54 protein-coding genes (2 of these 54 cut by a window edge) are annotated in these 57,671 nt (G+C 53.3%); 33 read left to right on the top strand and 21 right to left on the bottom strand.

Translation table 11 applies throughout. From position 1 onward, the window contains the following. Positions 1 to 435, bottom strand: the 5' end (the start) of a protein-coding gene (gene rfaD, locus JK231_RS21030) for an ADP-glyceromanno-heptose 6-epimerase (protein WP_045815712.1). 498 nt of this gene lie to the left of the window's left edge; the window shows 435 of its 933 coding nt (coding positions 1-435); the start codon lies at positions 433 to 435; its stop codon lies off the left edge, out of view. 231 nt (positions 436 to 666) lie between these two features. Here rfaD and JK231_RS21035 point away from each other — a divergent pair, with 231 nt between their 5' ends. After that, complete coding sequence (locus tag JK231_RS21035) at positions 667 to 1,875, top strand: glycine C-acetyltransferase (protein ID WP_211729392.1); 1,209 nt, start codon at positions 667 to 669, stop codon at positions 1,873 to 1,875. Next, entirely contained in the window at positions 1,872 to 2,900 is a 1,029-nt protein-coding gene (gene tdh / locus JK231_RS21040; protein WP_097119663.1) for an L-threonine 3-dehydrogenase, read from the top strand. The genes JK231_RS21035 and tdh overlap by 4 nt, the downstream gene beginning before the upstream one ends. Before the next feature lie 35 nt (positions 2,901 to 2,935). Here the strand turns inward: tdh and JK231_RS21045 are convergent, their stop codons facing one another. Then, entirely contained in the window at positions 2,936 to 4,018 is a 1,083-nt protein-coding gene (locus JK231_RS21045) for a glycosyltransferase (RefSeq protein ID WP_211729407.1), read from the bottom strand. Between the two features lie 186 nt (positions 4,019 to 4,204). Between JK231_RS21045 and JK231_RS21050 the strand changes: the two genes are divergently transcribed. Continuing rightward, positions 4,205 to 5,167 (top strand): polysaccharide deacetylase family protein, encoded by a 963-nt coding sequence (locus JK231_RS21050; protein ID WP_211729393.1) that lies wholly within the window; start codon positions 4,205 to 4,207, stop codon positions 5,165 to 5,167. A 2-nt stretch (positions 5,168 to 5,169) separates the two neighbouring features. Here JK231_RS21050 and JK231_RS21055 read toward each other — a convergent pair whose 3' ends face one another. Then, positions 5,170 to 6,201 (bottom strand): glycosyltransferase family 9 protein, encoded by a 1,032-nt coding sequence (locus JK231_RS21055; RefSeq protein WP_211729394.1) that lies wholly within the window; start codon positions 6,199 to 6,201, stop codon positions 5,170 to 5,172. Positions 6,202 to 6,378: 177 nt separating this feature from the next. Between JK231_RS21055 and JK231_RS21060 the strand changes: the two genes are divergently transcribed. The 6 genes from JK231_RS21060 (at position 6,379) to coaD (ending at position 12,266) form a co-directional block, all read left to right on the top strand. Then, entirely contained in the window at positions 6,379 to 7,368 is a 990-nt protein-coding gene (locus JK231_RS21060) for a glycosyltransferase (protein ID WP_211729395.1), read from the top strand. A gap of 73 nt (positions 7,369 to 7,441) precedes the next feature. Beyond that, on the top strand, positions 7,442 to 8,518 hold the full coding sequence (gene rfaQ, locus JK231_RS21065) for a putative lipopolysaccharide heptosyltransferase III (protein WP_160834193.1): 1,077 nt from the start codon (positions 7,442 to 7,444) through the stop codon (positions 8,516 to 8,518). After that, positions 8,511 to 9,644, top strand: coding sequence for a glycosyltransferase family 4 protein (locus JK231_RS21070; RefSeq protein ID WP_211729396.1), 1,134 nt, complete (start codon positions 8,511 to 8,513; stop codon positions 9,642 to 9,644). The genes rfaQ and JK231_RS21070 overlap by 8 nt, the downstream gene beginning before the upstream one ends. Positions 9,645 to 9,729: 85 nt before the next feature. Next, positions 9,730 to 11,004, top strand: a complete 1,275-nt coding sequence (gene waaA, locus JK231_RS21075) for a lipid IV(A) 3-deoxy-D-manno-octulosonic acid transferase (protein WP_097119657.1) — start codon at positions 9,730 to 9,732, stop codon at positions 11,002 to 11,004. A 3-nt stretch (positions 11,005 to 11,007) separates the two neighbouring features. Beyond that, positions 11,008 to 11,784 (top strand): glycosyltransferase family 2 protein, encoded by a 777-nt coding sequence (locus JK231_RS21080; RefSeq protein WP_097119656.1) that lies wholly within the window; start codon positions 11,008 to 11,010, stop codon positions 11,782 to 11,784. Continuing rightward, positions 11,781 to 12,266 (top strand): pantetheine-phosphate adenylyltransferase, encoded by a 486-nt coding sequence (coaD, locus tag JK231_RS21085; protein WP_097119655.1) that lies wholly within the window; start codon positions 11,781 to 11,783, stop codon positions 12,264 to 12,266. The genes JK231_RS21080 and coaD overlap by 4 nt, the downstream gene beginning before the upstream one ends. On the opposite strand, the gene mutM is transcribed toward coaD, so the two are convergent. The 4 genes from mutM to radC all read right to left on the bottom strand — a co-directional run bounded on the left by mutM (position 12,267) and on the right by radC (position 14,469). Then, positions 12,267 to 13,076: a bifunctional DNA-formamidopyrimidine glycosylase/DNA-(apurinic or apyrimidinic site) lyase gene (gene mutM / locus JK231_RS21090; protein ID WP_097119654.1), complete on the bottom strand. Its 810-nt coding sequence runs from the start codon at positions 13,074 to 13,076 to the stop codon at positions 12,267 to 12,269. Positions 13,077 to 13,146: 70 nt separating this feature from the next. Then, on the bottom strand, positions 13,147 to 13,314 hold the full coding sequence (gene rpmG / locus JK231_RS21095) for a 50S ribosomal protein L33 (RefSeq protein WP_001051798.1): 168 nt from the start codon (positions 13,312 to 13,314) through the stop codon (positions 13,147 to 13,149). 18 nt (positions 13,315 to 13,332) lie between these two features. Then, positions 13,333 to 13,569: a 50S ribosomal protein L28 gene (gene rpmB / locus JK231_RS21100; RefSeq protein ID WP_007885297.1), complete on the bottom strand. Its 237-nt coding sequence runs from the start codon at positions 13,567 to 13,569 to the stop codon at positions 13,333 to 13,335. A gap of 243 nt (positions 13,570 to 13,812) precedes the next feature. Beyond that, entirely contained in the window at positions 13,813 to 14,469 is a 657-nt protein-coding gene (gene radC / locus JK231_RS21105; RefSeq protein ID WP_160834194.1) for a DNA repair protein RadC, read from the bottom strand. A gap of 189 nt (positions 14,470 to 14,658) precedes the next feature. Here radC and coaBC point away from each other — a divergent pair, with 189 nt between their 5' ends. The 3 genes from coaBC (at position 14,659) to slmA (ending at position 17,027) form a co-directional block, all read left to right on the top strand. Then, the gene (gene coaBC, locus JK231_RS21110) at positions 14,659 to 15,879 is read left to right on the top strand and encodes a bifunctional phosphopantothenoylcysteine decarboxylase/phosphopantothenate--cysteine ligase CoaBC (RefSeq protein WP_211729397.1); all 1,221 of its coding nucleotides are present in this window, start codon (positions 14,659 to 14,661) and stop codon (positions 15,877 to 15,879) included. Further along, positions 15,857 to 16,315: a dUTP diphosphatase gene (dut, locus tag JK231_RS21115; protein ID WP_034823835.1), complete on the top strand. Its 459-nt coding sequence runs from the start codon at positions 15,857 to 15,859 to the stop codon at positions 16,313 to 16,315. Before coaBC ends, dut begins: the two co-directional genes overlap by 23 nt. A 115-nt stretch (positions 16,316 to 16,430) precedes the next feature. Next, complete coding sequence (gene slmA, locus JK231_RS21120; protein ID WP_034823837.1) at positions 16,431 to 17,027, top strand: nucleoid occlusion factor SlmA; 597 nt, start codon at positions 16,431 to 16,433, stop codon at positions 17,025 to 17,027. 95 nt (positions 17,028 to 17,122) lie between these two features. Here slmA and pyrE read toward each other — a convergent pair whose 3' ends face one another. Together pyrE and rph are read right to left on the bottom strand one after the other, a co-directional pair. After that, positions 17,123 to 17,764, bottom strand: a complete 642-nt coding sequence (gene pyrE, locus JK231_RS21125) for an orotate phosphoribosyltransferase (RefSeq protein ID WP_034823839.1) — start codon at positions 17,762 to 17,764, stop codon at positions 17,123 to 17,125. Between the two features lie 49 nt (positions 17,765 to 17,813). Next, the gene (gene rph, locus JK231_RS21130; RefSeq protein ID WP_034823841.1) at positions 17,814 to 18,530 is read right to left on the bottom strand and encodes a ribonuclease PH; all 717 of its coding nucleotides are present in this window, start codon (positions 18,528 to 18,530) and stop codon (positions 17,814 to 17,816) included. A 146-nt stretch (positions 18,531 to 18,676) separates the two neighbouring features. Between rph and JK231_RS21135 the strand changes: the two genes are divergently transcribed. After that, positions 18,677 to 19,861: a nucleoside transporter C-terminal domain-containing protein gene (locus tag JK231_RS21135; RefSeq protein WP_097119688.1), complete on the top strand. Its 1,185-nt coding sequence runs from the start codon at positions 18,677 to 18,679 to the stop codon at positions 19,859 to 19,861. 67 nt (positions 19,862 to 19,928) lie between these two features. Here JK231_RS21135 and JK231_RS21140 read toward each other — a convergent pair whose 3' ends face one another. Beyond that, on the bottom strand, positions 19,929 to 20,372 hold the full coding sequence (locus JK231_RS21140) for a DUF3574 domain-containing protein (RefSeq protein WP_097119687.1): 444 nt from the start codon (positions 20,370 to 20,372) through the stop codon (positions 19,929 to 19,931). A 174-nt stretch (positions 20,373 to 20,546) separates the two neighbouring features. Between JK231_RS21140 and JK231_RS21145 the strand changes: the two genes are divergently transcribed. The 8 genes from JK231_RS21145 (at position 20,547) to JK231_RS21180 (ending at position 28,543) form a co-directional block, all read left to right on the top strand. Further along, positions 20,547 to 21,410, top strand: a complete 864-nt coding sequence (locus JK231_RS21145; RefSeq protein ID WP_097119686.1) for a YicC/YloC family endoribonuclease — start codon at positions 20,547 to 20,549, stop codon at positions 21,408 to 21,410. Between the two features lie 424 nt (positions 21,411 to 21,834). Continuing rightward, complete coding sequence (gene lpxP, locus JK231_RS21150) at positions 21,835 to 22,758, top strand: kdo(2)-lipid IV(A) palmitoleoyltransferase (protein WP_034823845.1); 924 nt, start codon at positions 21,835 to 21,837, stop codon at positions 22,756 to 22,758. A 139-nt stretch (positions 22,759 to 22,897) separates the two neighbouring features. Further along, positions 22,898 to 24,352: an efflux transporter outer membrane subunit gene (locus JK231_RS21155; RefSeq protein ID WP_211729398.1), complete on the top strand. Its 1,455-nt coding sequence runs from the start codon at positions 22,898 to 22,900 to the stop codon at positions 24,350 to 24,352. 69 nt (positions 24,353 to 24,421) lie between these two features. Next, the gene (locus JK231_RS21160; protein ID WP_211729399.1) at positions 24,422 to 25,567 is read left to right on the top strand and encodes an alanine racemase; all 1,146 of its coding nucleotides are present in this window, start codon (positions 24,422 to 24,424) and stop codon (positions 25,565 to 25,567) included. Between the two features lie 218 nt (positions 25,568 to 25,785). Continuing rightward, positions 25,786 to 26,181, top strand: coding sequence for a polyketide cyclase (locus JK231_RS21165; RefSeq protein ID WP_097119647.1), 396 nt, complete (start codon positions 25,786 to 25,788; stop codon positions 26,179 to 26,181). A 436-nt stretch (positions 26,182 to 26,617) separates the two neighbouring features. Further along, positions 26,618 to 26,884 (top strand): hypothetical protein, encoded by a 267-nt coding sequence (locus JK231_RS21170; protein WP_034823852.1) that lies wholly within the window; start codon positions 26,618 to 26,620, stop codon positions 26,882 to 26,884. A 74-nt stretch (positions 26,885 to 26,958) separates the two neighbouring features. Beyond that, entirely contained in the window at positions 26,959 to 27,603 is a 645-nt protein-coding gene (locus JK231_RS21175) for an oligosaccharide flippase family protein (RefSeq protein ID WP_038649777.1), read from the top strand. Between the two features lie 322 nt (positions 27,604 to 27,925). After that, complete coding sequence (locus tag JK231_RS21180) at positions 27,926 to 28,543, top strand: trimeric intracellular cation channel family protein (protein ID WP_211729400.1); 618 nt, start codon at positions 27,926 to 27,928, stop codon at positions 28,541 to 28,543. Here JK231_RS21180 and ligB read toward each other — a convergent pair. Continuing rightward, positions 28,484 to 30,226, bottom strand: coding sequence for an NAD-dependent DNA ligase LigB (gene ligB / locus JK231_RS21185; protein ID WP_211729401.1), 1,743 nt, complete (start codon positions 30,224 to 30,226; stop codon positions 28,484 to 28,486). The two genes, JK231_RS21180 and ligB, sit on opposite strands and share 60 nt — an antisense overlap. Positions 30,227 to 30,465: 239 nt before the next feature. Between ligB and gmk the strand changes: the two genes are divergently transcribed. From gmk to recG, 5 genes are read left to right on the top strand one after another with little or no spacing between them, the layout of a single operon-like run. Further along, on the top strand, positions 30,466 to 31,089 hold the full coding sequence (gene gmk / locus JK231_RS21190) for a guanylate kinase (RefSeq protein ID WP_034823854.1): 624 nt from the start codon (positions 30,466 to 30,468) through the stop codon (positions 31,087 to 31,089). Positions 31,090 to 31,146: 57 nt separating this feature from the next. Continuing rightward, on the top strand, positions 31,147 to 31,422 hold the full coding sequence (gene rpoZ / locus JK231_RS21195) for a DNA-directed RNA polymerase subunit omega (RefSeq protein WP_034823855.1): 276 nt from the start codon (positions 31,147 to 31,149) through the stop codon (positions 31,420 to 31,422). Between the two features lie 20 nt (positions 31,423 to 31,442). Beyond that, positions 31,443 to 33,551: a bifunctional GTP diphosphokinase/guanosine-3',5'-bis pyrophosphate 3'-pyrophosphohydrolase gene (gene spoT / locus JK231_RS21200; RefSeq protein ID WP_034823856.1), complete on the top strand. Its 2,109-nt coding sequence runs from the start codon at positions 31,443 to 31,445 to the stop codon at positions 33,549 to 33,551. 3 nt (positions 33,552 to 33,554) lie between these two features. Continuing rightward, complete coding sequence (gene trmH, locus JK231_RS21205) at positions 33,555 to 34,250, top strand: tRNA (guanosine(18)-2'-O)-methyltransferase TrmH (protein ID WP_034823857.1); 696 nt, start codon at positions 33,555 to 33,557, stop codon at positions 34,248 to 34,250. After that, positions 34,247 to 36,325 carry an ATP-dependent DNA helicase RecG gene (gene recG, locus JK231_RS21210; protein ID WP_097119644.1) on the top strand — a complete coding sequence of 693 codons (2,079 nt, stop codon included), beginning with the start codon at positions 34,247 to 34,249 and terminating at the stop codon, positions 36,323 to 36,325. Before trmH ends, recG begins: the two co-directional genes overlap by 4 nt. A gap of 52 nt (positions 36,326 to 36,377) precedes the next feature. Here the strand turns inward: recG and JK231_RS21215 are convergent, their stop codons facing one another. Further along, positions 36,378 to 36,863, bottom strand: a complete 486-nt coding sequence (locus JK231_RS21215; protein WP_249221772.1) for a MarR family winged helix-turn-helix transcriptional regulator — start codon at positions 36,861 to 36,863, stop codon at positions 36,378 to 36,380. Positions 36,864 to 36,924: 61 nt separating this feature from the next. On the opposite strand from JK231_RS21215, the gene JK231_RS21220 reads away from it, so the two are divergent. The 3 genes from JK231_RS21220 (at position 36,925) to JK231_RS21230 (ending at position 41,131) form a co-directional block, all read left to right on the top strand. Further along, on the top strand, positions 36,925 to 37,860 hold the full coding sequence (locus tag JK231_RS21220) for a zinc-binding alcohol dehydrogenase family protein (RefSeq protein ID WP_097119642.1): 936 nt from the start codon (positions 36,925 to 36,927) through the stop codon (positions 37,858 to 37,860). Positions 37,861 to 37,952: 92 nt separating this feature from the next. After that, positions 37,953 to 39,329: a uracil-xanthine permease family protein gene (locus tag JK231_RS21225; protein WP_058960146.1), complete on the top strand. Its 1,377-nt coding sequence runs from the start codon at positions 37,953 to 37,955 to the stop codon at positions 39,327 to 39,329. Between the two features lie 122 nt (positions 39,330 to 39,451). Further along, positions 39,452 to 41,131 carry an AsmA family protein gene (locus JK231_RS21230; RefSeq protein ID WP_097119685.1) on the top strand — a complete coding sequence of 560 codons (1,680 nt, stop codon included), beginning with the start codon at positions 39,452 to 39,454 and terminating at the stop codon, positions 41,129 to 41,131. A gap of 130 nt (positions 41,132 to 41,261) precedes the next feature. Here the strand turns inward: JK231_RS21230 and fabY are convergent, their stop codons facing one another. The 5 genes from fabY to typA form a co-directional block, all read right to left on the bottom strand. Beyond that, entirely contained in the window at positions 41,262 to 42,209 is a 948-nt protein-coding gene (gene fabY / locus JK231_RS21235; RefSeq protein WP_034823865.1) for a fatty acid biosynthesis protein FabY, read from the bottom strand. Between the two features lie 59 nt (positions 42,210 to 42,268). Further along, positions 42,269 to 42,706, bottom strand: a complete 438-nt coding sequence (gene dtd / locus JK231_RS21240) for a D-aminoacyl-tRNA deacylase (protein ID WP_034823876.1) — start codon at positions 42,704 to 42,706, stop codon at positions 42,269 to 42,271. Beyond that, the gene (locus JK231_RS21245) at positions 42,703 to 43,575 is read right to left on the bottom strand and encodes a virulence factor BrkB family protein (protein WP_045815735.1); all 873 of its coding nucleotides are present in this window, start codon (positions 43,573 to 43,575) and stop codon (positions 42,703 to 42,705) included. The genes dtd and JK231_RS21245 overlap by 4 nt, the downstream gene beginning before the upstream one ends. Beyond that, positions 43,576 to 44,172, bottom strand: a complete 597-nt coding sequence (gene yihX, locus JK231_RS21250; RefSeq protein WP_038644008.1) for a glucose-1-phosphatase — start codon at positions 44,170 to 44,172, stop codon at positions 43,576 to 43,578. Between the two features lie 183 nt (positions 44,173 to 44,355). Beyond that, complete coding sequence (gene typA, locus JK231_RS21255) at positions 44,356 to 46,176, bottom strand: ribosome-dependent GTPase TypA (RefSeq protein ID WP_034823899.1); 1,821 nt, start codon at positions 46,174 to 46,176, stop codon at positions 44,356 to 44,358. A 440-nt stretch (positions 46,177 to 46,616) separates the two neighbouring features. Between typA and glnA the strand changes: the two genes are divergently transcribed. The 3 genes from glnA (at position 46,617) to glnG (ending at position 50,679) form a co-directional block, all read left to right on the top strand. Beyond that, complete coding sequence (glnA, locus tag JK231_RS21260) at positions 46,617 to 48,026, top strand: glutamate--ammonia ligase (protein ID WP_097119640.1); 1,410 nt, start codon at positions 46,617 to 46,619, stop codon at positions 48,024 to 48,026. A gap of 186 nt (positions 48,027 to 48,212) precedes the next feature. Beyond that, complete coding sequence (gene glnL, locus JK231_RS21265) at positions 48,213 to 49,262, top strand: nitrogen regulation protein NR(II) (protein ID WP_034823903.1); 1,050 nt, start codon at positions 48,213 to 48,215, stop codon at positions 49,260 to 49,262. A gap of 7 nt (positions 49,263 to 49,269) precedes the next feature. Further along, a complete protein-coding gene (glnG, locus tag JK231_RS21270) occupies positions 49,270 to 50,679 on the top strand; it encodes a nitrogen regulation protein NR(I) (RefSeq protein WP_034823905.1) in 1,410 nt (469 codons plus the stop codon). Positions 50,680 to 50,715: 36 nt separating this feature from the next. On the opposite strand, the gene hemN is transcribed toward glnG, so the two are convergent. Continuing rightward, a complete protein-coding gene (gene hemN / locus JK231_RS21275) occupies positions 50,716 to 52,089 on the bottom strand; it encodes an oxygen-independent coproporphyrinogen III oxidase (protein WP_097119639.1) in 1,374 nt (457 codons plus the stop codon). Positions 52,090 to 52,324: 235 nt separating this feature from the next. Beyond that, complete coding sequence (gene yihI, locus JK231_RS21280) at positions 52,325 to 52,846, bottom strand: Der GTPase-activating protein YihI (RefSeq protein ID WP_034823909.1); 522 nt, start codon at positions 52,844 to 52,846, stop codon at positions 52,325 to 52,327. 550 nt (positions 52,847 to 53,396) lie between these two features. Here yihI and yihA point away from each other — a divergent pair. Next, positions 53,397 to 54,035: a ribosome biogenesis GTP-binding protein YihA/YsxC gene (gene yihA, locus JK231_RS21285; protein ID WP_211729402.1), complete on the top strand. Its 639-nt coding sequence runs from the start codon at positions 53,397 to 53,399 to the stop codon at positions 54,033 to 54,035. 407 nt (positions 54,036 to 54,442) lie between these two features. On the opposite strand, the gene polA is transcribed toward yihA, so the two are convergent. Both polA and dsbA read right to left on the bottom strand, forming a co-directional pair. Next, positions 54,443 to 57,232: a DNA polymerase I gene (gene polA, locus JK231_RS21290; RefSeq protein ID WP_211729403.1), complete on the bottom strand. Its 2,790-nt coding sequence runs from the start codon at positions 57,230 to 57,232 to the stop codon at positions 54,443 to 54,445. A 367-nt stretch (positions 57,233 to 57,599) separates the two neighbouring features. Beyond that, on the bottom strand, positions 57,600 to 57,671 hold the 3' end of the coding sequence (gene dsbA / locus JK231_RS21295) for a thiol:disulfide interchange protein DsbA (protein ID WP_034823914.1). 558 nt of this gene lie beyond the right edge of the window; the window shows 72 of its 630 coding nt (coding positions 559-630); its start codon lies beyond the right edge, outside the window; the stop codon is at positions 57,600 to 57,602.

Here is a 57,671-nt window from a genome sequence, read left to right on the forward strand (position 1 = left end):
CATTTTTGAATAGCCATAGACGTTCAGCGGCTGCTCGTACTGGCGCTCTTCAATAAAGTTTTCATTGCGGCCACCGTAAGTGGCCGCTGAAGAGGCGTACAGGAAAGGAATTTCACGTTCCAGGCAGAAATGCAGCAAGTCTTTGGAGTACTGATAGTTGTTATCCATCATGTACTTGCCGTCCCACTCGGTGGTCGCCGAGCAGGCACCTTCATGGAACACCGCCTCGATTGGACCCAGATCTTCGCCGGACATGATGTAAGAGAGGAACTCTTCTTTGTCCATGTAATCCGCGATATCCAGATCTGCGAGGTTCACGAATTTGGTGCCATCTTTCAGATTATCCACCACCAGAATATCGGTAAGACCGCGATCGTTCAGCGCTTTAACAATGTTGCTGCCAATCATGCCAGCGCCACCGGTTACGATAATCATATGCTTTGCCTTTAAAGAGTTGAGGTGAAACAGGAGGTTTCACGCACGAATACCTAACATCATAACATTTCAGCCCGAGACAGGTAGCCAGATGACTCCGTAACCGCTGCACAATTTGCATCCATCGCGTGAACTATGCTGCAAAACAAAGATTTCTCTGGCGGAAATGTCGGCACGATACATCCTGATCAGTAATATGTTCCAAAATTTTGCTATCTGAGGAGCAGAATCATGTCCAGTCAGTTTTATTCGCAAATCCGTCAACAGCTTGTGACAACACGTAGCGATGGATTGTTCAAACAAGAACGTACCATCACGTCGGCGCAGCAGGCTGAGATCCATGTCGCTAATAGCCCTCCGGTGATTAACTTCTGCGCCAACAACTATCTCGGTCTGGCGAATCACCCCGCGCTTATTCAGGCCGCCAAAGAAGGCATGGATTCCCACGGCTTCGGCATGGCATCCGTGCGCTTTATCTGCGGCACGCAAGATATTCATCAGCAGTTGGAACAAAAGCTGGCGGCCTTTCTCGGCATGGAAGATGCCATCCTGTTTTCCTCTTGCTTCGATGCCAATGGCGGTCTGTTTGAAACGTTGCTCAGTGCGGAAGATGCCATCATCTCTGATGCACTCAATCATGCCTCAATTATCGATGGCGTTCGCCTGTGTAAAGCCCAGCGCTATCGGTATGCCAACAACAATATGTCTGAGTTACGTGCTCGGTTAGAGGAAGCGCGTGATAAAGGTGCACGCCATATTCTGATCGCCACAGACGGTGTGTTCTCGATGGATGGCGTGATTGCCAATCTGCAAGGCATTTGCGATTTGGCCGACGAATTTGACGCATTGGTGATGGTTGATGATTCCCACGCAGTCGGTTTTGTCGGAGCGGCTGGACGTGGCACCCATGAATACTGCGGCGTAATGGATCGCGTAGATATCCTGACTGGCACATTAGGCAAAGCGCTAGGTGGTGCTTCAGGTGGCTATGTGGCTGCGAAAAATGAGGTGGTTGAATGGCTACGCCAGCGTTCACGCCCTTACCTATTTTCCAACTCCCTGGCACCTGCCATCGTCGCCGCCTCGCTGCGGGTGTTAGACCTGCTCAGTGAAGGCGATGGGTTACGCCAGCGCCTTTGGGATAACGCCCGATTCTTCCGCGAGAAGATGACCGCAGCCGGCTTTACGCTGGCGGGTGCTGACCACGCCATCATCCCGGTGATGCTTGGCGATGCAAAAGTGGCTCAGCAGTTTGCCAGCCTGCTGCAAAAAGAGGGTATCTATGTCACCGGCTTCTTTTACCCGGTGGTGCCGCAGGGTCAGGCGCGCATTCGCACTCAGATATCTGCAGGCCATACGCAGGCACAGTTGGAACATGCCGTTGCCGCCTTTACGCGCATTGGTCAACAGTTGGGCGTGATTGCAGGAGCCGCAAAATGAAAGCACTAGCCAAGTTAAGAGCTGAAGAAGGCATCTGGATGGTGAAAGATGCGCCGATTCCGGAACCTGGTCACAACGACCTGCTGATTAAAATTCGTAAAACTGCAATTTGCGGCACCGATGTTCACATTTACAACTGGGATGATTGGTCGCGTAAAACCATTCCCGTTCCGATGATCACTGGCCATGAATATGTCGGCGAAGTCGTCGGTATGGGCGAAGAGGTAAGAGGCTTTACCCTTGGCGATCGTGTGTCCGGCGAAGGTCATATCACCTGCGGTCACTGCCGAAATTGCCGCGCCGGTCGCACTCACTTGTGCCGCAATACCGTGGGTGTCGGCGTCAATCGTCAGGGCTGTTTCGCCGAGTACCTGGTCATCCCTGCATTTAACGCTTTCAAGATTCCCGACAATATCTCTGACGAGCTGGCAGCGATTTTCGATCCCTTTGGCAACGCCGTGCATACCGCGCTCTCGTTTGATCTGGTCGGCGAGGACGTGCTGATCTCTGGTGCTGGTCCTATTGGTATTATGGCTGCAGCGGTGTGCAAACATGTGGGCGCACGCAATGTGGTCATCACCGATATCAATGATTATCGCCTCGGCCTGGCACGCCAGATGGGCGTGACACGCGCCGTAAATGTGGCGCAGGAAAATCTGCGCGATGTGATGGCTGAGCTGGGTATGACCGAAGGTTTCGATGTCGGGCTGGAGATGTCTGGCGCGCCTCCCGCGTTTCGCACCCTGCTGGAGGTGATGAACCATGGCGGGCGAATCGCCCTACTGGGCATTCCGCCGGGCGAGATGGCGATCGATTGGAATCTGGTGATCTTCAAAGGACTTTTCATCAAAGGCATCTATGGCCGCGAGATGTTTGAAACCTGGTACAAAATGGCAGCGTTGATTCAATCCGGCCTCGATTTAACGCCCATTATCACACATCGCTACCACATCGATGAATTCCAGCAGGGATTTGACGAGATGCGATCCGGGCGTTCAGGAAAAGTGGTATTGAGCTGGGATTAAGGATTCACAGGGAGGCTTTTGGGCCTCCCATGGCTTCACTTAATCAGCGCCAGATATTGCTGACAGATTGCCGCCGTATCAAATTCGGCAAAGGCATCCGCTGCTAACAACGGCGGGTGCTGATAAATGTCACACATTGCTGTTGCCAGCGATTCAGGATTGAGATCTGCCAGGCCGCGCGCTAAATCACCTTGCAACAGCCACATCGGGCCACCCGGACAACGCGTACTGACAACAGGCGTGCCACACAATACGGCTTCGATCAGCACATTACCAAAACCCTCGCTATCCGAACTGACAATCAGCATTGCCGCCCGGCTGATCCATGCATAAGGATTTTGTGTAAAGCCCTGGAAAATAACACGATTGGCAATCCCTAACGCTTGTGCCTGGGCTTCTAAAGCGGCTTTACGCTGTGCCGATCCCTGCCCCAATAACACCAACGGCAACTGAATATTGCTTAATGCGTAAGCCTTTAACAGGCGGTCATGCCGTTTGGTTTCATGGAAGCGCCCGACATGCACCAGAAAACCAGACTCAGGCACTTCGGCGGGCTCTGCTGCCAACTGCCGAATCAGTGCAATATCGAACGGATTGCCAATTACCGCTTCGCCTGTGAGCTTCACAGCAAAGGCCTCTTTCAAATCCTCCAGCACGGCGGGTGAAACGCCGACTACGTTACGCCCCTGATAAACCTGCTGGATTTTACGCGCCTTTAACCAGCGTGATAATCCGGTGCGATGCCCAAGATAGGAGGCTGAAAACACGCCATGCAGGCAGAACCAGATTTTCTTCGCATCCAGCGCGCGACTTCGACGCACGATACGGTCGGTTTTGTGCAGATGAGACACCACAAGATCAAAATCACCTGCCGTTTTCTCCGCCTGTTGTACTGCTTCGTCCAGCAAACGGGCTCGACGACTCAGCTCGGTGAGTTTGCGCCAGGGTCGACGATTGGTGTCCAGAATGACCTGATAATCCACTCCCTGCGGCAAGGGGTACTCGCACACTTGTCGCAGGGAAAACAGTGATACACGGTGCCCCTGTGCCAGCATACCGGTGACCAGCGTCAGAACCACTTTTTCAGCGCCGCCGCCCGGCAATCCATCTATCACCATGAGTATGCGTTTTGACAAAATATTCTACCTGTCTGAATGAAATAACATGTGATTGCCTGCAGTCCTGGCCAGGATAGTAGCGCAGATCCTTCGTGCTTTTCGCCTGTTTCCTGCCCGGGCAAATAGTTTTGCGTCACTGAATGGCTCAGCGTAACATTGCGATTTTATTGGCTTCAGGCGGCGAACATGACCCGGCACGCGTTCCTTATTACCATTGACACTGAAGGCGACAACCTTTGGCGCAATCACCGTTCAATCACCACCGAAAATACCGGCTATCTGCCACGTTTTCAGGACCTGTGCGAGCGTTATGGTTTTAAACCCACCTGGCTGACCAACTATGAAATGGCGATGGACCCTGCTTTCGTGGAATTCGGCAAAGATGTCATCGCGCGCAAACAAGGTGAGATTGGCATGCATCTGCATGCATGGAACAGTCCGCCAGAAGCGCCACTCACCGATGATGACTGGCGTTGGCAGCCTTTCCTGGTCGAATACCCGGATACCGTGCTGCGCGATAAAGTCGTTTATATGACTGATCTGTTGGAAGAAAAGTTCCAGACGAAAATGCGGAGCCATCGTGCAGGGCGCTGGGCATTTGATGAACGCTATGCCGCCATTCTCACCGAACTAGGCTATCAGGTGGATTGTTCCGTTACCCCGCGCGTGAACTGGTCCTTCACACGCGGCGCACCACAGGGTAAAGGCGGCACAAACTATACAGATTTTCCGTTCAAACCTTATTTTATCGATCCGCAGGATATCTCACGCAGCGGCAACTCTTCACTGCTCGAAATTCCTATGAGTATTCAATACAAATACTCGCCTTTGATGAATACCTTCAAACAGAGTCTGTATCGACTGCGCGGCAAGCAAAAAAGCCCTGCTGTACATTGGTTGCGTCCATCTGGCGGTAATCTTTCGGACATGCAGCGCGTGGTAGAAATGTCGCTGGCAGAAGGGAACAATTACACTGAATTTATGCTGCACAGCTCAGAGTTCATGCCAGACGGCAGCCCAACGTTTAAAAACGAACGCGATATCGAACAGCTTTATGAGGATCTAGAGGCGCTCTTCAGTTGGTTAGCGCCCCGTTTCGTTGGCCAGACTCTGTCGGAATATCACGACAGTTTTAAGCTACAGCAGTAGTTTTAAGCTACAGCAGTCCGTACGTTAAGTTTCTGCCATGCCTGCCAGACCGTTTCCGGTGAGATATCACGACATTCTCCGGAATCGGTCTGCATAATCTGGTACTCACCCGACCATGGATGCCACAAAGTCGCATTGGTATCGCCAAAGAACACCACCTGCTTTTTATGCAGCCCGGCGGCAAGATGCATCTGCCCCCCATCGCTACACAAAATTTGCTCGCAGCAATCAAAGCCTGCGATGACTTCTCGCACCGATGCGGTGGGATAGCGCGCTACGCGTGATGAATTGACCAACGCCATCAACTCATCAGCACGGGCCGCATCGCCTTTGTCGTGAGGATCCAGCGTGCCCTGCGGTGACCAAAACACCAGAACACGCGCCTGCTCATCTTCCAGCAGCTTATTGATAAAAGCCGCATAACTGGCTATCGGCCAGCGACGCTTAGGGCTGCGACTGCTGATGTGCACACCATAGACCCTTCCTGCTGAAGCAAAGCTTTGTGCAATACGCGCTTTGGCCGCTTCACGTTCTGCATCGGCGAGATAAAGATTCACAGATGGCACTTCAGGCAGGCTGTCAGTCAACGCAGAGAGATAAGAAAAGGTATGTTCGACCTGATGGCTGCCCTGAAAATCGCTTTTATGGAACGGATGATCCAGCTGAACGTCGGGCAAAGCAGCGCCAATAATATTGTGCGCGCCGGCCATTTTCGCCAGGCGTAAGCTGTATTTGCACGGCACCGGATTAGCCAAAATCGTGGCATCAAAGCGCGTTTTACGCAGTGCCAGCATGATTTTTACGCGCTGCCAGTAAACACCGAGTGTGGTTTCGTTCTTACCGCGATGTTTGGCTTTTTTGTAGACATACAGACGGTCAACGTGAGGATTATGGCTCACCACATCCTGAGCAATCTTATTAACCAGTAGGGTGATTTTTGCGTCAGGAAAAGTGCGTTTCAAACCTTCCAGCAGTGGAGTGGTACACACCATATCGCCAATGTTATCGCGTCGGATAACAAGGATGTTTTTCATACTGATGCCCAGGGTAAAAAGGATTGATGCCAAACATTCCGGCCAGAACCGTTCCTAAAAGCGCAAAAATGCTAGCGAGCTAACTACTTTTGACCATTAATGTCCAAAAAGTTCTGAATTTCTTAGCAATAATTAACGTTATAAAATCGTAAATAATTCATAAAACCATAAATAACAATGTCGCTTGATAATCCCGCACTTTCCATCATTACACCCATGTTCAACGCTGGCGCGATGTTCGAGACGTTTATGCAGTCTCTACTGGCGCAGTCGCTGACAGATCTCGAGATCATCATTGTCGATGATGGTTCCACCGATGGTTCAGGCGAACGAGCTGAGGCTTATGCGCATCAATATTCTCAGGTGCGGGTTATTCACCAGGCTAATGGTGGCGTCTCACGGGCACGCAATGCCGGATTAGCCGTCGCAAAAGGCAAGTACGTCACATTCCCGGATGCAGACGACACCATGAGCCCAACCATGTATCAAATACTGGTTGAGATGGCCGAGCGAGACGATCTCGATGCCGCGCAGTGTAATGCGGAGTGGTTTTTCAAAGCCAGCCAGACGACCAAACCGTTGATTCCCCTGGATCGCTTAACCAGCACCGATGTATTGAGCGGCCCAGAATGGCTGAACACCGCACTGCAGACGCATCGATACATGCACGTGGTATGGCTGGGTATTTATCGCCGTGAACTGATTGAACAAAACAATCTCACTTTCGAACCGGGGTTACATCATCAGGATATTCCCTGGACCACAGAGTTCATGTTCAACGCCAGACGCGTGCGCTACACCGATCAAATGCTCTACCGCTACTACCTGCACGATGCCTCCATCAGCAACCGCAAACGCACCGGTCAACGAAATGTCGAGTATCAACGCCATTACCTGAAAATCGCGCAGATGCTGGAAGAGATCAATGCACGCTATCGCGATAAAGTTAAAATCTATCCCGCATTCCATTATCAAATTACGCGTGAAGCGCTCAGCGTCTGCCATTCCATTCGCCGTGAACCGGAAGAGAGCGCACGGCAGGCGATGATTGCGGATCTGTTTGCCACGCAAACCCATAAACGTATGCTGCGGAATGCACGCGGCGCGCGGCAGTGGTATCAACTGCTGTTATGGCTGAGTCGGATTTATCGCTGGCGTAACAAATAAGCGTCGCGGCTGGCTTTCGCCCTATAGGGGTTTGCCCTACAATCAGCTCACTGAAATTTGAGATCATTTGAGTATGGCAAGCCCGATTCCAGTCCAATTTGCACCGAAAAATATTCTGCTGATCAAGCTGCGCCATCACGGCGATATGCTGCTGACCACGCCCGCTATCAATGCGCTGCGCCAGCGCTATCCAAACGCCAACATCGACGTCCTGTTGTATAAAGAGACGCGGCCGATGCTGGAAGCACACCCCGCTATTCGCCAGTTGCACATTATTGACCGCAACTGGAAAAAAGAGGGCGGCTGGCAGAAGTTCCGCCATGAGATGGCGCTGCTTTCAGCTGTACGTGCCTGCCATTATGACGTGGTCATTAACCTCGCCGATCAATGGCGCAGCGCGATTATCACACGTTTTTCAGCTGCGCCGGTGCGCATTGGTTTTGCCTACGCCAAACGTGATCACGCTCTGTGGCGTTGGTGCCATAACTATCTGGTTTCGACAAAAACACATAATCAATTGCACACCGTCGAGCAGAATATGGCGGCGCTTGAACCGCTAGGTATCAGCGCAGAAGGTGCAAAAGCCTCAATGCACTTTAGTGCGGCAGATAAACAGAAAGTGCAGGATGCATTGGTTCAGCAAAAGGTCAGCGGGCCGTTTATCGTGTTACAGCCAACATCGCGTTGGGTATTCAAATGCTGGGAAGATGAAAAGGTCGCGCAGCTGATTGATACGCTCGCCGCCGATGGTCATACCATCGTGCTGACTGCCGCACCTGACAAGCATGAGCAAGCGATGATCGCTCACATTCAGTCGCTGTGCCATAGCCAGAATGTGGTTTCACTTGCCGGGCAGCTTTCATTGCCGCAACTGGCGGCATTGATTGATGCCGCGCAGCTGTTTATCGGTGTGGATTCTGCCCCCATGCACATGGCCGCCGCACTCGATACGCCCTGTCTTGCGCTGTTTGGCCCCACCAAACTGCAACACTGGCGTCCGTGGGGTGAAAACAATCGCGTGATCTGGGCCGGTGATTATGCACCGCTGCCTTCGCCAGACGACATCGATACCAAAACAGAACAGCGCTATCTCTCAGCCATTCCGGTGGATGATGTGGTGGCCGCCGCCAGGAGTTTTTTGCATGACTAAGTTACGCCTGGCGATTGTCCGGCAGAAATATCGTCCGGATGGCGGTGCCGAGCGTTTCATCTCGCGGGCGCTGGAAGCACTGGACAGCGAGCAGCTCGATCTGAATATCATCACACGCAGCTGGCAGGGCACACCCAATCCAGCCTGGCATCTGCACATCTGCAATCCCACCAAATTTGGACGCGTATCGCGCGAACGCGGTTTTGCCCACGCGGCACGTGCATGTTGGGAACGTGAGAAGTTCGATATCGTGCAGAGCCACGAACGCATTGCGGGCTGCGATATTTTCCGCGCCGGTGATGGCGTGCATCGCGTATGGCTGGAACAGCGTGCGCGCATCGTCTCACCCTGGCAGCGTTTGAGCGCCAGCCTGAGTCCTTACCATCGTTATGTTCTGCAGGCTGAAGCAGAGATGTTCAATGCAGCATCACTGAAAGCGGTGATCTGTAACTCAGAGATGGTGAAACAGGATATTTTGCGTCATTTCACGCTAGATGCCAGCAAGATTCACGTGATTCATAACGCCATCGACAGCCAACGTTTCCAGCCAGCAACTGAAGCTCAGCGCTACGCCATACGCCAGCAATTGACGCTGCCACAGGATGCCACGGTGATGATCTACGTGGGTTCAGGCTTTGAGCGCAAAGGCTTGAAAGCCGCCATTGAAGCACTCGCCCACAGCGATCGCTATCTGGTTGTGGTTGGCCAGGACAAACAACTTTCACGCTATCAGCAGCTGGCTAACCAGCTTAATTGCCTTGATCGCTTGCGCTTTGTTGGCGTGCAGCAGGATGTGCAGCCCTATTATCACGCCGCTGACGCCTTACTGTTGCCCACGCTTTATGATCCTTTTCCGAATGTGGTGCTTGAAGCGATGGCCTGCGGTTTGGCCGTGATTACCAGCACCGGCTGTGGCGGCGCAGAATTTATTCAAGCCGGTCAGGAAGGCTTCGTTTGTGATGCATTAGATATCAAGGCATTAAATGACGCCATTGTCGCCACACCTGCACTTTCGCAGAATTCTGCCATGGGTGAAGCCGCACGCCGCAGAATCGAACCTTTTGGTCCACAGCGGCTGGCGCAGTCCCTGACTTCACTCTATCAGCAGGTGCTGAAGACCAGCTGACGAAGTGGTATGAGCAGGCGGTCAGTTTCTGATAACATGCCGCCTTTCATGTGTTTTTTGACGCGAATCTGTCGTAACGATAACTATGACAACTCTATACACAGCCCTGCTCTATTTAATACAGCCACTGATCTGGCTGCGCCTGTGGCTGCGCGGTCGAAAAGCACCGGCCTATCGTAAACGCTGGTCAGAACGCTACGGCTACTGTGTGGGAAAAGTTGAACCGCACGGCATTGTGCTGCATTCGGTTTCTGTGGGTGAAACACTGGCCGCCGTGCCGCTGGTACGCGCATTGCGCCATCGCTATCCTACTCTGCCGATCACCGTGACTACCATGACGCCAACCGGTTCCGAACGCGCTCAGTCCGCGTTTGGTAAAGATGTGCATCATGTCTATCTGCCCTATGATTTGCCCGGTTCGATTAACCGTTTCCTTGATACCGTTGAACCTCGTCTGGTGATCATCATGGAGACCGAGTTGTGGCCGAACATCATCCGTATTCTGCACCAGCGCCAAATTCCGCTGGTCATTGCCAATGCCCGTCTGTCAGAGCGCTCGGCCAAAGGCTATAAAAAGCTCGGTGGCTTTATGCGCGATTTGCTGCAGCGTATTACGCTGATTGCGGCGCAGAACAACGAGGATGCTGAGCGTTTCCTGAGCCTGGGCCTCAAGCGTACGCATCTCGCCGTCACTGGTAGCCTGAAGTTTGATATCTCCGTGACGCCAGAGTTGGCGGCCCGTGCGGTCACGTTGCGCCGTCAATGGGCATCGCGCCGTCCGGTGTGGATCGCCACCAGTACACATGAGGGTGAAGAGACCATCATCCTTGATGCGCATCGTCGCCTGTTGCAGCAATTTCCCGATCTGTTGCTGATTCTGGTGCCACGCCATCCTGAACGTTTCAAAGATGCCTGCGAGCTAACGCAAAAGCGCGGTTTCAGTTTCACTCTGCGCAGCAGCGGTGAAATTCCGTCTGGTGCAACGCAGGTGGTGATTGGCGACACCATGGGTGAATTGATGCTGCTTTACGGCATTGCGGATATCGCCTTTGTCGGCGGCAGTCTGGTAGAACGCGGTGGTCATAATCCGCTGGAACCCGCTGCGCATGCCATTCCGGTGCTGATGGGTCCGCATATCTGGAACTTCAAAGATATCTGCGCCAAATTGCAGCAGGCTGAAGGCCTGATCACCGTCACGGACGTGGTTTCGCTGGAGAAACAGGTGGCCAATCTGCTGCAGGATGATGATTACCGCCGCTATTACGGCCGCCACGCAGTCGAAGTGCTGCATCAAAATCAGGGCGCATTGCAGCGTCTGCTACAGTTACTCGAACCACATTTGCCGCCACGAGCTCATTAACGCATGCCACAACGCCAACGTCTTTCCGTGGTGATGATCGCCAAAAACGAAGCTGAATTGCTGCCGGAGGCGCTGGCCTCAGTGAGCTGGGCAGATGAGATTGTGCTGCTGGATTCAGGCAGCCAGGATAACACCGTAGCAGTGGCCCGCGCGCACGGCGCGCAGGTGCATCAGGCTGAAGGCTGGGCGGGCTTCGGCAAGCAGCGCCAGCGTGCACAAGCCCATGCAAGCGGCGATATGATTCTGATGCTGGATGCCGATGAGCGTGTCACGCCCGAGTTACGCCGCGCGATTGAAAACGTACTGGAGCAACCACCCTCTGATACTGTTTATTGCCTGGGACGCAGCAATTTGTTCCTTGGCCGCTTTATGCGCCATAGTGGCTGGTATCCGGATCGCGTGATGCGCCTCTATCCTCGCGTACTCAATTACAATGACAATCTGGTGCACGAATCGCTGGAAACTCAGGGCGCACCGGTGGTGACGTTACCAGGCGATCTCCAGCATCTCACCTGCCGCGATTTGATTGCTTTCCAACGTAAACAGATGAATTATGCCGAAGCCTGGGCGCAAGAACGTTTTCAGCGAGGCAAGCGTTGTGGCATCTTCTCGATTTTCAGCCACACGTTAGGCGCATTCCTTAAGACGTTGCTGCTGCGCGCCGGATTCCTCGACGGCAAGCAGGGCTGGATTCTGGCCGTCGTCAACGCGCAATACACCTTTAACAAATACTCAGCGCTCTGGGCGCTGCATCACACCTCAACACAAGGTCGCGTATGAGCACCAAAGCGATTTATCCCGGCACGTTCGATCCCATCACGTTGGGCCATGTGGATATTGTGACGCGCGCGGCGCAGATGTTTGATCGCATCGTGGTTGCTATTGCCGCCAGCCCCAGCAAAAAGCCGCTGTTTACACTCGATGAGCGCGTGGATTTGGCACGGCAGGCTACTCAGCACTTAGCCAATGTTGAGGTGCTGGGTTTTAGCGATTTGATGGCGAACTTCGCCAAAGCGCAAAATGCCAATGTGCTGGTGCGAGGACTGCGTGCGGTGTCAGATTTCGAATATGAACTGCAGCTGGCACAGATGAACCGTCATTTGCTACCTACACTGGAGAGCGTGTTTCTGATGCCGTCCGAAGGATTCTCATTCGTGTCATCATCGCTGGTGAAGGAAGTGGCGCGTCATAAAGGTGATGTGCAGGCATTTCTGCCTGCCGTGGTGCATCAGGCATTGCTGACAAAACTGGCGCAGCCCTGATTAATGCTGGCAGCGAGGGCACCAGAAGGTGCTGCGCTGGCCATGTTTGCCGCTGACGATTGGCGTACCGCAGGCTCGGCAGGGTTCGCCCGCCCGACCGTACACCTGCAATTCCTGGGCAAAGTAGCCGGGCTTGCCATCGGTTTGCAGAAAATCACGCAGCGTGGTGCCACCCTGCTCAATCGAACGCAGCAAGACGGCCTTGATTGTCGCCACCATCAACTCCGCTTCATCACGACTCAAACTCATCGCCGGTCGATCGGGTAAGATCCCGGCGGTAAACAGTGATTCACTGGCATAAATGTTGCCCACGCCAACCACCACTTTGTTATCCATCAGCCACTGTTTAATGACCGTGCGCTTTCCACGTGACTTCTCAAACAGATAAGCACCATCGAATTCGCTGCTGAGCGGTTCAGGACCGAGATGTGCCAGTACGCTGCTGCCTTCAAGCTCAGAGGCCCACAGCCATGCACCAAAGCGACGTGGGTCGGTGTAACGCAGCACCTTGCCGTTACTCATCACCAAATCGACGTGGTCGTGCTTAGCCGCGGGTTGCTCACCCGGTAACATGCGTAAACTGCCAGACATGCCGAGGTGAATGATGATCCAGCCGTGGGGTAATTCCAGCAGCAGATATTTTGCGCGCCGTTGCACGCTCAACACTGGTTGGTCGCTCAGCGCATGAATTTCGTGCGAGACCGGCCAGCGCAGGCGTGAATTACGCACAATCGCATGCAAAATCGTTGCGCCCACCATATGTGGCTCAATACCACGTCGGCTGGTTTCTACCTCTGGTAATTCAGGCATGTCATCTCCTCAACAAATCGCAGAAACAAAAAACCCGGCCGAAGCCGGGTTTTTCGCAAGAACACCAAAATTACTTAATTTTGGCTTCTTTGTAGATCACGTGCTGACGTACAACCGGATCGAACTTTTTCAGTTCCAGTTTCTCTGGTTTAGTACGTTTGTTCTTCGTGGTGGTATAGAAGTGACCTGTACCAGCAGAGGAAACCAGCTTGATCTTCTCACGAATACCTTTAGCCATGATTCAATTCCTTAGTACTTAGTACTTCTCACCACGGGCGCGGATTTCGGTCAGAACCGTATCAATGCCCTTTTTATCAATAACACGCATACCTTTAGCAGATACACGCAGAGTAACGAAGCGCTTTTCGCTCTCAACCCAGAAACGGTGAGAGTGCAGGTTCGGCAGGAAACGGCGTTTCGTCGCGTTCATTGCGTGGGAACGGTTGTTACCCGTTACCGGACGCTTTCCAGTTACCTGGCAGACTCGTGACATTTCTATTCTCCAAAAATCAAATCAGCTCGAGCTTTAAAAACTAGGTTTTGGCCGCCTCGTCAGGCCTTAGCCCGCCCAAGCGAGTTCCATGTGAACCCGCTAAGCTGGCCCAAACGCCAAACCCGAGATTCTCAAAGGTGGCGTAGTATACGCCGCTCAGCCCAAGTGCTCAAGTCCCGAACAAATAAAGATCCCGATGGATCGCGCGAAAATGCATCATTTCTGCGCAATCGGATGGTTATTTTACAGCCAACCGCGCTCAGCGAAGGAGGTATACTCGCCGTGACCGATCACCAAATGATCAAGTAAGCGAATATTCAGCAGCGCGCAAGCCTGCCCGACTTTACCGGTAATATCACGATCGGCGCGACTGGGCTCGGCTATGCCGGAAGGATGATTATGCGCCAAAATCACGGCGGCCGCGTTGAGTTTTAACGCTTCGCGCACAATTTCACGTGGATGCACTTCGACACTGGCAATACTGCCGGTAAACATCTTTTGCGCCTGCAAAACCCGATGCTGATTATCCAGGAATAGCGCCATAAAAACCTCTCGCTCCTGATGCGCCAGCACGCTTTGCAAGTAATGCCTTGTCACCTGTGGATTCTCCATCACATTTTCTCGCGCCAGCTGACTGGCGAAAAAACGTCGCCCCAGTTCAGCCACTGCATGCAGTTGGGTAATTTTGGCCGTGCCTACGCCTTTAATCACGCTCAGTTCTGTTTCATTTGCGGTCATGATGCGATATAGCGAGCCAAACTCGTTAAGCATTTGTCGCGCCAGCGCCATCACCGGAATACCGTGGCTGCCGGTGCGCAAAAAAATCGCTAACAGTTCTGCATCGCTCAATGATTCTGCGCCTGTGATGGCCAGTTTTTCTCGTGGGGCCAGTTCCGTCATGACATTCTCCTTCCTGGGTCAGGGCGATTGTGCGTATTTGCCAGGAGGCATACCAGCAAGCCGGTCGCGATTTCAGAGCCATCTCGCAAAGGGCGCAGGCCGTGAAAAGGCGGTCGCTGGATTTTGTGATAAAGTTGCCTGCATCTGCCGCATCACAGCGGCAATCCGTTTTGAGTTGAGGCAAAGAACATGACGGGATTAGCCGGAAAAAAAATTCTGCTCGGCGTCAGCGGCGGTATTGCTGCTTATAAAACACCCGAGTTGGTTCGTCGTCTGCGCGATCGTGGCGCAGAGGTGCGTGTCATGATGACTGATGCAGCGAAAGCCTTTATCACTCCGCTCAGCTTACAAGCCGTTTCCGGATATCCGGTGCTGGATGATTTACTCGACCCTGCCGCTGAAGCCGCTATGGGCCATATCGAGCTGGCGAAATGGGCTGATCTGATTGTACTGGCCCCCGCGACCGCCGATTTGATTGCACGCATCACGGCAGGGATGGCTAACGATTTGGTCACCACGGCTTGTCTCGCCAGCGCAGCGCCTCTGGCCATCGTGCCGGCCATGAATCAGCAGATGTACCGTGCGTCTATCACCCAGGAGAATCTTCAGCGTCTGGATCAGCGAGGCGTTCTGATTTGGGGGCCGGACAGCGGCAGCCAGGCCTGCGGCGATGTAGGTCCCGGCCGCATGCTTGATCCGCTGGCAATTGTCGCTCATGCGCTGGAGTGGGCCGCGCCCGTCAACGATCTGCAACATCTCAACATTATGATCACCGCGGGCCCAACCCGTGAGGCGCTGGACCCGGTTCGTTACATTAGCAATCACAGCTCCGGTAAAATGGGATTCGCCATTGCCGCCGCCGCCGCAAAACGTGGCGCAACGGTGACACTGGTGGCGGGCCCGGTCACACTGCCTACGCCCGCTGGCGTCACGCGCGTTGATGTGGGGAGTGCACTGGAAATGGAAGCGGCGGTGATGGCGCAAATCAGCCAACAACATATTTTCATTGCCAGCGCTGCCGTGGCAGACTACCGGGCGGCAAACATTGCCGCAGAGAAAATCAAAAAACAGGGTGGCGATGATAACGTCACGCTGCAGTTGGTGAAGAACCCGGATATTGTCGCAGGCGTAGCGGCATTACAGAAACATCGCCCTTATGTGGTGGGATTTGCTGCCGAAACCCAGAATGTGGAAGAATACGCGCGGCAAAAACGGGTGCGAAAAAATCTGGATCTGATCTGCGCGAACGATGTGGCGCAGGCAGGACAGGGATTCAATAGCGACACCAATGCTCTTCACCTTTTTTGGCAGGAAGGAGAGAAAGTCTTACCGCTCAGTGATAAGACGCTCCTTGGCCAACAATTAATAGACGAGATTGTCAGCCGTTATGATGAAAAAAATCGACGTTAAAATTCTGGATGCGCGCGTGGGTAACGAATTCCCACTGCCAACTTATGCCACCTCGGGTTCTGCGGGTCTCGATCTGCGTGCTTGCCTTGATGGTGCACTGGAGATCTCCCCAGGCATGACCACGCTGGTGCCAACTGGTCTGGCGATTCACATTGCTGACCCTGCGCTGGCCGCTGTGATTTTGCCCCGCTCAGGTCTGGGCCATAAGCATGGAATCGTGCTGGGCAACCTGGTGGGCTTAATCGACTCCGATTATCAGGGCCAACTGATGGTCTCCGTCTGGAACCGTGGTCAGGATAGCTTTACGCTGCAGCCTGGCGACCGTTTGGCACAACTGGTCTTTGTTCCGGTGGTACAAGCCGAATTCAACCTGGTGGAAGATTTTGACACCAGCGATCGCGGCGCCGGCGGTTTTGGCCACTCTGGTCGTCAGTAACACGCGACACTTTTCGCAAGCCATCTTTTTATCTCTCGTCGCTACGGGCCAAACTGCTTGTGGCTGACGAGGCAGTATTGCCTGTTTTTGGTGAATTTCAGGGGTCTTGAAGGTCATGGCAGAAAAAAAAGCCGCGAAACGGAATCGTCGCGAAGAGATTTTGCAGGCGCTAGCGCAAATGCTGGAGTCGGGCGATGGCAGTCAGCGAATCACCACCGCCAAGCTGGCAGCCAATGTAGGCGTTTCGGAAGCGGCACTCTACCGCCACTTCCCGAGCAAAACGCGTATGTTCGACAGCCTGATCGAGTTTATTGAAGACAGTCTGATTACCCGCATCAATCTAATCCTGAAAGATGAGAAAGAAACACTCGCACGACTGCGTTTAATCGTGCAGCTGATTCTGGGATTTGGTGAGCGTAATCCGGGGCTGACACGCATTTTGACTGGCCACGCGCTGATGTTTGAACAGGATCGCCTGCAAGGGCGTATCAATCAGTTGTTCGAACGCATTGAGGTGCAGCTGCGTCAGGTGATGCGCGAGAAGAAAATGCGTGATGGGGAAGGCTTCCAGACTGATGAAACGCTGCTGGCGAGCCAGTTGCTGGCGTTCTGCGAAGGGTTGCTTTCCCGCTATGTGCGATCTGAATTCCGCTATCGTCCAACAGCTGATTTTGACAGCCGCTGGCCACTGATTGCGGCACAGTTAGTGTAGCGATTTATCAGGCGCGCCCATGATTGGGCGCGCGATAAAACGCCTTAGTCCATCATCCGGTCGCCAGCGATGGCGGCCGTGATAAAGCCGCAGTGTTAAATACCGTACTCTTTACGATACGCCCGCACTTTCGCCAGATGGTCTGCCATTTCCGGCTTCTCTTCCAGATAATCAATCAGTTCCGCCAGCGTAATGATCGCTGTGACTTTGCACTGATAGTCACGTTCCACTTCCTGTATGGCGGAGATATCACCACGGCCGCGCTCCTGGCGATCCAGCGAAATCATGACGCCCGCCAATGTGGCATTGTGCGCGCTGATGATATCCATCGATTCACGAATGGCGGTACCCGCGGTGATCACATCATCCACCAGCATCACCTTACCCTGCAGCGGGCTACCGACCAGCAAGCCGCCTTCACCGTGGTCCTTGGCTTCTTTACGGTTGAAGCAATAAGGCACATCGCGATCATGATGATCGGCCAGTGCGACGGCCGTGGTGGTGGCAATCGGAATCCCTTTGTAGGCCGGGCCAAACAGCAGATCAAAATCAACGCCGCCATCCACCAGCGCCTGCGCATAGAAACGTCCCAGCAGCGCTAAGTCACGGCCGGTATTGAATAAACCGGCATTAAAGAAGTATGGGCTTTTACGACCCGATTTCAGGGTGAACTCACCAAACTTCAGCACCCCTTTGTTCAGGGCGAATTCAATAAACTGACGCTGCCAGGCTTTCATTTCTCACTCCTCAAATAAAGAAAAGGCGACTCTATGGTCGCCTGTTATATCAATTTGTTAGCGCTGCTTTTTGCGCCTGAATCAACTGCTCAATGCCGCCTCGCGCCAGCGCCAGCAGCTGCAGTAATTCCTCATGGCTGAACGGCTCGCCTTCGGCGGTGCCCTGCACTTCAATCATGCGGCCATCTTCAGTCATGACGACGTTCATATCGGTTTCAGCCGCAGAATCTTCCACGTACTCCAGATCGCACAGCGCTTCACCGCCAACGATACCGACCGAAATCGCCGCCACCATGCCTTTTAACGGGCTGGCTTTTAACTTGCCCGCCGCAACCAGCGCATTCAACGCATCGGCTAACGCGACGCATGCACCGGTAATCGACGCAGTACGCGTGCCACCGTCGGCCTGAATCACGTCGCAGTCCAGTGTGATGGTGAACTCGCCCAACGCATCCAAATCCACTGCGGCACGCAGCGAGCGAGCAATCAGACGTTGAATTTCCAGCGTACGGCCACCTTGCTTACCTTTGGCCGCTTCGCGCGCCATACGGCTGTGGGTGGAACGCGGCAACATGCCGTATTCCGCAGTGACCCAGCCCTGACCTTTGCCTTTGAGGAAACGTGGCACACCCTCTTCAACGGTGGCGGTGCACAGCACTTTGGTTTCACCGAACTCAACCAGCACGGATCCTTCTGCATGTTTGGTGTAGTGACGAGTGAGGGTGACGGGACGCACTTCAGATGCGTTACGGCCTGCTGGACGCATGGTTTCTCTCCGGCTTACTTAGGTTTGGCTGCGCATTATACGGACTTCGTGCGCGGCTGTCCTGCCTACATGCGGCACTTTTCCCGGATGAAATTTCGCCTCAGCTGTGGCTAAATGCGCCCTTTCCTCTCATAAAAAGACAAATGATGACAGCAATACTCCATTTCCTGCTGGCGCTGGTGGTGATCTTCGCCCTTGCGCTATTGGTCAGTCATGACCGCAAACTGATTCGCCCACGTTTTATTATTCAATTGCTGGTGGTTGAAGCGGCACTGGGTTGGTTCTTCCTGCATTCTGCGGGCGGCCAGTCTGTGGTGACCGCTGTCGGCGGCTTCTTCGAAACCTTATTGACCTTTGCTGCGCAAGGTACCGATTTTGTGTTCGGCAATATGGCGAAACAGGGACTGGCGTTTATTTTCCTCGGCGTGCTCTGTCCGATTGTGTTCATTTCCGCCCTGATCGGCATCTTGCAGCACTGGCGTATTCTGCCGTTGTTGATTCGTCTGGTCGGTACCCTGCTGTCGAAGGTGAACGGGATGGGCAAACTTGAATCATTCAATGCCGTGAGTACGCTGATTCTGGGTCAATCGGAGAACTTCATCGCCTATAAAGGTATCCTCGGCGATATCTCCGCACCGCGCATGTACACCATGGCCGCAACTGCGATGTCGACGGTGTCGCTATCGATTGTCGGTGCTTACATGTCGATGATTGATGCAAAATATGTGGTTGCCGCACTGCTGCTGAATATGTTCAGTACCTTCATTATCCTGTCGATCATCAACCCGACACGCCCGGAAAATGAAGAACGCATTGCACTGGATAAGCTGCACGAAGACCAGAGCTTCTTTGAGATGCTGGGCGAATACATCCTGGCAGGTTTTAAAGTGGCGATGATTATTCTGGCGATGCTGATTGGTTTTATCGCCCTGATTGCCGCCATTAATGCTCTGTTCGCCGCGGTATTTGGCTACAGCTTCCAGCAACTGCTTGGCTATGTCTTCTATCCGTTTGCGTGGTTGATTGGCATTCCTTCTGCCGATGCCCTGCAAGCGGCAAGCATCATGGCGACCAAACTGGTAGCCAATGAATTCGTGGCCATGATTGAGCTGAAGAAAGTCGCTGCGGGAATGTCACCGCGCGGTCTCGGCATTCTGTCCGTGTTTTTAGTGTCTTTTGCTAACTTTGCCTCAATTGGCATCGTGGCGGGAGCGATTAAAGGACTGAATGAGCGCCAGGGCAATGTGGTATCGCGCTTTGGCTGGAAGCTGGTTTATGGTTCCACACTAGTGAGCCTGCTGTCAGCCGCGTTTGCAGGATTGTTCATTTAATCACAGCGGAGCGGCCTGCTAGCCGCTCTTTACAGGGGCGCGCCCATCAAAGCGGCCCTGTTCTGCTTTAGAACGCGACACACACCAGCGAATCGACACGCATCACCGACTCCTGATCGAAGCGCGTTTTATAAATGTCGCGCAGCGCATTGATGCTGTCAGAACTTGCACGGCCCGGCTGATGTATCAGCATTAACGCTTTGCTGTTTTCACGCGCCAGCTTTCCACCCTCTCCCAGCCACTGACCTTTACCGTCATACACTGAAAGCCCATCTTTGAATCGTGGCGTGACATCATTATCAACAAATTGCTGCCATTCGCTGCTGCTGATGACGCCGCCTTTCGGCTTGTTCATCCCAAACCACAGGGTGGTTTGCATCATGATGTCTCCTGAGCCGCACACGGCAACAGGGGCGGTATTGGGTAGAATTTGTTCACGAGGTGCAGCGGGTGTCTGGCATCCGGCCAGAAAGAAGACGATAGCCAACGGCATCGCCAATTTATTCAGCATCATAGCCTCAGACTGTTTAAGTATCACACTGGACATCATAGGGTGTGAATGATGGATACGTCATCCTTTTCACTGAAAGTTGCGCGCGGCGTTAGCTCATTGCGCTTATGCCTATCATGGTTTGGCTGCCATCACTATAATGCGATGAACATTCCTGAAAATGAGTACAAGCTTATGATCCGCAGCATGACCGCTTACGCCCGCCGTGAAGCAAAAGGCCACTGGGGCAGCGCAGCCTGGGAAATCCGTTCGGTAAACCAACGCTATCTGGAAACCTACATCCGTCTGCCGGAACAATTTCGTAGCCTGGAGCCGGTGATTCGCGAGCGTATCCGTAATCGCCTGACGCGCGGTAAAATCGAGTGCAACCTGCGCTTTGATGCCGACCCCAGTGCACAAGGTGAGCTGCAACTGAATGAGGCGTTGGCGAAACAGCTGGTGCGCTCCGCCAACTGGGTGAAGATGCAGACCGACGAAGGCGCGATCAATCCGCTGGATATTCTGCGCTGGCCTGGCGTGATGTCAGCTCAGGAACAGGATCTGGATGCTATCAATACCGAACTGCTGACCGCACTCGACGGCACACTGGATGACTTCATCATTGCTCGTGAAAGCGAAGGCACTGCGCTCAAAACCCTGATTGAGCAGCGTTTAGAAGGCGTGTCGCTGGAAGTCAGCAAGGTGCGTGCGCAGATGCCGGAAGTGGTGAAGTGGCAGCGTGAACGTCTGGTCAGCAAACTGGAAGAAGCGGAAGTACAGCTGGAAAATACGCGCCTTGAGCAAGAACTCGTCATGATGGCGCAGCGCATTGATGTGGCGGAAGAGCTGGATCGTCTGGATGCGCACGTCAAAGAGACCTACAACATCCTGAAGAAGAAAGAAGCGGTTGGCCGCCGTCTCGACTTTATGATGCAAGAGTTCAATCGTGAGTCGAACACACTGGCCTCTAAGTCGATCAATGCCGATATCACGGCGTCAGCTATCGAGCTGAAGGTGTTGATTGAGCAGATGCGCGAGCAGATTCAGAACATCGAATAACACCTCATTCGGCTGGTGTTAAAAAAAGCCCGGTGATCCGGGCTTTTTTGCCCGCTCAGCATGCCCAGTGCGTTTCGTTTATCCTTTAGACCAATTTGCAGACTTTGCAATGTAAAGATTGTGAAAGCTTTGATGATGATGCATGTCAATGGCTGACCAAACATGACTGTGAATCAACCTTAGGGACTTTCACAGTAAGAAATTATGTTGTTGTTTATCATCAATTATTTATTTTCATTCCATGAATCTTCCGTTGAAAATACGCTTCCTCAATGAAACCTCTCCATCCTAAAGATTGCAGAGATTACGTTTCTTTGAGGGCACTATTTGCTAATCTACTGGTCGTAATTAACACAGCCGTACCGCCAGGAATTCATGGACACCCTTCTTTGTGCGATACACCCACTCTTTCCCTGAAGGCGTTATGAAGAAAAACGGGCAGTTCAATTCTAAACTTTTGCATCCCCGCTACTGGTTTACCTGGTTTGGGCTGGGTGTGCTGTGGCTGCTGGTGCAGCTTCCCTATCCTATTTTAATTCGGCTTGGCGCCTCTGCCGGCAAGCTGTCGCGTCACTTTCTGAAGCGTCGTGAGCGCATTACCCGCCGCAATATTGAACTCTGCTTCCCGCATATCAATGAGGAAGATAAAGAGGTATTGATCGCCGGTAACTTTGAATCCCTTGGTATGGCGCTGGCAGAAACCGGTATTGCCTGGTTCTGGTCGGATGCGCGCGTCCGCCGTTATTTCCAGGTTGAAGGCCTGCACAACCTGCAAAATGCGCAGCAAAACCATCGCGGCGTGATGGCGATTGGTGTGCATTTCATGTCGCTTGAGCTGGGTGGCCGCATTACCGGACTGTGCCAGCCAATGATGGCGATGTATCGCCCTCACAATAATCAGGCAATGGAGTGGGCGCAGACAAAAGGTCGTATGCGATCGAATAAGGCGATGATTGATCGTCGCGATCTGCGCGGTATGGTGCAGGCATTGAAACAGGGCGAAGCCGTCTGGTTCGCGCCAGATCAGGATTACGGCCCGAAAGGCAGCGTGTTCGCTCCGCTGTTTGCTGTCGAAAAAGCGGCTACCACCAATGGCACCTTCGTATTATCGCGTCTGGCTAAACCGGCCATGCTAACGATAGTGCTGATCCGCAACAGCGATAAGAGCGGTTATCAGCTCATCATTCAACCGGAGTTGCAAAACTATCCGTATGAAGATGAAGCGGCTGCCGCGGCTTACATGAATAAAGTGATCGAGAAAGAGATCCTGCGCGCACCTGAGCAGTACTTATGGCTGCACCGCCGCTTTAAAACTCGCCCACCGGGTGAAGCGTCACTTTACGTCTAATCTGTTGATGCAGCAGGCCTTCGCCTGCTGCCCCTTCTGCACTGCTCACATTTACCAACCATTCTTAACGAAAAACAGGTTTGTCAAAAATTGCACAGACTCATGTAATGGTCTGCTCTCTTCTATTCTGACCAAAAACATGAACCTGCTACTTACCACCAAACCACGCGCGCTGCTGGCGCTTGCCGTGGCCAGCGCACTGCTGGCTGGTTGTGCCAATCCGCACGGCTTACATCCTCATAACTCACTGCTTGATGCCAACTCACTGCAAGCCAAAGCATCCCTTAGCGGCGCGCATTTCAGCGCAGCAAACTGGCCAAAAACCGAATGGTGGCAGGGATTTAACGATCCACAACTGAATCGGCTCATTGCCGATGCTATGACTTCAAGCCCGGATTTGCAGGTGGTGAACGCGCAGGCAGACAAAGCCAATGCGCAGGTCATTGCCGCCGAGGCTGAGCGCTACCCCGATGTGGATCTCAATGCCGGGATCACGCGTTCCCGTGTGGCAAAAGTCGACGACCCGCTTCAGCAAGGGAAAAGCTACAGCACGCTGCGCACGGCCAATATCGGCATGAGCTACACCTTTGATCTGTGGGGCGGCAAAAAAGATGCAGCAGAAGCCGCGCTGGGTCAGGCGCGTGCCAGTGAGTTGGATCGCCAGGCCAGCCAGTTGACGCTCGCCGTCAACGTGACGCGCGCCTGGAATAACCTCAACCTGGCCTGGTCGAACGCTGAACTGGCAAAACAGAATGCCGACCGTTCCAGTGGCATCGCCAAAATTCAGCAGCAGTATGTCAGCGCCGGTTTGACGTCCGACTATCAATACAAGCAGGCGTTATCGCAGCAAAAAACCGCTGAAGCCACCCTGACCGAAGCCAAACAGAATGTCACCGATGCTGGCATTCAACTTTCCACGCTAATTGGTAAAGGGCCGGATTACTGGCACCAACTGAAAGCGGCGAAAATGGATGTCCCCATTGCCGCCACGCTGCCGGGTAATATTCCGGCGGAGCTACTGGGTCGTCGCCCGGATGTGGTGGCAGCGCGCTGGCGCGTAGAAGCAGCATCAAAACAAATTGCCGCAACGAAAACCGAGTTCTATCCCAACATCAACCTGGTGGCGGAAGCCGGTACCCGTTCACTGCTCGGCGATGCATTTTTCGGTGCACCCAGCCGATTCTTTAACGTGGGTCCAAGTCTGTCTCTGCCGATCTTCGATGCCGGCAAGCGCCGCGCCGATTTAGCGGAAAGTGACGCTAACTATGATCTGGCTGTCGCGCAGTACAACAAGCTGCTGATTGGTTCCCTGGGGAATATCAGCGATACCATTACGCAACTGCAGTCGATTCAGGATCAGCTGGCGCAGCAGCAGAGCGCGAATCAACTCATTCATAGCGCATGGGATGATTTAAACCGTGAATACACCGCAGGATTGCGTCCGTACCTTGATGTGCTAACCATCCAGAACCAACTCATCGAGTCCGATCAGAAACTGGTGGCGTTGCAGGCGCAGCAGATCAATCTGGCAGTGGTATTAATTGAAGACCTGGGTGGCGGATTCCAGAACACTGACACTTCAGTGAAGGGATAAGCTGACGGCTGGCATTCTGCTGCACATTGATGAATGATAGTCCGCACCTGGAATACTCTGCGGACTATCATGATGGAACAGAATGCCAATGCCGGCTGGTTACGCCCGCTTATCGCTGACCGACTGACACCTTACCTCGAAATTGATGCGACGCGCCTGCAACACAATCTGCAACACATGCAGCATAAAGCCGATGCCGCAGGTGTCACGCTGCGTCCACATATCAAAACGCATAAAAGTGTCTGGATTGCCGATCAGCAACGCCAGTTAGGTGCGCGTGGTATTACCGTGTCAAAACCTAGTGAGGGTGTTGCCTTTATCCTCGGTGGGGAGCGCGATTTGCTGCTGGCTTATCCCGTTGTTCACGCCGATACACTCACTGAATTACTGGCTGTCGCCGTGCAATATCAGGCGCGTGTCACCTGTATTGCCGACTGTACTCTCGGCGTCACGGCAATCGCTCAAGCGCATCGCCAGCAGCCCACGTGTGAATTGTCTATCGCCATTAAAGTCGATGTGGGGTTGCATCGCGTGGGAGTGGATCCGCACAGCGGTGAGGCCGTGGCATTGGCGCAGCAGATCAAAGCAGCGGGATTGCCTTTTGCCGGACTGGTTTCGCACGCCGGCCATGCTTACGGCGCGGGTCATGCCGAGGCTATCGCTGAAGTTGCACAGCAAGAAATCATGTTAATGAACCAGGTTCAGCAGCAATTGATCGCTGCAGGCTTTGCGCGTTGCCGCATTTCTGTTGGCTCCACGCCTTCGGCCCTGGCCGCGCCGGTGGCTGAAGGCAGCGACGAAATTCGTCCTGGAAATTATGCGCTGCTGGATCTTACCGCCTGGCGCCTGGGGCTGTGCACGCCCGATGCACTGGCACTCAGCGTGGTAACGCGTGTAGTGGCGGTGAATCCGCATTTCGCGATTATTGATGCCGGCTCCAAGATGCTCAGCTCTGATAAGGGTCCGCACGGCACTAACGCCAGCGGTTTCGGTATCGCCGTTGATGAGCAGGGCAACCAATACGAAGTTCTGAAACTTTCGGAAGAGCATGGCTTTCTGCAATACGGAGATCATGCTCCGGCGCTTGGGGCTCTGCTACGCATCTTCCCCAATCACAGCTGCGCGGTAGTGGCTCAATCTGACCGCTTCGTTTTACGCCATCAGGACGGTACAGCAGAGATGAAGGATATTCAGGGACGCGGCAAGTTTATCTGATAGCAGGATTTTTACTGGAAACCTCTGTTGCAGCACACTTCCACTATCCTGCCATTTGCAGCGGAATCCCCTTCAGTTAAGGTACTCTTTGCTGTAGGCAGTCTCATCATTCTGTAGGGTACGGCCTTAAGACCGCCATTTTACTGTGGCGGCCATCATTCATCTCCAGAAGCCACCCTTACGGATTCCCTGCCTTTCATTCGCCTAACGGAGGTTCCATGCTGCCATCTCAGACAGTCACGCTGACCATTCCCCGCAACTGGTTAGATTTATATGAAACCATCTGGAAACCTGAATGCTTTGCCAAATGGGCCAGTGGGCTAAGTGCCAGTACGCTCACGCAAGAGGGTAACTACTGGAAAGCCAAAGGACCTGAAGGTTCAGTGAAAATCCGCTTCACGCCACACAACCCCTTTGGCGTCATGGATCATTGGATCGATACCGGCAGCGGTAAGGAGATTTATATGCCTATGCGCGTGATTGCTAACGAAAAGGGAGCCGAAGTGGTGATGGTGGTTTATCGCCAACCCCTTATGTCTGATGAAAAATTTGCTCAGGACGTTGACTGGGTAAAACGCGACCTGGATCAACTTCTCCACCTGTTAACTCATTAGAATCAATGCATTATAAAAATCGTACTGCTTTAACTTTCGCTGGAAGCAATCAATAAAAAAGTCATCTTTTTCTACGTAATAGCGTTTAACTGTTTAACGATAATACCTGTTGCTTTTCGTGCTAATCACCAGTCTGGCTAAAGTCTTCTCACCAGGAAAACTCCTGGTGAGAGCACGCCTCCTAAGTCTTAGCTCCTCTGATTTATCAGTGTTTTTTCTTACTTATTCAAATGGCTTGTTTAATCGCCGATCAAAATATCTAACAGGACTTATTAATCGCTCATCCGTCCCCTTATCTATTCTGATGCAAAGTCTGAAACCATTTATTTCTGAAGTTCATTTATAGGAGTTTTCTTATGGTGTTAATTTAATTAAAACACGGTATAACTCATTCACACACAGCAATACCCGATAATAACAACAGCAGGGAAATAACATGGATCGCTCAACCTATCCTTTGTTGTCTGAAAAAGAATTTGTTGAGATTGCCAGTAGGATACTGGCCGGGGAATATAATAATTCAAAGGGATTTTATAATGATCTTGCGGATTTCCTCCGAACAGGAGGAGATACCGCTGAGACAATGAAATATTTACGCGCCAGGGGCATCTCTTTAAATTCAGAACATCATTTAATTGAATGCATCTTTACGTGGCAAACTCTGAAAGGCATTTCAGGGCTGCGTCAGGACACGCTGCATTGATGTGATCTGTACTCTGGGCAGGCGCCCGGGTGAACCCTTAATTGCATTGGTACATGTACCATAACGAGCAGAACATGGCGATAAGAGAAAAAAGTTTGGCCAGCGCCAAATGGTCAATTTTGTCATCCATAAAAATCGTCGGCATTGGTGTTTTACAACTTTCACTTCTGGCACAAATACTTCAGGCAAACGAGTTAGATTTACTCGCCATTGCCATTGTGATGTTATTGATTATTGATACGCTTGCCGACCGTGGATTTGGCAATTCAGTTATCAGAAATATAAATCTTAATAACAGCGAACTATCCATTCTCTACTGGGGAAATGTATTAAGTGGCATGATGATATTCGCCGTGCTGTTTATTGGTAGTGATTTATATAGCCGAATCATGAACCAACCGGAAATGGCGATTATGCTGGAAATGATTTCGGTGATTTTCATCATTATTCCACAAGGGCAACATTATCGCGCCATATTACAGCGTGAGAAACAATTCTCGCGTATCGCCTTCACAGAAACCTCATCGGTGCTGGTTGGTCTGGGTGTCACACTGTTTACCGTATGGCTGACCCCTTCAGTGTTGTGCGCTATATGGGGCTACCTGGCCATGGTATCCATCAGAATGCTGGTCTACTGCTACTACGGTCGTTCCTGGTTCCAGCCAGAATACCGTTTTAGCCTGAAAAGTTTCGCTAACGTGCGAGCAAGAAACGGATAATAAAAACAAGTCTGTATGGTGGGCTCTGGGCATCTGAGAAGATGCGTTCGCGTGCTGGTCGACAGCACGCTTTTTTCTTTTTTGATACGGTTAACATCTCTTCTTCCCCCGTCTTCTTACCCCTCAGACCTGCACGATCACACAGATCACATCACATTTTTTAATGCGAAAGCGTAACGCACTCCTGATTTATCAAGCGGGTTAAGCCTGTTAGCATGAGCGGCATCAAAACAGCTAATCCGATGACGTCTGCTTTAGAAATACTCAGTGGTCGATAGCTGAGGAAATCTTTAGGCTGGCCGCCGATCTTATGGAGTGCTCTATGTTATTAACCTTTCTCTACATTATTGGCATCACCGCCGAAGCCATGACCGGTGCGCTGGCCGCTGGTCGCCGCAAAATGGATCTGTTTGGCGTCATCATCATTGCGTCCGTCACTGCAATCGGAGGCGGCTCGGTGCGTGACATCCTGCTCGGGCATTATCCGTTGAGTTGGGTTAAAAACCCGGAGTACATCATGATCGTGGCCGCCGCGGCGGTGGTGACCACTTTTGTTGCCCCTTTAATGAATCATCTGCGTAAAGTGTTTCTGGTACTGGATGCGCTTGGCCTGGTGGTGTTCTCCATTATTGGCGCGCAGGTCGCGCTGGATTCTGGTCATGCCTCGATCATTGCCGCTATTGCCGCCGTGATCACGGGGGTTTTTGGTGGCGTGCTGCGTGATATGTTCTGCAATCGCATCCCGCTGGTGTTCCAAAAAGAGCTCTATGCCGGTATCGCATTTGCCGCAGGTTGGCTCTACATTCTGCTGCTCAAAACGCCGCTTCCCCATGAAGCCGTGGTGATCATTACGCTGCTGGCCGGCTTCATTGGCCGTTTATTAGCGCTGCGCTTCCGCCTTGGTCTGCCGATCTTTAACTATCCCCACCCCGAACATTAAAGGTGCAGCAGGAATTTCCTGCTGCTGTAAAAAGCGGATCTGTTGCTGTAATTCCTCATCCTGCAGCATGCTAACAATCCGCTCTGCCAGTGTGCGCCCGATGCCGGGTAGCTGCTGCCACTCATCTGCCGAACGAGCCAGCAACGCTGTCCAGTCGTTATCCGCTAAGGCCTGCAACGCGGTTCGGGGAAGCGGTAGACCTAGTGCGCTCACCCAGCGCCGAAAGGGTTGCTGACGTGTCTGTTGGAAACGTTGCCAAATCTCTTGTGCCCGCGCAGAGGACATCCCGCTGTCCTGCGCGATCTCTTCTGGCGTTAACGTCAGCCAGGAGAAAAGATGGGTGATGGCGCCACTGTTCAGTAACCGCTGCCAGCTACTACGTTGCACGCCAGGGATGTTCAGCACCGATTTCTGACTGAGCCAGGTGAGGCGTGATAAGAACTGCAGCCGACAATCCTGGTTGAAGTGCAAACAAGACAGCGGATTAAATTCGCCCTGCTGTGGTGTTAAAGGATAATCTCGCCCTCTCACCCGCCAAATGACTCGCTCTAAGCGAGGAATACCCTGACCGGCTAACGTGACTATCACTTGATCACCTGCGATGACATCCAGCTCCCGCCATCGCCGCAGCGATCCAAGATTCACTCTGCGCACGGTTTTATCATCCAGCTGAACGGGAGTGAGGTTCAGCACCACGGCAATTTTCCCCGTGCGCCCAACGTTGAAATCCACGGACAGCACTTCACTGCTGACTTCAACCGGCTGATATTTCCACGCGGCCGACCAATGCCCCTGACCAGGCTGCCAGTCCCGCCCGGCACCGACGGGTGATTGATGGATCACGACGCCATCGGTGACGAACGGCAAAGATGCACGGAACCAGCGATCGCGCCACACCTCCGCCTCCTCTTCGTTCTCGATTGGGTGGCTCCAGTCCTGCGCCAGACCGAATCCCCAGCGTGATAACTGCGCCAGTCGAGCGGGCATCTGGATTGGACCATCGGGCCATGCCCAGATAAAAATGCCGAAATCTACCAGCAGCGGAGAAGCTTCATGACGCATCATCGCACCCGCCACCTGCGCTCTGGCATTTCGCCCTCCGTCACGTGCTTGCTGATGATCGGTCATAAGCAGAAACAGCTCGCCTTGCAGCACCACCTCTTCACGATCGGTTTCAATGTGAGTAGGAATCGCCGGAATATGGCGGGCTTTGGTTATCCACTCTTCCCCACGCAGGCCATCGCCGCGACTCACCAGGGAAACCAATTGCCCGCGTCGATACACCAGCGTTACCGCCACGCCATCGACTTTCGGCTGTATCCACAGTGGCGATTTATCCTGCATCCAGTAAGCCACCGCCAACTTGTCACGCAGTTTCCGTACCCCTGTGTGTGCCACCGGGTGTCGGGTACTACCGTCCGTTGTGGGCTGCGCTTGATAAGCCCGTTGATCCGGCGTGAAGCAGCGCTGCCAATGCAGTAAGCGTTGCTGCAGGCTGTCATAGTCCCCATCGCTAACCAGGCTCGTGCCCTCGCGATAGTAGGCATCATCCCAGTGCCGTAGCTGGCTATGTAAATGAACCATCTCTTGTTCGGCGCGCACCGGTGACCAGTTAGGGCACAGCGCTTCAGCCCCGCAAGCCGCGGTGAAAAACCAGCAACACAACCACCACCATCCTTTCATCGTTGCTCTCCTTTTTGTCTATTGGAGAGTGCGATGAGGGCAATGACCAGTGCTGAAGGTGGTAGAGAGCAAACGTATTCCCGGTTTTTTAAGCCGTTTGCAGCGGCTTACCGCGTTATCTGGCACGGGTTCACAGAAAAAGAATTACCTTAGCCCAACGGCAAACGCTGCGTGGCACCGTTAAGCCGTGTATACTGTGCAGGAAATCGACTCCGCTCTTTACTCAATTCAAGATAACCATGGCTCAAGGCACGCTTTATATTGTTTCCGCCCCCAGTGGCGCGGGTAAATCCAGTCTGATTCAGGCTTTATTGAAGACACAGCCGCTGTACGATACGCAGGTGTCTGTTTCCCATACCACTCGCGGCGTGCGTCCCGGTGAAGTTCATGGTGAACACTATTTCTTTGTCTCCAAGCCTGAATTTGAGACCATGATTGCCGCTGAAGACTTCCTCGAACATGCGGAAGTGTTTGGCAATTACTACGGTACCTCGCGCGCCGCGATTGAGCGCGTGCTGGCGACCGGTGTCGATGTATTTCTGGATATCGACTGGCAAGGTGCTCAGCAAATTCGCCAGAAAATGCCTGCCGCACGCAGCATTTTTGTGCTGCCGCCGTCGACTGAAGAGTTAGATCGTCGCCTGCGTGGCCGTGGTCAGGATAGCGAAGAGGTTATCGCCCGCCGTATGGCTCAGGCCGTGGCGGAAATGAGTCACTACGCTGAATACGATTATCTGATCGTGAATGATGATTTCGACCTGGCACTGACCGACCTGAAACACATTATTCGCGCAGAACGTCTGCGTATGAGTCGCCAAAAATCGCGACATGATGCTTTAATCAGCAAACTATTGGCAGTCTGAAGTCACTTTCAGTATTATGCCCAGTCATTTCTTCATCATCTGTGGAGTAGCACACCTATGGCACGCGTAACCGTTCAGGACGCAGTAGAGAAAATTGGTAACCGTTTTGACCTGGTGTTGGTCGCTGCACGTCGTGCACGTCAGATGCAGGTAGGCGGTAAAGATCCGCTGGTTCCGGAAGAGAACGATAAAGCCACCGTTATCGCCCTGCGCGAAATCGAAGAAGGCCTGATCACTACCCAGATTCTGGATGTGCGTGATCGTCAGGAGCAGCAAGAGCAGGAAGCCGCTGAGTTACAAGCCGTTACCGCTATCGCTGAAGGTCGTCGTTAACAGCACTTCGCAGGTCAACCTTGTATCTGTTTGAAAGCCTCAATCAACTGATTGAAAAATACTTGCCTGAGGAGCAAATCAAGCGCCTCAAGCAAGCTTATCTCGTCGCGCGTGATGCCCACGAGGGTCAGACACGCTCCAGCGGTGAACCTTACATCACCCATCCTGTTGCCGTTGCCTGCATTCTGGCCGAGATGAAACTCGACCATGAAACGCTGATGGCAGCGCTGCTGCATGACGTGATCGAAGATACACCCGCCACTTACCAGGATATGGAACAGCTGTTTGGCAAAAGCGTGGCCGAACTGGTGGAAGGCGTGTCGAAACTCGACAAGCTGAAGTTCCGCGACAAGAAAGAAGCGCAGGCTGAAAACTTCCGCAAAATGATCATGGCGATGGTGCAGGATATCCGCGTCATTCTGATCAAGCTGGCTGACCGCACGCACAACATGCGCACGCTCGGTGCGTTGCGACCGGATAAGAAACGTCGTATCGCACTCGAAACGCTGGAGATTTACAGTCCTCTGGCGCACCGACTTGGTATTCATCACCTGAAAACAGAGTTGGAAGAACTCGGCTTTGAAGCCCTCTATCCAAATCGTTTCCGCGTGATCAAAGAGGTGGTGAAAGCGGCACGCGGTAATCGTAAAGAGATGATTCAGAAGATCCTTTCTGAAATCGACGGGCGCTTACAGGAAGCAGGCATTCCCTGCCGTGTCAGTGGCCGCGAGAAGCATCTCTATTCGATCTACCGCAAAATGCACCTGAAAGAGCAGCGATTCCACTCGATCATGGATATTTATGCCTTTCGCGTTATCGTGAAAGACCTGGATACCTGTTATCGCGTGCTCGGTCAGATGCACAGTCTCTACAAACCGCGTCCTGGACGCGTCAAAGATTACATCGCTATTCCCAAGGCCAACGGCTATCAATCACTGCATACATCAATGATTGGCCCGCACGGCGTGCCCGTTGAAGTGCAAATCCGTACCGAAGATATGGATCAGATGGCGGAGATGGGGGTAGCGGCTCACTGGGCTTATAAAGAGGCCGGTGAAAGCGGCACGACCGCACAGATTCGCGCCCAGCGCTGGCTGCAAAGCCTGCTGGAGCTGCAACAAAGCGCCGGTAGCTCGTTTGAATTTATCGAGAGCGTGAAATCCGATCTCTTCCCGGATGAGATCTACGTCTTCACGCCGGAAGGCCGTATCGTCGAACTGCCTGCTGGCGCCACACCGGTAGACTTCGCTTACGCCGTGCACACCGATATTGGCCATGCCTGTGTGGGCGCCCGCGTCGATCGCCAGCCTTATCCGCTGTCGCAATCGCTAACTAGCGGCCAAACCATCGAAATCATCACTGCGCCAGGTGCCCGTCCTAACGCGGCATGGCTCAACTTTGTGGTGAGCTCGAAAGCACGCGCCAAGATTCGTCAGCTGCTGAAAAACCTCAAACGCGAAGACTCCGTTAACCTTGGCCGTCGCCTGTTGAGCCATGCGCTCGGCGGCAGCAAAAAGCTGGCAGAGATCCCGCCGGAAAATATTCAGCACGAGCTGGAGCGCATGAAGCTGACCAGCATTGACGATTTGCTGGCGGAGATCGGCCTCGGCAACGCCATGAGCGTGGTCGTGGCGAAAAACCTGCTGCAGTCGGGTGCTGAGCAGCCGCAAAGCAACAGCAAACGCAAAAAGCTGCCGATCAAAGGTGCTGATGGCGTATTGATTACCTTTGCCAAGTGCTGTCGTCCGATTCCTGGCGATCCGATTGTCGCGCACGTCAGCCCAGGTAAAGGTCTGGTGGTGCATCACGAATCCTGTCGTAACATCCGTGGCTATCAGAAAGAGCCCGAGAAGTTTATGCCGGTTGAGTGGGACAAGGTTATCGACCAGGAGTTTGTCGCGGAAATTAAGGTTGATATGTTCAACCATCAGGGCGCACTGGCGAACCTGACGGCAGCTATCAACACAGCGGGATCCAACATCCAAAGTCTTAACACGGAAGAGCGCGACGGCCGTGTTTACAGCGCCTTTATCCGTCTCACCGCGAACGACCGCGTCCATCTGGCCAATATTATGCGTAAAATCCGCGTAATGCCGGATGTGATTAAAGTTCACCGTAACCGTAATTAGTGCATGAACGCTCAACGTTTTGCTCGTATCCAGGAAATGCTGGCCATGCGCCAGCACGACCTCACCGTCTGCATGGAGCAGGTCCATAAGCCGCATAATGTCTCGGCGGTGATTCGTACTGCTGACGCGGTCGGCATCCATGAAGTGCACGCCGTCTGGCCTAGCGTGCGCATGCGCACCATGGTATCTGCTTCAGCGGGCAGCAACAGTTGGGTGAAAGTGCAGACGCATCGTCATATCGCAGAAGCCGTGCGTCACTTGAAAGATCAGGGGATGCAGGTGCTGGCGACCAATCTGTCGGCCAATGCAGTGGATTTTCGCGAGATCGATTACACCAAACCGACCTGCATTCTGATGGGGCAGGAAAAAACAGGCATCACCGCTGAAGCGCTGGCGCTCGCCGATCAAGACATCATTGTGCCGATGGTGGGCATGGTGCAGTCGCTCAACGTGTCCGTCGCCTCCGCGCTGATTCTGTATGAAGCGCAGCGTCAACGGCAGAACGCCGGCATGTATAAACGTCAGCACAGCCTGCTTGATGCCGATGAACAGCAGCGTTTGCTGTTTGAAGGTGGTTATCCGGTGCTTGCACGCGTGGCGAAGCAAAAAGGTCTGCCTTATCCGCATATCAACGCCCAGGGCGAGGTGGAAGCCGATGCCGACTGGTGGGCCACCATGCAATCCACAGGTAAAAAATGAAAGGCCGTCTGCTGGATGCCATACCGCTCAGTACCCTGACCGGCGTCGGCGCCAGTCAGGCGGGAAAACTGGCTAAACTCAGCCTGTTCACTATTCAGGATTTGCTGCTGCATCTGCCGCTGCGCTACGAAGATCGCACCCAACTCTACAAGATTAATGACCTGCTGCCGGGCGTCTGGTCCACGGTGGAAGGTGAAGTGCTACACAGTGAGATCACCTTTGGCCGCCGCCGCATGCTGGTGTGCCAGATCAGTGATGGCAGCGGCGTGCTGACCATGCGCTTCTTCAATTTCAATGCCGGGATGAAAAACAGTCTGGCGCCAGGCCGCCGCGTCACCGCTTATGGCGAAATCAAACGTGGTCAGCGCGGTGCTGAAATTATTCATCCCGAGTATCGCGTGCAGGGCGAACAGGGCGGCGTCGAGCTACAGGAAACCCTGACACCGGTCTATCCCACCACTGAAGGCATTCGTCAGGCCACGCTGCGCAATCTCACCGATCAAGCGCTGACGTTGCTGGAAAGCTGCCCGATTGCCGAGTTGCTTCCGTCAGAACTGAGCGGTGGCTTGATGAGTTTGCCGGATGCCCTGCGCACGCTGCATCGTCCGCCGCCCGATTTACGTCTGAGCGAGCTGGAAACCGGTCGCCATCCCGCACAAAAGCGCTTAATCCTTGAAGAGCTGCTGGCGCACAACCTCAGCATGCTGGCGGTTCGTGCCGGCGCTCAACGTCATCATGCGTTGCCGATGCCTGCTAAGCATAATCTGGTGAATCAATTGCTGGCCGCGCTGCCCTTCTCACCCACCGGCGCGCAAAAACGCGTGGTTGAGGAGATCGAGCGCGATTTAGCCAACGACTTCCCAATGATGCGTCTGGTGCAGGGCGATGTGGGATCGGGCAAAACGCTGGTCGCGGCGCTGGCGGCGCTGAATGTCATTGCGCATGGCAAACAGGTGGCGCTGATGGCGCCGACCGAGCTGCTGGCCGAGCAGCATGCCAACAATTTCCGCCAGTGGTTTGCGCCGCTGGGCATTGAAGTGGGTTGGCTGGCTGGCAAGCAAAAAGGCAAAGCACGTGAAGCCCAGCAGGAAGCGATTGCCAGCGGGCAGGTAGCGATGGTGGTCGGCACGCATGCGCTGTTCCAGGAGCAGGTCAAATTCAACGGCATGGCGCTGGTGATCATTGATGAGCAACATCGCTTCGGCGTGCATCAACGTCTTGCGCTATGGGAAAAAGGTGAAGAGCAGGGGTTCCATCCGCATCAGCTGATTATGACCGCCACGCCGATTCCGCGTACCCTGGCGATGACCGCCTATGCCGATCTCGACACCTCCACCATCGACGAATTACCGCCTGGCCGCACACCGGTCACCACAGTGGCCATTCCTGACAGTCGCCGCGGCGATATTATTGAGCGGGTGAAAAACGCCTGCCATGAAGGTCGCCAGGCTTACTGGGTCTGTACGCTGATTGAAGAGTCAGATGTACTGGAAGCACAAGCGGCGGAAGCCACCTGGGAAGAGTTGAAACTCGCGCTGCCTGGCTTGCAGGTTGGGCTGGTGCACGGCCGCATGAAACCGGCAGAAAAACAGGCGGTCATGGCGGCCTTCAAAGCCAACGAGATTCAGTTACTGGTCGCGACGACGGTGATTGAAGTCGGGGTAGACGTGCCCAACGCCAGCCTGATGATCATCGAAAACCCGGAACGTTTGGGCCTGGCTCAGCTGCATCAGCTGCGCGGTCGCGTGGGCCGTGGCGCAGTCGCCTCGCATTGCGTGCTGTTGTATAAAGCGCCGCTCAGCAAAACCGCGCAGAAGCGTTTGCAGGTACTGCGCGACAGCAACGATGGCTTCGTCATCGCTCAGCACGACCTGGAAATTCGCGGTCCTGGTGAATTACTTGGTACGCGCCAGACCGGTAATGCGGAGTTTAAGGTTGCAGACTTACTGCGCGATCAGGGCATGATCCCGGAAGTGCAACGCGTGGCACGCCATATCCACCAGCACTATCCAGAACAGGCGCAGGCGTTGATTGAACGCTGGCTGCCAGAGACCGAGCGCTACAGCAATGCTTAAAAGTGGGCAAAAGACAGCGTGTTAAAGAGCCAACACGACACGATGCCCGCCCTTACTCACTACGATCGATCGCCATAAAATCCCCGACAAATTTCTGCAACAGACGCGCCAGCTCGGTGCGCTCGCTATCCTGCCAGTTCTCAAACAGATGCTGATAAATCTGCGCCCGTGCGGCATCGATTTTATCCGTCATCGCTTTGCCAGTGGCGGTAATGACCGCTTCGTTTACGCGTTTGTCTTTGGCATTTTTCTGTCGTTGCGCTAACCCCAGCTCTTCCAGTTTCGCCACCTGACGGCTCACGGTGGTGTAATCGCGTCCGGCGCGCTCTGCCAGTTCCACCACGCCAATCGGTCCAAAGCGGCCAATCTGAATCAGCAGCGGAAATAGCGCACGATCGAGTTGAATATTGGACTCTTTTATTAGTAATTCATCACGTTGCGGGCGATTAAAAGTACCCACAATCATCAGCAGCGCATTATGCAGATCGTCGAACTCTGCACTATTATGTGTATTTTGCACACTTTTCATTGACGTCATCCCGAGGCAGAACTAATGTGTGCATATTACACATATATTCCGATTATCTGAAGGAGAAAGCATGAAAGCAGCTATCGTTTCTGCAGCGGGCGAACAGCCGGTTTACGCTGATTTCCCTGAACCGCAAGCCGATGAACAACATGTTATTGTCAGCGTTAAAGCAGCTGCCGTCAGTCAACTGGCGAAAGCACGCGCTTCTGGCAAACACTACAGCGCCACCACGCATTACCCTTTTATCACCGGCATTGACGGCACCGGTACACTCAGCAACGGCGACCCGGTCTATTTTCTCGCCTTTGATGCGCCCTGGGGCAGCATGGCGGAAAGAACCCTGGTTCCAGCCACTGCCATTGTGCCTCTGCCCGCCTCACTCGATCCGGTGCTGGCAGCCGCCATCGCCAATCCGGGCATGTCCTCCTGGGCAGCATTGACGCGCCGGGCGCAGTTGCAGCCAGGTGAAACGGTGCTGATCAATGGCGCCACCGGCACCTCAGGTGGACTAGCGGTACGCATTGCCCGCCATCTCGGCGCGGGCAAAATCATCGCCACTGGTCGCAATCGTGAAGTACTGGATCAACTGCGTGCCCAGGGCGCGGACATCACCCTGACGCTGGATGAGTTGCCCGGCGCACTGCCCGCACTGATGAAAGAAGGTATCGATATCGTGCTGGATTACCTGTGGGGCCAGAGTGCACTTGATATCATGCAGGCGGCTGTCGCGGGTGGAGAGAAATCGGTGCGCTTCGTGCAAATCGGCTCGCTGAGTGGCCAGGAGATTACCCTGCACAGCAAGCTGTTGCGCTCATCGGGTCTGACATTAATGGGCAGCGGTCTGGGTAGCGTATCCGATGCGGATCTGATCGCCTGCATCAGCGAAATGTTGAATGCCGCGGCGGAGAGTGATTTTTCGGTCGCTTTCCAGATGCGCCCGTTGCGTGAAGTGACTCAGGCATGGCAGGAAGATGATAGCCGCAGCCGTACCGTGTTTACGCTTTAAATCAATGCAAGTGAAAAGGGGCATTGCAAACGATTGCTTTCACACCGCAACCGTTTAAAATCGCCCCTTTGTTGTCATTGAGAACGCGCACCATGTCCGTCAATACCGCTGAATCTCATCAGTCAGCCCGTCCAAAGAGTGAACTGATTTACCGCCTCGAAGATCGTCCACCGTTGCCACAAACGCTGTTTGCTGCCTGTCAGCATCTGCTGGCGATGTTCGTTGCTGTGATTACCCCTGCACTGTTGATCTGCCAGGCGCTGGGCTTACCGGCTCAGGATACGCAGCACATTATCAGCATGTCGCTATTTGCATCGGGTGTGGCTTCGATCCTGCAAATCAAAACCTGGGGACCGGTGGGTTCGGGTTTGCTCTCCATTCAGGGCACCAGCTTTAACTTTGTGACACCGCTGATTATGGGTGGCATGGCGCTGAAAAATGGCGGTGCCGATGTCCCGACCATGATGGCCGCGCTGTTCGGTACGTTGATGGTGGCGTCCTGTACCGAAATGGTGCTGTCACGCGTTCTGCATCTGGCGCGTCGTATTATTACCCCGCTGGTTTCCGGCATTGTGGTGATGATTATTGGCCTGTCACTGATTCAGGTCGGCCTGACCTCGATTGGCGGTGGCTTCGCGGCGATGAGCGATCACACTTTCGGCGCACCAAAGAACCTGCTGCTGGCTGGCGCGGTATTGGTGGTGATTATCCTGCTCAACCGTCAGCGCAATCCCTACCTGCGTGTGGCTTCACTGGTGATCGCGATGGCGGTCGGTTATGCGTTGGCATGGGCGCTGGATATGCTACCTGCCACCAGCGCGCCCACCGATCAACCGCTGGTGGCGGTACCGACACCGCTCTATTACGGTCTCGGTTTTGACTGGAACCTGCTGATCCCGTTGATGCTGGTGTTTATGGTGACCTCGCTGGAAACCATCGGCGATATCACTGCCACCTCGGATGTGTCAGAGCAACCGGTGAGCGGCCCACTGTATATGAAGCGCTTAAAAGGCGGCGTGCTGGCTAATGGCCTCAACTCATTTGTATCCGCATTGTTCAATACGTTTCCGAACTCCTGCTTTGGGCAGAACAATGGCGTGATCCAATTGACCGGCGTTGCCAGCCGTTATGTGGGCTTTGTCGTGGCACTGATGCTGATCGTGCTTGGCCTGTTCCCGGCGGTGAGTGGTTTTGTGCAGCACATTCCTGAGCCAGTGCTGGGTGGTGCCACCATCGTGATGTTTGGCACGATTGCGGCATCGGGTGTACGCATCGTTTCGCGCGAGCCGCTGAACCGTCGCGCCATTATGATCATCGCACTGTCGCTGGCCGTTGGCCTGGGTGTTTCACAGCAACCGCTGATTCTGCAATTCGCCCCGGACTGGCTGAAAACCCTGCTCTCCTCAGGCATTGCTGCCGGTGGTATCACCGCAATCGTGCTTAACCTCGTCTTTCCACAGGAAAAGTAACCCTTAAGGCAGGCTACGGCCTGCCTGTTATTTATCCGCTTTTACATCCAGGCTGTTGAGCTGTAACGGTAATTCAGGCATAACAACCTCTTACCGGATAAATATCGGGATGGATGGATGCGATGAAATTTTTAGGCAAGTTTTTCCTTACCTTACTGCTGCTGATTCTGCTGGGGCTGGTTGTCCTGTATGTCTTGCTACAGACACAGTGGGGCGCAGGTTGGTTTAGCCGTTGGGTAAGTGATAAGACTGCCTGGCATCTTTCCCTCAGCAAGATAGAGCACAACTTCTCTTCTCCCTCGCACATCATGCTGGATGATTTCAGCTTTGGGCACGATGGTCAGCCAGCGGTGTTGGTGGCCAAGCGCGTCGATCTTGGACTGGCGCTGGTGCAATTCAGTGACTGGCTGCATTTTGATAGCATCGACGTGCGTGATGGCGAGATTAACCTCGCGAATCAGACGCCCGATACCACGCTGCCTATCCAGGCCAATCGCCTGCAACTGAACAACGTGCGCATTGATAGCCCGCACAGCATGCTGCCGATGATCGCTGAACGGGTTAATGGCGGAATTATCCCGTGGAAACCGACCCCGACGGATATGCTGGGCAGCGATGCACAGTTCCAGATGAGCGCAGGCAAGCTGACGCTGAATGGTGTTCCGGGCAACAATGTGCTGCTGCAGGGAAGTGTGAAGCAGCACCGCATGATATTCAGCAATATTGGGGCCGATCTCGCGCGTGGTTCGATGACCGGCAACGCCGAGCGCGACGCGCAGGGTAACTGGAAGATTGATCAGCTACGTCTTAACGATATCCGCCTGCAGACCCATCAAAATCTGAGTGATTTCCTCAATCCTCTGCGCGACGTGCCGTCAGTGAGCATCAATCGCCTGGATATGACCGATGCCCGACTGCAAGGGCCCGATTGGGCTGTCACCGACCTCGATTTAACCCTGAAGAACATCACGCTGCGTGGAGATGACTGGCAAAGCGATGATGGCTCACTGTCGATGAATGCCGGTAACTTCATTAATGGTGGCTTTGAGCTTAACGATCCGATTGTGAATGCCAACTTCTCGGCGCAGGGCATTGAATTGGCCCAGTTCAGTTCACGTTGGGCCAATGGCGTGATCCGTGCCAGCGGCAACTGGACGCGCAGCGATAAACGCCTGACGCTGAATGATTTAGCCATTGCCGGGCTGGAATATACCTTACCGCAGAACTGGCGCGACCGCTGGCAGCAAGCGTTGCCATCATGGCTGGATAGCGTGCTGGTGACACACGCTACAGCCAATCGTAATCTGGTGATCGACATCAACCCTGCTTTCCCATTCCAGATGACCGCGCTGGATGGTAACGCCGATAACCTGCTACTGGCACGCCAGCATCAGTGGGGAATCTGGGGCGGTAAAGCGAGCTTTAACGCGGCGGAAGCAACGTTTAATCGCACCGATCTGCGCCATCCCTCCATTGCCTTTAATGCTAACGATCAGCAGATTCAGGTGACGGAAATGAGCGCCTTCAACGGTAACGGTTTGCTGGAAGGGACGGCGAGTGTTGGCCAGGATGCACAGCGTCCATTGACGCTGAATCTCAAAGGTCAGGCGGTGCCCGCCAATGTGTTGCAGAACTGGGGCTGGCCTGCGTTGCCTCTTAGCGGCAACAGTAATCTTTTGCTACAGGTGAAAGGTTCATTGAGTGCTGCCGCGCCATTGCGCCAAAGTGTTGAGGGTAATGTGTCCGTGACCACCGATACACAATCGGTGCAGCAGACGATGCATGCGGGTCAGGTTCAATAGATTGGCAGCAAACGGTAGCGATGCGAGGAATGCCGCGTATCAGTAGCGACACCCTGTCGCTCACCGATGCGCCATTCTTCGCGCTGCTACCGATTAAGGTTGAAGATGGCTAAAACGTAATCTGCACGCATTAATTAATGCGTGCACCCGAGCCACCCTCTTCTAATGCACCCTCTGCATCGGCTGGCAGTACGATATATACCCCTTCAAACACCGCACCCAGCTCATCGTCACCAAACAGTTCCACTTCCATCTGCACGCGTGCTTTACGACCACGCGCCAGACGGTCAAGGTCGCCACTCAGTGATCCCAGGTCGGCAATTGCACCCGGACGCCCACTAATGGGCTTACTGTAACGAATATGAGCATCGGCAAGGATGATAGTGCCGCCGAGATGCCGCTCGCGCAGTAATAGCCAAATCAGCCCCCAGCCTGTGAGCGTAGCCAGTGAGAACAAACTGCCAGCAAATAATGTGTGGTGCGGGTTCTGGTTGCCGGTTTCTGGCATGGTAGTAACGAACTTCTGCCCGGTATATTGCAGAATGCGCACGCCCATTTTCTCACTGAGCGGAATATGCTCGTACCAGGCCTGCTGCAACTGACCACACCAGTCAGCGCGGTGCAGAATGTCATCCAGTGTTACCACCGGTTTGATCATCAGGAAATGGCGCACCGGCGTGGTTTGTGGCGCGGTGATTTCTCCCTGATTGACATAGCCCAGCTTGGCGAAGAACTCCACGGCGTCTTCACGCGCGCTACAGGTCACGCGCTTCGCCCCCTCCTGACGCGCAACGGATTCCAGCGTCATCGCCACCAGCGTCCCTAATCCTTTGCCCTGCACCGAAGGGTGTACGGCCAGGAAGCGGATGGCCGCTTCGTTTTCCGCATTGATATAGAGACGGCCAACCGCAACAGGATCGCCCTGCTCATCGACCACCATCTGATGATGCGCCAGCGCATCCCAGGCATCACGTTCAGAGCCCTGCGGCTGACGCAGCGGCTTACGTAACATTTCCCAGCGGAACTGATAATAAGTATCCAGTTCTTCCGCCGTTTGCGGCACACGAAGATGATACATAAAGTGATTCTCTCGTTCGGAGCTTGCGTGGCTGATCCCTGGCCGCTCGGCTGAAAACCTCACACCTGCAACCAGAAGGTCACTGGGCCATCATTCACCAGCGAAACCTGCATGTTGGCAGCAAAACGACCGTTCGCCGTGGTCACACCCTGTGCCCGGCAACAATCGCTGAAATAGTGATAGAGACGCTCGGCTTCCGCCGGTTCGGCACCACCCGAGAATGAGGGACGCATGCCTTTGTTGGTGTCGGCGGCAAGTGTGAATTGCGAAACCACCAGCACGCTGCCACCGGCCTGCTGTACGTTCAGGTTCATTTTGTCGTTCTCATCACCGAAGATGCGATAACCCAGCACGCGTTCAGATAAGCGCTGTGCCTTTTGCTCATCATCGCCCTTCTCCACCCCTAATAACACCAGCAAACCGGCGCCAATCTCGCCCACCGTCGCGTCATCCACCACGACGCTGGCGCGACTGACGCGCTGAATCAAAGCAATCATGTTTCCTCTCGTTCTTTTTCGCGTTCCTGCTGTTTTAGCTGGCGATAGTCATCCAGGGTGACGGTGATTTCCGCGCCTAACAACACAATACACCAGGTCCAGTAAACCCATAAAAACAGAATCGGGATGACTGCCAGTACGCCGTAAATTAATTGATACGAAGGGAACATCGTAACATAGAGCGCAAACCCTTTTTTGCCCAGCTCAAACAACAGCCCGGCGACAATCGCGCCGACCAGTGCATCACGCGTTGGCACACGGCGCGTTGGGACGATGCTGTAGAGCAACCAGAACGCGAGGATGGCGAGCACCAGAGGGAAGATGCGTAACACCTGATCGATAAGGCTGGTGACGCCGGTGACGTTGACCCAGCGTAGCGATAACAAGTAAGAGCTGATGGCCAGACTGGCACCCGCCAGTATCGGGCCGAGCGTCAGGATCATCCAGTAGACGGCAAAGGAGTAAACCATTGGCCGTGGTTTAGTACTGCGCCAGATCGCGTTGAGTGCGCTGTCCACCGAGTGCATCAGCAACAGCGCGGTCACGATCAATCCGACAATCCCTACCGCTGTCATTTTATTGACGTTGGCCACAAACTGGTCGAGATAGCGCTGGATAACATCACCGGCTGCCGGCATAAAGTTGCTGAAGATGAAATGCTTAAGCTGGACGCTGATCTCCGAAAACATCGGGAAAGCGGCAAAAAGCGCAAACACCACGGCGATCAGCGGCACCAAAGCCAGCAATGAGACGTAGGCCAGATTCCCGGCCTGCGTCGTCATGTTGTCTTCATCAACTCGGCGCCAGAGCAGTTTAACCCACAGGAAAAACGCGTGTGCCGAGTGACGCAAATGGTTACGTGTTACCACTCAGCGACGGCTCGCGAACCAGTCCGGCACGGTTTTCGCGTCTTCCACCAGCACGCTCTCTATACCTAGCGCGCGCGCGGCATCAATGTTGGCGCGATTATCATCAAAGAACACCGCTTGATCGGCGGTATAGCCTTCGTGCTCAAGCACATATTGATAGATACGCGCTTCTGGCTTACGCATGCCTATGTCTTGCGACATATAGACGTGATCGGCGGCCTGTTGCACTTCCGGATACTGCGTTGGCCAGAACTCAAAGTGCAACTGATTGGTGTTGGACAGGATTACCACGCGCTCACCGTTGGCGCGCAGTGTGTTCATGATCGCCAGCGTTTCCGGACGCACCCCGACAAACACCGCCTGCCAGCCCGCGGTGAATTGCGGATAGCTTAAGGCGATATCCAGTTGATCACAGATACGCGCCGCAAACTCGGGATCGCTGATCTCACCACGTTCGTGTTTCTCGAACGCCTCATCCATCTGGAAGCGACTTTGTAAGGTCGCCAGCGGCACACGTCCCAGGTCACTCCAGACGCCGAGCACGCGATTAAAATCGATATCAACAATCACATTGCCTAAATCAAAGATGTACAGCATGACGCCTCTCCTTCTATTCCCTGGATCATTCACTTTAGCGGCAAAAAGCATGACTGAACAGGTACGATGAGGGGGAAATAAGCGTTCTGGAATCGGGGACAACTTTCACAAAGCGAGCGTTGCAGCGGGTTGCAGGCACAAAAAAGCCCCGCGATGCGGGGCTTAAATATCAGACTGTTTCGCTTACTCTTTACCGCCGCGAGACGCACGCTTACGGTCGTTCTCGGTCAGGTGACGTTTACGAATACGGACTGACTGCGGAGTCACTTCTACCAGTTCGTCATCATCGATGAACTCGATAGCCTGCTCCAGCGTCATTTTCTGCGGTGGAACCAGAGTGGTCGCTTCATCAGTACCTGACGCACGCATGTTGGTCAGTTTCTTACCGGTCAGGCAGTTAACTGTCAGGTCGTTAGAACGGCTGTGAATACCGATGATCTGGCCTTCATAAACCTCAGCACCGTGACCCAGGAACAGCTTACCGCGATCCTGCAGGCTGAACAGTGCGAATGCGACTGCTTTACCCTGGCCGTTAGAGATCAGTACACCGTTCTGACGCTGGCCCACTTCGCCTGGACGCACATCGTCGTAGTGGCTGAAGGTGGAGTACAGCAGGCCAGTACCTGAAGTCATGGTCATGAATTCGTTACGGAAGCCGATCAGGCCGCGGCTTGGGATCATGTAGTCGAGACGTACACGGCCTTTGCCATCTGGATCCATATTTTTCAGATCGCCTTTACGCTCACCCATCGCCTGCATCACAGAACCCTGGTGGGTTTCTTCGATGTCGAGGGTCACGTTTTCGAATGGCTCTTGTTTACGGCCTTCGAATTCGCGGAAGATAACTTTCGGACGGGATACCGCCAGTTCGAAACCTTCACGACGCATGTTCTCGATCAGAACAGACAAGTGCAGCTCACCACGACCAGACACACGGAATGCGTCTGAATCTTCGGTTTCTTCAACACGCAGTGCCACGTTGTGCACCAGCTCTTTGTTCAGACGCTCCAGGATCTGGCGCGAAGTCACATACTTACCTTCTTTACCGCAGAAAGGTGAAGTGTTGACGTTAAAGAACATGGTTACGGTTGGCTCATCAACGCTCAGGGCTGGCAGCGCTTCAACCTTCTGCGTGTCGCAGATGGTGTCAGAGATGTTCAGCTCGCCCAGACCGGTCACAGCGATGATATCGCCTGCTTCAGCCTCGGCACTCTCGATACGTTCCAGACCCAGGTGGCCCAGTACTTTACCGACTTTACCGTTACGGGTTTTGCCTTCGCTATCAATGATAGTGACTTGCTGGTTCGGCTTGATTTTACCGCGCTTGATGCGGCCAATGCCGATAACGCCCAGGTAGTTGTTGTAGTCCAGCTGCGAGATCTGCATCTGCAGTGGGGCTTCAACTTCAACCTGTGGTGGAGAAACACGATCCACAATCGCCTGGTACAGCGGGGTCATGTCGTCTGCCATGTCGTTGTGATCCAGACCGGCGATACCATTCAGCGCTGACGCATAAATGATAGGGAAGTCCAGCTGCTCGTCAGTCGCGTCGAGGTTAACGAACAGGTCAAACACCTGATCAACAACCCAATCAGGACGCGCGCCCGGACGGTCAACTTTGTTGATGACTACAATCGGCTTCAAACCATGAGCAAAGGCTTTTTTGGTTACGAAGCGGGTTTGCGGCATAGGGCCATCCATCGCATCTACAACCAGCAGCACCGAATCCACCATGGACATAACACGTTCCACTTCACCACCGAAGTCGGCGTGTCCTGGGGTATCAACGATGTTGATACGGTAGTCGTTCCATTTGATGGCGGTGTTTTTTGCGAGGATGGTAATCCCACGCTCTTTCTCCAAATCGTTGGAGTCCATTACGCGCTCAGTCGCTTCGGTACGAGCATCAAACGTACCAGACTGTTGTAACAGCTTGTCAACCAGGGTGGTCTTACCATGGTCAACGTGCGCGATGATGGCGATGTTACGCAAATTTTCGATCACAGCTTTGCCTCAGGCATTATAGAAATAACGCGGTATTGTACACGGATTAAGCGAAAGACTGAACATGATCACAGTATTCCCTTAAAGTTTATCTTAGTGCTGTTTTTTAGCACCAATAACGGTGCATTAATCTGCACTGCGATGGGGTTTTGCACCTTTTTGGGGCGAAAATTGATCTATGAAGCACCAAATTAGTGCGCATCATCCATACTGGTGCAGTGACCGACTCATGAAAGAGCGCGTCACAGCGCCATTTTTACCATTGTAATAAAGTTGGCACAGAATTCGCTTTATATCTTTCAAGCGAAAACGACAGTTATACAACGGTTGAAAAGAGCTTGCCGAGATCTTGGTTAGGGGTGGTCAGTAAGCGTGACACATTCCAGGCAACGAAGTTCTCTCACCATGACGATTATGACCATTTCCAGGAGAGTTTAAGTATGTCCGCTGAACACGTCCTCTCGATGATGAACGAGCACGAAGTTAAGTTTGTTGACCTGCGTTTTACCGATACCAAAGGTAAAGAACAGCACGTTACTATCCCTGCTCACCAGGTTAACGCTGACTTCTTCGAAGAAGGCAAAATGTTCGATGGCTCATCCATCGGTGGCTGGAAAGGCATTAACGAATCAGACATGGTGCTGATGCCGGATGCGACCACTGCAGTTATGGATCCTTTCTTCGAAGATCCAACGCTGATCATCCGTTGTGACATCCTCGAGCCAGGCACGCTGCAGGGCTACGACCGTGACCCACGCTCCATTGCTAAACGTGCAGAAGAGTTCCTGCGTTCTTCAGGCATCGCGGATACCGTGCTGTTTGGACCAGAGCCAGAGTTCTTCCTGTTCGATGACATTCGTTTCGGTTCTTCTACTTCAGGTTCACACGTGGCTATCGATGATATCGAAGCGGCATGGAACACCGGTAAAGAATACGAAGGCGGTAACAAAGGTCACCGTCCAGGTCTGAAAGGCGGTTACTTCCCGGTTCCACCAGTCGATTCATCTCAGGACATCCGTTCTGCTATGTGTCTGACCATGGAGCAGATGGGCCTGGTGGTTGAAGCTCACCACCACGAAGTTGCTACTGCTGGTCAGAACGAAGTGGCTACCCGCTTCAACACCATGACCAAAAAAGCTGACGAAATTCAGATCTACAAATACGTAGTGCACAACGTTGCTCACGCGTACGGCAAAACTGCAACCTTCATGCCTAAGCCAATGTTCGGCGATAACGGTTCTGGTATGCACTGCCACATGTCCCTGTCAAAAGGCGGCGTGAACCTGTTCTCTGGCGACAAGTACGGCGGCCTGTCTGAAACTGCTCTGTTCTACATCGGCGGTATCATCAAGCACGCTAAAGCGATCAACGCCCTGGCTAACCCAACCACCAACTCTTACAAGCGTCTGGTCCCGGGTTACGAAGCACCTGTTATGCTGGCTTACTCAGCACGTAACCGTTCAGCTTCAATCCGTATCCCAGTGGTTGCGAGCCCGAAAGCGCGTCGTATCGAAGCACGCTTCCCGGATCCAGCGGCTAACCCGTACCTGGCCTTCACCGCGCTGCTGATGGCGGGTCTTGATGGTGTTATCAACAAGATCCACCCTGGCGATGCGATGGACAAAAACCTGTATGACCTGCCACCGGAAGAAGAAGCTGAGATTCCAAAAGTTGCAGGTTCTCTGGAAGAAGCATTGAACGCACTGAACGAAGACCGCGAGTTCCTGACCCGTGGCGGCGTGTTCACTGATGACGCTATCGACGCGTATATCGAACTGCGTAAGCCAGAAGTTGACCGCGTGCGCATGACTCCGCACCCAGTTGAGTTCGAACTGTACTACAGCGTTTAATTTAAAAAATTTCAGCGCATTTCACGCCGCTGATTGGCGGCGTAAATAACCTGAACGTTTTTTTGTTGCCGTGGAAACTTTAGCCCATCTCCGGATGGGCTTTTTTCACCGCGAATTCATCGTTCGAATGATAGTTTTCAGTCCCAAAAGGCTATAATGCACTAAATTAGTGCAGAGGAACGCTGTATGGCAACTGGCACATTGCCCGACGCGGGGCAGATTCTTAACTCTCTAATCAACAGTATTTTGCTGGTCGATAACGATCTGGTTATCCATTATGCCAACCCGGCAGCGCAGCAATTACTGGCACAAAGCTCACGCAAATTGTTCGGCACGCCATTACCGGAATTAACCGGCTATTTTTCGCTGAATATTGAGGTGATGAGCGAGAGTCTTGGAGCAGGCCAGGGCTTTACCGACAGCGAAGTGACGTTAGTGGTCGATGGCCGCGCGCACATTATGTCGCTGACCGCACAGCGTCTACCCGATGGTCTTATCTTGCTGGAAATGGCGCCGATGGATAATCAACGCCGTCTCAGCCAGGAACAGCTGCAACATGCTCAGCAGGTCGCTGCACGTGATTTAGTGCGCGGACTGGCGCATGAAATTAAAAACCCGCTCGGAGGTTTACGCGGCGCTGCGCAGTTATTAACGCGTGCTCTGCCCGATCCTTCGCTGCATGAATATACCCGGATTATTATCGAACAGGCGGACCGACTGCGTAATCTGGTTGATCGTTTACTGGGGCCCCAACAGCCCGGTATGCACGTCACACAAAGCATTCATCAGGTGGCGGAGCGCGTGGTGAATCTGGTCTCGATGGAGCTGCCGGACAATGTCTCGCTGGTGCGTGATTACGACCCGAGCCTGCCCGAGCTGCCACACGATCCCGATCAGATTGAGCAGGTGCTACTCAACGTAGTGCGTAATGCGTTGCAGGCGCTGGGTGACGAAGGTGGCACTATCGTGATCCGCACCCGTACCGCGTTTCAGCTGACGCTGCACGGCACCCGTTATCGCCTGGTGGCACGTATTGATATCGAAGATGATGGCCCTGGGATTCCTGCTCAGCTACAGGACACGCTGTTCTATCCGATGGTGAGTGGTCGTGAAGGAGGCACCGGTTTAGGTCTCTCCATCGCCCGCAGTCTGATCGATCAGCATTCAGGAAAAATAGAATTTAACAGTTGGCCAGGACACACCGAATTCTCGGTTTACCTGCCTATTCGCCAGTGAGGTTTCTATGCAACGAGGGATAGTCTGGATCGTCGATGACGATAGCTCCATCCGCTGGGTGCTTGAACGTGCGCTCACTGGAGCCGGTTTGAGCTGCGCGACATTTGACAGCGGCAATGAGGTGCTGGATGCACTCTCAAGTAAAACCCCAGATGTATTGTTATCGGATATTCGCATGCCGGGCATGGATGGACTGGCGCTGCTGAAACAAATTAAACAGCGTCACCCAATGCTACCGGTCATCATAATGACCGCGCATTCGGATCTTGATGCCGCCGTCAGCGCATATCAACAAGGCGCGTTCGATTATCTGCCCAAGCCGTTTGATATTGATGAAGCGGTCGCGCTGGTTGAACGTGCGATCAGTCACTATCAGGAACAGCAGCAGCCGCGTAATCAACCGGTGAGCGGCCCGACAACCGACATCATTGGCGAAGCGCCGGCGATGCAGGATGTGTTTCGCATCATCGGCCGTTTGTCGCGATCTTCCATCAGCGTGCTGATTAATGGTGAATCGGGTACCGGTAAAGAGTTAGTGGCGCATGCTCTGCATCGTCATAGCCCGCGTGCCAAATCACCGTTTATCGCGCTGAATATGGCGGCAATCCCGAAAGACCTGATCGAATCCGAATTGTTCGGGCATGAGAAAGGGGCCTTTACCGGGGCGAATCAGATCCGTCAGGGCCGTTTTGAACAGGCCGATGGGGGCACGCTGTTTCTTGATGAAATAGGTGATATGCCGCTCGACGTGCAAACCCGCTTGCTGCGCGTGTTGGCCGATGGCCAGTTCTATCGCGTGGGCGGCTACGCACCGGTGAAAGTGGATGTGCGTATTATCGCGGCAACCCACCAAAACCTTGAGTTGCGCGTGCAGGAAGGCAAGTTCCGTGAGGATCTGTTCCATCGCCTGAACGTGATTCGCGTGCACTTACCGCCGCTGCGTGAGCGTCGCGAAGATATCCCACGTCTGGCGCGCTACTTCCTGCAAGTCGCCGCGCGTGAGTTGGGCGTCGAAGCGAAGATTCTGCATCCGGAAACCGAAACCGCGCTGACGCGCCTGCATTGGTCCGGTAACGTACGCCAGCTGGAAAATACCTGCCGCTGGTTAACCGTGATGGCTGCAGGCCAGGAAGTACTGATTCAGGATCTGCCGCCGGAGCTGTTTGAGTCGAGCACGCCGGACAATCCAGTGCAGTCTCTGCCGGATAGCTGGGCCACCTTGCTGGCACAATGGGCGGACCGCGCGCTGCGTTCCGGTCATCAAAACCTGCTCTCTGAAGCGCAGCCGGAGATGGAGCGCACGCTGCTCACCACCGCCCTGCGTCACACTCAGGGACACAAGCAGGAAGCCGCACGTTTGTTGGGTTGGGGTCGTAATACCCTGACGCGTAAACTGAAAGAGCTCGGAATGGAATAAGTGAGAATCAGGGGAGCGCGATGCTCCCCTGAATTTTTATATCACCCGCGAGAATTGCTGCATGCGAGCCTTTTGGCGCAAATAACGATCGAAGCACATGCAGATGTTACGAATCAGTAAACGCCCAATTCCTGTGACATGCAGACTACGCCCACGCCGTTCCAGCAAACCATCCGCCATCAAAGGTGCCAGTAACGCTAAATCTTCCGCAAAATAGGTTTCGAAGGTGATCGGCCACTGCGCTTCAATCGCCGCGAAATCTAATGAGAAATGACAAATCAGCGTTTTGATGACATCACGGCGCAGACAGTCATCGTCGCTTAGTGTCAAACCACGCCATAGCGCGTTCCCGCTCTGCTCCACGCTGGCATAGTATTCTTTCAATTCTTTTTGGTTCTGAGCATAACTGTCTCCCAGCATACTGATCGCTGAGACGCCAAATCCCACCAGCTCAGTCTCGCCTTGCGTGGTGTACCCCTGAAAATTGCGGTGCAGTTCACCCGCACGTTGCGCAATGGCCAGCTCATCATCCGGTTTGGCAAAGTGATCCATCCCGATGAACTGATAGCCTGCATCCGTTAGGGTGCCAATGGTTTGCTGCAGGATTTGCAGCTTCTGTTCCGCACCAGGTAGCTCTTCATCTTTGATTTTGCGTTGTGCAGCAAACAGCGTCGGCATGTGCGCGTAATTGAATACGCTGAGACGATCGGGATTAAGCGCGATGACTCGCTGTAAGGTGAAGGCAAAGCTTTCGGGCGTCTGGAGCGGCAGGCCGTAAATCAGATCCAGGCTGACTGAGCGGAATCCTCGCGCACGCGCGCGCTCGACCAGCCCGAAGATAGTCTCTTCATCCTGCACGCGATTGACACGCTCCTGCACCGCCTTATTGAAGTCCTGCACACCCATACTCAGGCGATTAAAACCTTCAGCACGCAGATGATCGATCATCGCCAGCTCAATTTCGCGTGGATCGACTTCGATCGACATCTCAACGTCATCAGCAATCTCAAAATGGCCACGCAGCAGCGCCACCAGACGGCTGACCTGAGCTTGATTGAGAAAGGTTGGCGTACCACCGCCCCAGTGCAATTGCGTGACGCGGCGTCCGGCAAACAGCGGCGCACGCTGGCGGATTTCCTGCTCCAGCACATCCAGATAGCGATCGGCCTTGTGCAGCTGGCGCGTCACAATCTTATTACAGCCGCAGAAGTAGCAAAGGCGATGGCAGAACGGAATATGGACATACAGCGACAGGGAACGTTGAGGATAGCGTTCAACCGCAAACTGGAAGCTTGCCTCGCCAAAGTTCTCATTGAACTCCAGCGCAGTGGGATATGAGGTGTAGCGCGGACCCGCGTAATTGTATTTTTCAATCAGCCGCTGGTCCCATTCAATCTGCTGCGATGACATGCTCACTCCTTACGGTGCCGTCGTTTGAGGGAGGGTCGCGTTGCAGAAGAGGAGAGATAGCGGTGAGCCGTACGCCGGCGTAAACGCGACTTCAGACGCGACAAGCGACGAAGTTTAAACAATAACCACAGGAGATAACATGTCAGCAGCAGCGCTAAAATTGATCCAGGCCAAAGCATCAGCGAATACCTGTTTAGCGCGGCATGCGCAAATGCGCATGCCGATCAAAAATGACTTAGTTGCCTTTTAACAAGCGCATCATATCGACTTCGGCTTGTTCATCTTCAGCACCATCATCCAACGCGATACCGAGGGTTTCCATCAGTTCGTCAATGCGATCCAGCGTCTGATCGAGCCATGCCTGATCTTCAGCGCTGAGTGTCTCACCACTTTCCAGACGATCCAGTAAGGTGTCGAGGCGTTCATCATTTTCCAGCTTCGCCAGCTCTTCTTCCGGTGTCAGACGAACCTTCTCCGCTTTCGGCCTGGCTTTCGCTACCGGCTTTTTCTCCGGTACGGTTTTACCATCGGCCACCAGCGCAACCGGTTTTTTACTGCCAGTACGTGGATCGGCATTTTTCTGACCCTGGCCTTTGCCAGCGCCTTTGGTTTCCGGGTTAGCACGGCTGCCCGCTTTATGGCCGCTGTGCTTTTTATCGCGTTTACGATCGCGTGCTTCCTGGTTCAGTTCTTCACGCGATTTGCGTTTGGCTTTAGCAGCAGGTTTGCCACGCTGGGCTGGTGCAGGTTGCTTCATGGTGTCCGGTCTCGGCGATTTTTCTTCAGTATAGAATTGCGGCGAAATCTAGCAGAAAGATGACAAAGAAAAAAGGCGATAGCCTATGCTATCGCCTTATTTCGCACCTTCGACTGAAGGAATAACGGTATAAATCCTTTACAGCTCTCAACGTCCCGGTTGCTCCTTCGCCTCATCGCTCCTGCGAGTAATCCTTTTCCTTGTCCGACTCATACCTGAATCACATCCTGCCATGCTCCTGGTCATCCCCGACACTCCTGAGCGCATCATCCTGATGGGTGCTGCCGTGCACTGACACCAAATGTAGACCAATCAGTAAAATGAACAAGTGAGACATGTCTTTAATTTAGAGCGGTAATTTTCAATATCTATTTATCTTATTGAAAATATTACGATATCCAACATATGAACATTCTATTAATCGGTAATGACTGGCAGTAATTATCGTCGATCTCTTACAAAGTGGCGCGTTAAGACGCTATCGGGCACTTTTGCGCCATAACAGGTATAATCAGCCCAATTGAACGAATCACTTTGCTGGAGCTTTACTTTGTCTGCTTTGAATTATCACATGACCCACTTCGTGCTCAGCGCCCCGGATATTCGCCATTTACCGGCAGATGTGGGCATTGAGGTCGCGTTTGCCGGACGCTCTAACGCAGGCAAATCCAGCGCGCTGAATACCATCACCAACCAGAAAAGCCTGGCGCGTACCAGTAAAACGCCAGGTCGTACTCAGCTCATCAACCTGTTCCAGGTCGTCCAGGGGAAAACCCTGGTCGACTTACCGGGTTATGGCTACGCCGAAGTCCCGGAAGAGATGAAACGTAAATGGCAGCGTGCGCTGTCTGAATATTTGCAGAAGCGCCAGGCACTGAAAGGCCTGGTGGTGCTGATGGATATTCGCCATCCACTGAAAGACCTCGATCAGAATATGATTGAATGGGCAGTCCAGAGCGGCATCCCTGTACTGGTGCTGTTAACCAAAGCAGATAAGCTGGCATCTGGTGCACGTAAAGCGCAGCTCAAACTGGTGCGTGAGGCAGCATTAAGTTTTATGGGTGATGTGCAGGTAGAGATGTTCTCGTCACTCAAGAAGATCGGCGTTGATATCGTTCGTCAGAAACTGGATAGCTGGTTCAGTGAACTGGAACCGGCGCAGGAAGATGAAGAAGCCCCTTCTGAGTAATGTGAAGCGCGGGTTTACGACCCGCTTTTCAGAAAAAGCCCAATAAAAAACGCCCCAGTCATAAATGACTGGGGCGGCTAAATATTCAGCCAAATCCGATTACGTGAAGTAAAAGGTCTGAAAGATAGAACATCTTACCTCTGTACCCTACGCGATGAACTTTACCTGATTTTTCCTGACCAACAAAGGGTTTTTTGTTGTTAAGTTTCAGGATTCCACATCTTTTTTACCGGGTCCGTCACACTTTGGCTTAAGGCGTGTAGTTTAATTACTAAAAAAATGCTTAGCCGATAGGCAGTTACAAAATGCGCATTTAACAAGCGGCTTTACATCGTTGCTGAACCGATTAAGTAAACTTTTTTCTTATGACGATGTCAGCGGCGTAGACATACCGCCGACAACGTTCCTTAGTGCGCCTGGTCCCAGTTATCGCCCGTTCCCACTTCAACCTGCAGCGGTACATCAAGTTTCATGCTGCTCTCCATCAGTTGGCGGATCGTCGCACTCGCACTCTCTACCGCGTCTTTGTGGATTTCAAACACCAGTTCATCGTGTACCTGCATGATCATCTTCACAGCGTCATCCTGCTGTTGCAGTAACCAGCCATCTACAGCGATCATCGCGCGTTTGATAATGTCCGCTGCGGTGCCCTGCATCGGGGCGTTAATCGCCGCGCGCTCTGCCGCCTTACGACGAATGGCGTTGCTGGAGCTGATGTCCGGAAGCCACAGGCGGCGACCATCCAGTGTCTCCACGTAGCCCTTCTCGGCCGCCTGGGTGCGAGTCTCTTCCATGTAACGCAGTACGCCCGGATAACGCTCAAAGTAGAGATCCATATACTTTTTCGCTTCGCCAGCACCGATATTCAACTGGCGCGATAGACCGAAGGCACTCATGCCATAAATCAGGCCAAAGTTAATTGCCTTGGCACTGCGGCGTTGCTCACCTGAAACCTTGCTCAGCGCAACACCAAAGACTTCTGACGCTGTCGCGCGGTGAATGTCTTCACCCTGCGCAAACGCATCCAGCAGGCCTTTATCCTGCGACAGATGCGCCATGATGCGCAGTTCAATTTGCGAGTAGTCAGCCGCAACGATGCGATTATCTTTACCTGCGATAAAAGCCTGGCGAATACGACGGCCTTCATCGTTGCGCACTGGGATATTTTGCAGGTTGGGATCGGTAGATGAGAGACGTCCGGTGGCCGTGACCGCCTGATGATAAGAAGTATGCACGCGGCCGGTAACCGGATTGATCATCAAAGGCAATTTGTCGGTATAAGTCGACTTCAGCTTAGACAGGCCACGATGCTCCAGAATCACTTTGGGCAGCGGATAGTCCAGCGCCAGTTCAGCCAGCACTTCTTCGCTGGTTGACGGTGCGCCACCCGGCGTTTTTTTAGTGGGCTTGATACCCTGCTTTTCAAACAGAATGGTTTGCAGCTGTTTGGTGGAGGAGAGATTAAACGGCTCGCCTGCCAGTTCGTGCGCTTTCAACTCCAGTTCCGCCAGACGTGCGGTCAGCTCCTGCGAATGTTTGGCCAGGATGTTTTGATCGATCAATACGCCGTTGCGTTCAATGCGTGAAATCACGGTCACCAGCGGCATCTCGATATCGGTGAAGACCTGCTTCGGACCCGCTTCCTGCTCCAGCTTCGGCCACATCTGCAGATGCAACTGCAGCGTGACATCTGCGTCTTCTGCAGCGTAATGAGCGGCCTGCTCGATAGCAATCTGGTTGAAGGTCAGCTGATTTTTTCCTTTACCGGCAATCTCTTCGAAGGTGACGGTTTTATGGTTCAGCCAGCGCGAAGCCAGGCTATCCATATCATGTTTGCCGCCGACGCTGCTCAGGCAATAAGATTCCAGCATGGTGTCGAATTTAATGCCGTTCAGCTCAATATCGTAGTTCTTCAGCACGCCACGATCGTATTTGAGGTTCTGGCCGACTTTTGCAGATTTAGCGTCTTCCAGTAGCGGTTTTAGCTTTTTCAACACGTCGCTGCGGTCGAGTTGTTCTGGCGCATCAAGATAGTCATGGGCCACCGGAAGATAAGCGGCTTCACCGGGCGCAACCGCAAAGGAGAGGCCGACAATGTTGGCACTCCAGCTATCCAGAGAATCGGTTTCCAGATCGAAGGCAAAGAGTTCTGCTTTATTCAGTTTTTGCAGCCACTCGTCGAAGGTTGCCTCATCCAAAATGGTGACGTAGCCGTCAGATGACAGCACGCTAGCGGTTTCCGCCACCGCAGCCACAGGTTCAGTCGCCAGCGATTTCTGCGCCTGCACATTGCTCTTTTTGCCCTGCAACCAGGTGCCGTCCTGTAAATCTGTGATCCAGCGTTTGAATTCATAACGGCCGAAAAGATTTTGCAGCTTTTCAACGTCCGGTTCGTTAACGGTGAGTTGCTCACAACCCAGTTCCAGTTCTACATCCGTTTTGATGGTCGCCAGCTGATAGGACAGGAATGCGACTTCGCGATTCTGCTCTAGCTTCGCTGCCATGGTCTTCGCGCCACGGAACGAGAGATCCGCCACTTTATCCAGGTTGTCGTAAATCGACTGCATACCGCCCAGGCCCTGCAGCAGCGCCTGTGCCGTTTTCTCACCCACGCCAGGCACACCCGGAATGTTATCCGAGCTGTCACCCATCATGGCAAGGAAATCGATAATCAATGAAGGCGGCACACCGTATTTTTGCTCAACCTCTTCCGGGCCCAACACGGTGTTGGTCATGGTATTAATCAACGTAATGCCCGGCGTGACCAGCTGCGCCATATCCTTATCACCGGTACTGATCAGCACTGCACGGCCCTGCTTTTCTGCTTCCAGTGCCAGAGTACCAATCACATCATCAGCCTCAACGCCGGTCACCGCCAGCAGCGGTAATCCCATCGCTTTGACCATCTCGTGCAGCGGCTCGATCTGTGCACGCAGATCGTCGGGCATTGGCGGACGATGCGATTTGTAGTGCTCGAATAATTCATCGCGGAAAGTTTTGCCTTTCGCATCGAAGACCACGGCCACATGGCTCGGCTGATACTGCATCAGCAAACTTTTCAGCATGTTGAGCACACCGTACATCGCGCCCGTGGGCTCGCCTGCACTGTTGGTCAGCGGCGGAAAGGCATGATACGCCCGGTAGAGATAAGAGGATCCGTCTACCAGAATCAGGGGATTTTCTGCAATTTGCGCCATAGGTTCGTATTTTCTTCGTTGCGATAATGAGGGCTATAAGGATGCCACAACCAGAGAGGAATGTTGAATCAGAGCAGAGATGTCAGGATCTTTTTCGTTGTTACGCGGAGTGGATCGCAAGGATCGGTCTGTGGATAACTTTGTGCGTAAAATTCATAACGTATTGTTATTTACGCTTATTGCAATCATTTTACAGATAAAAATTATTGTTTTTCAATTTGTTATTAACTTACCGTGATGAAGCGCGCCTTTTTGAAAAGGTGATCGTCCATGTGGATATTAAGCGGAGGGTTAACGGGGATATCATGATTACGTCATGGGAAAGGGAGTAAAAACGCCGACATCGCCGGCGTTTATTTGCGCTTAATTACTTCTTCTCAACCAGGAATTTCACTACGTTGGCATAATCGGCAACGAAATTGTCCATAGAGCTGGTGTC

The sequence above is a fragment of the Pantoea sp. JGM49 genome (assembly GCF_018257655.1).
In the GTDB taxonomy this organism is placed as follows: Bacteria; Pseudomonadota; Gammaproteobacteria; order Enterobacterales; family Enterobacteriaceae; genus Pantoea; species Pantoea communis.

Coding starts and splice junctions, on each gene's coding strand:
- radC (WP_160834194.1), bottom strand. CDS start 14,469: ATGACGGAACTGGCCCCACGAGAAAAACTGGCCATCACAGGCGCAGAA.
- trmH (WP_034823857.1), top strand. CDS start 33,555: ATGAACGCTCAACGTTTTGCTCGTATCCAGGAAATGCTGGCCATGCGC.
- JK231_RS21180 (WP_211729400.1), top strand. CDS start 27,926: ATGTTATTAACCTTTCTCTACATTATTGGCATCACCGCCGAAGCCATG.
- JK231_RS21145 (WP_097119686.1), top strand. CDS start 20,547: ATGATCCGCAGCATGACCGCTTACGCCCGCCGTGAAGCAAAAGGCCAC.
- JK231_RS21135 (WP_097119688.1), top strand. CDS start 18,677: ATGACAGCAATACTCCATTTCCTGCTGGCGCTGGTGGTGATCTTCGCC.
- polA (WP_211729403.1), bottom strand. CDS start 57,232: ATGGCGCAAATTGCAGAAAATCCCCTGATTCTGGTAGACGGATCCTCT.
- JK231_RS21170 (WP_034823852.1), top strand. CDS start 26,618: ATGGATCGCTCAACCTATCCTTTGTTGTCTGAAAAAGAATTTGTTGAG.
- JK231_RS21035 (WP_211729392.1), top strand. CDS start 667: ATGTCCAGTCAGTTTTATTCGCAAATCCGTCAACAGCTTGTGACAACA.
- mutM (WP_097119654.1), bottom strand. CDS start 13,076: ATGCCTGAATTACCAGAGGTAGAAACCAGCCGACGTGGTATTGAGCCA.
- hemN (WP_097119639.1), bottom strand. CDS start 52,089: ATGTCATCGCAGCAGATTGAATGGGACCAGCGGCTGATTGAAAAATAC.
- rpoZ (WP_034823855.1), top strand. CDS start 31,147: ATGGCACGCGTAACCGTTCAGGACGCAGTAGAGAAAATTGGTAACCGT.
- JK231_RS21225 (WP_058960146.1), top strand. CDS start 37,953: ATGTCCGTCAATACCGCTGAATCTCATCAGTCAGCCCGTCCAAAGAGT.
- JK231_RS21140 (WP_097119687.1), bottom strand. CDS start 20,372: ATGCTGAATAAATTGGCGATGCCGTTGGCTATCGTCTTCTTTCTGGCC.
- dut (WP_034823835.1), top strand. CDS start 15,857: ATGATGAAAAAAATCGACGTTAAAATTCTGGATGCGCGCGTGGGTAAC.
- JK231_RS21155 (WP_211729398.1), top strand. CDS start 22,898: ATGAACCTGCTACTTACCACCAAACCACGCGCGCTGCTGGCGCTTGCC.
- ligB (WP_211729401.1), bottom strand. CDS start 30,226: ATGAAAGGATGGTGGTGGTTGTGTTGCTGGTTTTTCACCGCGGCTTGC.
- JK231_RS21045 (WP_211729407.1), bottom strand. CDS start 4,018: ATGGTGATAGATGGATTGCCGGGCGGCGGCGCTGAAAAAGTGGTTCTG.
- slmA (WP_034823837.1), top strand. CDS start 16,431: ATGGCAGAAAAAAAAGCCGCGAAACGGAATCGTCGCGAAGAGATTTTG.
- pyrE (WP_034823839.1), bottom strand. CDS start 17,764: ATGAAAGCCTGGCAGCGTCAGTTTATTGAATTCGCCCTGAACAAAGGG.
- JK231_RS21080 (WP_097119656.1), top strand. CDS start 11,008: ATGCCACAACGCCAACGTCTTTCCGTGGTGATGATCGCCAAAAACGAA.
- rpmB (WP_007885297.1), bottom strand. CDS start 13,569: ATGTCACGAGTCTGCCAGGTAACTGGAAAGCGTCCGGTAACGGGTAAC.
- coaBC (WP_211729397.1), top strand. CDS start 14,659: ATGACGGGATTAGCCGGAAAAAAAATTCTGCTCGGCGTCAGCGGCGGT.
- JK231_RS21165 (WP_097119647.1), top strand. CDS start 25,786: ATGCTGCCATCTCAGACAGTCACGCTGACCATTCCCCGCAACTGGTTA.
- fabY (WP_034823865.1), bottom strand. CDS start 42,209: ATGTATCATCTTCGTGTGCCGCAAACGGCGGAAGAACTGGATACTTAT.
- JK231_RS21220 (WP_097119642.1), top strand. CDS start 36,925: ATGAAAGCAGCTATCGTTTCTGCAGCGGGCGAACAGCCGGTTTACGCT.
- dtd (WP_034823876.1), bottom strand. CDS start 42,706: ATGATTGCTTTGATTCAGCGCGTCAGTCGCGCCAGCGTCGTGGTGGAT.
- glnL (WP_034823903.1), top strand. CDS start 48,213: ATGGCAACTGGCACATTGCCCGACGCGGGGCAGATTCTTAACTCTCTA.
- rpmG (WP_001051798.1), bottom strand. CDS start 13,314: ATGGCTAAAGGTATTCGTGAGAAGATCAAGCTGGTTTCCTCTGCTGGT.
- JK231_RS21160 (WP_211729399.1), top strand. CDS start 24,422: ATGATGGAACAGAATGCCAATGCCGGCTGGTTACGCCCGCTTATCGCT.
- waaA (WP_097119657.1), top strand. CDS start 9,730: ATGACAACTCTATACACAGCCCTGCTCTATTTAATACAGCCACTGATC.
- JK231_RS21175 (WP_038649777.1), top strand. CDS start 26,959: ATGGCGATAAGAGAAAAAAGTTTGGCCAGCGCCAAATGGTCAATTTTG.
- JK231_RS21060 (WP_211729395.1), top strand. CDS start 6,379: ATGTCGCTTGATAATCCCGCACTTTCCATCATTACACCCATGTTCAAC.
- recG (WP_097119644.1), top strand. CDS start 34,247: ATGAAAGGCCGTCTGCTGGATGCCATACCGCTCAGTACCCTGACCGGC.
- glnG (WP_034823905.1), top strand. CDS start 49,270: ATGCAACGAGGGATAGTCTGGATCGTCGATGACGATAGCTCCATCCGC.
- JK231_RS21050 (WP_211729393.1), top strand. CDS start 4,205: ATGACCCGGCACGCGTTCCTTATTACCATTGACACTGAAGGCGACAAC.
- JK231_RS21230 (WP_097119685.1), top strand. CDS start 39,452: ATGAAATTTTTAGGCAAGTTTTTCCTTACCTTACTGCTGCTGATTCTG.
- JK231_RS21215 (WP_249221772.1), bottom strand. CDS start 36,863: ATGACGTCAATGAAAAGTGTGCAAAATACACATAATAGTGCAGAGTTC.
- lpxP (WP_034823845.1), top strand. CDS start 21,835: ATGAAGAAAAACGGGCAGTTCAATTCTAAACTTTTGCATCCCCGCTAC.
- JK231_RS21070 (WP_211729396.1), top strand. CDS start 8,511: ATGACTAAGTTACGCCTGGCGATTGTCCGGCAGAAATATCGTCCGGAT.
- glnA (WP_097119640.1), top strand. CDS start 46,617: ATGTCCGCTGAACACGTCCTCTCGATGATGAACGAGCACGAAGTTAAG.
- tdh (WP_097119663.1), top strand. CDS start 1,872: ATGAAAGCACTAGCCAAGTTAAGAGCTGAAGAAGGCATCTGGATGGTG.
- yihX (WP_038644008.1), bottom strand. CDS start 44,172: ATGCTGTACATCTTTGATTTAGGCAATGTGATTGTTGATATCGATTTT.
- yihI (WP_034823909.1), bottom strand. CDS start 52,846: ATGAAGCAACCTGCACCAGCCCAGCGTGGCAAACCTGCTGCTAAAGCC.
- rph (WP_034823841.1), bottom strand. CDS start 18,530: ATGCGTCCAGCAGGCCGTAACGCATCTGAAGTGCGTCCCGTCACCCTC.
- gmk (WP_034823854.1), top strand. CDS start 30,466: ATGGCTCAAGGCACGCTTTATATTGTTTCCGCCCCCAGTGGCGCGGGT.
- rfaQ (WP_160834193.1), top strand. CDS start 7,442: ATGGCAAGCCCGATTCCAGTCCAATTTGCACCGAAAAATATTCTGCTG.
- JK231_RS21055 (WP_211729394.1), bottom strand. CDS start 6,201: ATGAAAAACATCCTTGTTATCCGACGCGATAACATTGGCGATATGGTG.
- coaD (WP_097119655.1), top strand. CDS start 11,781: ATGAGCACCAAAGCGATTTATCCCGGCACGTTCGATCCCATCACGTTG.